Source organism: Zestomonas carbonaria (assembly GCF_904061905.1).
Taxonomy (GTDB): Bacteria; Pseudomonadota; Gammaproteobacteria; order Pseudomonadales; family Pseudomonadaceae; genus Aquipseudomonas; species Aquipseudomonas carbonaria.
Map to the genome: position 1 here is coordinate 1 of NZ_CAJFCI010000031.1, position 45,724 is coordinate 45,724.

61 protein-coding genes are annotated in these 45,724 nt (G+C 65.2%); 36 read left to right on the forward strand and 25 right to left on the reverse strand.

The annotated features are described in order from the left end of the window. Positions 1–411: 411 nt before the first annotated feature. From PSEWESI4_RS07360 to PSEWESI4_RS07470, 23 genes are all read right to left on the reverse strand, one after another. Positions 412–789 (reverse strand): phage protein Gp27 family protein, encoded by a 378-nt coding sequence (locus PSEWESI4_RS07360; RefSeq protein ID WP_187670544.1) that lies wholly within the window; start codon positions 787–789, stop codon positions 412–414. Positions 790–801: 12 nt separating this feature from the next. Beyond that, positions 802–1,158 carry a Mor transcription activator family protein gene (locus tag PSEWESI4_RS07365; protein ID WP_187670545.1) on the reverse strand — a complete coding sequence of 119 codons (357 nt, stop codon included), beginning with the start codon at positions 1,156–1,158 and terminating at the stop codon, positions 802–804. Between the two features lie 19 nt (positions 1,159–1,177). Then, positions 1,178–1,735 carry a hypothetical protein gene (locus tag PSEWESI4_RS07370; RefSeq protein ID WP_187670546.1) on the reverse strand — a complete coding sequence of 186 codons (558 nt, stop codon included), beginning with the start codon at positions 1,733–1,735 and terminating at the stop codon, positions 1,178–1,180. A 103-nt stretch (positions 1,736–1,838) separates the two neighbouring features. Beyond that, positions 1,839–2,405 (reverse strand): gp16 family protein, encoded by a 567-nt coding sequence (locus PSEWESI4_RS07375; protein ID WP_187670547.1) that lies wholly within the window; start codon positions 2,403–2,405, stop codon positions 1,839–1,841. A 2-nt stretch (positions 2,406–2,407) separates the two neighbouring features. Continuing rightward, complete coding sequence (locus PSEWESI4_RS07380; protein ID WP_187670548.1) at positions 2,408–2,623, reverse strand: hypothetical protein; 216 nt, start codon at positions 2,621–2,623, stop codon at positions 2,408–2,410. After that, the gene (locus PSEWESI4_RS07385; protein WP_187670549.1) at positions 2,607–3,326 is read right to left on the reverse strand and encodes an HNH endonuclease signature motif containing protein; all 720 of its coding nucleotides are present in this window, start codon (positions 3,324–3,326) and stop codon (positions 2,607–2,609) included. Before PSEWESI4_RS07385 ends, PSEWESI4_RS07380 begins: the two co-directional genes overlap by 17 nt. Then, positions 3,326–3,574, reverse strand: coding sequence for a hypothetical protein (locus tag PSEWESI4_RS07390; protein WP_187670550.1), 249 nt, complete (start codon positions 3,572–3,574; stop codon positions 3,326–3,328). Before PSEWESI4_RS07390 ends, PSEWESI4_RS07385 begins: the two co-directional genes overlap by 1 nt. 2 nt (positions 3,575–3,576) lie before the next feature. Continuing rightward, a complete protein-coding gene (locus PSEWESI4_RS07395; RefSeq protein ID WP_187670551.1) occupies positions 3,577–3,810 on the reverse strand; it encodes a hypothetical protein in 234 nt (77 codons plus the stop codon). 1 nt (position 3,811) lies between these two features. Then, complete coding sequence (locus tag PSEWESI4_RS07400) at positions 3,812–4,519, reverse strand: DUF2786 domain-containing protein (protein ID WP_187670552.1); 708 nt, start codon at positions 4,517–4,519, stop codon at positions 3,812–3,814. 1 nt (position 4,520) lies between these two features. After that, on the reverse strand, positions 4,521–5,156 hold the full coding sequence (locus tag PSEWESI4_RS07405) for a DUF3164 family protein (protein ID WP_187670553.1): 636 nt from the start codon (positions 5,154–5,156) through the stop codon (positions 4,521–4,523). Continuing rightward, positions 5,149–5,454: a hypothetical protein gene (locus PSEWESI4_RS07410; RefSeq protein WP_187670554.1), complete on the reverse strand. Its 306-nt coding sequence runs from the start codon at positions 5,452–5,454 to the stop codon at positions 5,149–5,151. Before PSEWESI4_RS07410 ends, PSEWESI4_RS07405 begins: the two co-directional genes overlap by 8 nt. Then, positions 5,454–5,897, reverse strand: a complete 444-nt coding sequence (locus PSEWESI4_RS07415) for a hypothetical protein (protein ID WP_187670555.1) — start codon at positions 5,895–5,897, stop codon at positions 5,454–5,456. Before PSEWESI4_RS07415 ends, PSEWESI4_RS07410 begins: the two co-directional genes overlap by 1 nt. Further along, on the reverse strand, positions 5,894–6,244 hold the full coding sequence (locus PSEWESI4_RS07420) for a hypothetical protein (protein WP_187670556.1): 351 nt from the start codon (positions 6,242–6,244) through the stop codon (positions 5,894–5,896). The genes PSEWESI4_RS07415 and PSEWESI4_RS07420 overlap by 4 nt, the downstream gene beginning before the upstream one ends. Before the next feature lie 2 nt (positions 6,245–6,246). After that, positions 6,247–6,582 (reverse strand): hypothetical protein, encoded by a 336-nt coding sequence (locus PSEWESI4_RS07425; RefSeq protein WP_187670557.1) that lies wholly within the window; start codon positions 6,580–6,582, stop codon positions 6,247–6,249. 1 nt (position 6,583) lies between these two features. After that, positions 6,584–7,759, reverse strand: a complete 1,176-nt coding sequence (locus PSEWESI4_RS07430; RefSeq protein WP_187670558.1) for an AAA family ATPase — start codon at positions 7,757–7,759, stop codon at positions 6,584–6,586. Beyond that, complete coding sequence (locus PSEWESI4_RS07435) at positions 7,759–9,531, reverse strand: integrase catalytic domain-containing protein (protein WP_187670559.1); 1,773 nt, start codon at positions 9,529–9,531, stop codon at positions 7,759–7,761. The genes PSEWESI4_RS07430 and PSEWESI4_RS07435 overlap by 1 nt, the downstream gene beginning before the upstream one ends. 3 nt (positions 9,532–9,534) lie before the next feature. Then, positions 9,535–10,491: a DUF3102 domain-containing protein gene (locus PSEWESI4_RS07440; protein WP_187670560.1), complete on the reverse strand. Its 957-nt coding sequence runs from the start codon at positions 10,489–10,491 to the stop codon at positions 9,535–9,537. Continuing rightward, on the reverse strand, positions 10,491–10,766 hold the full coding sequence (locus tag PSEWESI4_RS07445) for a hypothetical protein (RefSeq protein ID WP_187670561.1): 276 nt from the start codon (positions 10,764–10,766) through the stop codon (positions 10,491–10,493). The genes PSEWESI4_RS07440 and PSEWESI4_RS07445 overlap by 1 nt, the downstream gene beginning before the upstream one ends. Before the next feature lie 15 nt (positions 10,767–10,781). Beyond that, positions 10,782–11,090: a helix-turn-helix domain-containing protein gene (locus PSEWESI4_RS07450; RefSeq protein ID WP_187670562.1), complete on the reverse strand. Its 309-nt coding sequence runs from the start codon at positions 11,088–11,090 to the stop codon at positions 10,782–10,784. Then, positions 11,087–11,320 (reverse strand): hypothetical protein, encoded by a 234-nt coding sequence (locus PSEWESI4_RS07455; RefSeq protein ID WP_187670563.1) that lies wholly within the window; start codon positions 11,318–11,320, stop codon positions 11,087–11,089. The genes PSEWESI4_RS07450 and PSEWESI4_RS07455 overlap by 4 nt, the downstream gene beginning before the upstream one ends. Then, positions 11,313–11,798, reverse strand: coding sequence for a hypothetical protein (locus tag PSEWESI4_RS07460; protein ID WP_187670564.1), 486 nt, complete (start codon positions 11,796–11,798; stop codon positions 11,313–11,315). Before PSEWESI4_RS07460 ends, PSEWESI4_RS07455 begins: the two co-directional genes overlap by 8 nt. A 229-nt stretch (positions 11,799–12,027) precedes the next feature. Then, positions 12,028–12,474: a hypothetical protein gene (locus tag PSEWESI4_RS07465; protein ID WP_187670565.1), complete on the reverse strand. Its 447-nt coding sequence runs from the start codon at positions 12,472–12,474 to the stop codon at positions 12,028–12,030. An 11-nt stretch (positions 12,475–12,485) separates the two neighbouring features. Continuing rightward, complete coding sequence (locus PSEWESI4_RS07470) at positions 12,486–12,692, reverse strand: DNA-binding protein (protein ID WP_187670566.1); 207 nt, start codon at positions 12,690–12,692, stop codon at positions 12,486–12,488. A gap of 93 nt (positions 12,693–12,785) precedes the next feature. Between PSEWESI4_RS07470 and PSEWESI4_RS07475 the strand changes: the two genes are divergently transcribed. The 33 genes from PSEWESI4_RS07475 to PSEWESI4_RS07635 all read left to right on the forward strand — a co-directional run bounded on the left by PSEWESI4_RS07475 (position 12,786) and on the right by PSEWESI4_RS07635 (position 41,036). After that, the gene (locus PSEWESI4_RS07475) at positions 12,786–13,304 is read left to right on the forward strand and encodes a helix-turn-helix domain-containing protein (RefSeq protein WP_187670567.1); all 519 of its coding nucleotides are present in this window, start codon (positions 12,786–12,788) and stop codon (positions 13,302–13,304) included. 3 nt (positions 13,305–13,307) lie between these two features. Then, positions 13,308–13,766 carry a hypothetical protein gene (locus tag PSEWESI4_RS07480; protein ID WP_187670568.1) on the forward strand — a complete coding sequence of 153 codons (459 nt, stop codon included), beginning with the start codon at positions 13,308–13,310 and terminating at the stop codon, positions 13,764–13,766. 16 nt (positions 13,767–13,782) lie between these two features. Continuing rightward, positions 13,783–14,382 carry a hypothetical protein gene (locus PSEWESI4_RS07485; RefSeq protein ID WP_187670569.1) on the forward strand — a complete coding sequence of 200 codons (600 nt, stop codon included), beginning with the start codon at positions 13,783–13,785 and terminating at the stop codon, positions 14,380–14,382. Positions 14,383–14,405: 23 nt separating this feature from the next. Continuing rightward, positions 14,406–14,894, forward strand: coding sequence for a hypothetical protein (locus PSEWESI4_RS07490; protein WP_210768835.1), 489 nt, complete (start codon positions 14,406–14,408; stop codon positions 14,892–14,894). Continuing rightward, on the forward strand, positions 14,891–15,625 hold the full coding sequence (locus tag PSEWESI4_RS07495) for a hypothetical protein (protein ID WP_187670570.1): 735 nt from the start codon (positions 14,891–14,893) through the stop codon (positions 15,623–15,625). Before PSEWESI4_RS07490 ends, PSEWESI4_RS07495 begins: the two co-directional genes overlap by 4 nt. Before the next feature lie 138 nt (positions 15,626–15,763). Beyond that, a complete protein-coding gene (locus tag PSEWESI4_RS07500; RefSeq protein ID WP_235978892.1) occupies positions 15,764–16,066 on the forward strand; it encodes a putative holin in 303 nt (100 codons plus the stop codon). A 2-nt stretch (positions 16,067–16,068) separates the two neighbouring features. Next, on the forward strand, positions 16,069–16,944 hold the full coding sequence (locus PSEWESI4_RS07505; protein ID WP_187670571.1) for a transglycosylase SLT domain-containing protein: 876 nt from the start codon (positions 16,069–16,071) through the stop codon (positions 16,942–16,944). Positions 16,945–16,953: 9 nt separating this feature from the next. Further along, positions 16,954–17,577 (forward strand): lysis protein, encoded by a 624-nt coding sequence (locus PSEWESI4_RS07510; RefSeq protein WP_187670572.1) that lies wholly within the window; start codon positions 16,954–16,956, stop codon positions 17,575–17,577. After that, on the forward strand, positions 17,577–17,918 hold the full coding sequence (locus PSEWESI4_RS07515; protein ID WP_187670573.1) for a DUF2730 family protein: 342 nt from the start codon (positions 17,577–17,579) through the stop codon (positions 17,916–17,918). The genes PSEWESI4_RS07510 and PSEWESI4_RS07515 overlap by 1 nt, the downstream gene beginning before the upstream one ends. Further along, positions 17,915–18,214, forward strand: coding sequence for a VpaChn25_0724 family phage protein (locus PSEWESI4_RS07520; protein WP_187670574.1), 300 nt, complete (start codon positions 17,915–17,917; stop codon positions 18,212–18,214). Before PSEWESI4_RS07515 ends, PSEWESI4_RS07520 begins: the two co-directional genes overlap by 4 nt. 2 nt (positions 18,215–18,216) lie before the next feature. Beyond that, complete coding sequence (locus PSEWESI4_RS07525; RefSeq protein ID WP_187670575.1) at positions 18,217–18,762, forward strand: phage protein Gp27 family protein; 546 nt, start codon at positions 18,217–18,219, stop codon at positions 18,760–18,762. 193 nt (positions 18,763–18,955) lie between these two features. Further along, the gene (locus PSEWESI4_RS07530; protein ID WP_187670576.1) at positions 18,956–20,416 is read left to right on the forward strand and encodes a phage terminase large subunit family protein; all 1,461 of its coding nucleotides are present in this window, start codon (positions 18,956–18,958) and stop codon (positions 20,414–20,416) included. Continuing rightward, positions 20,416–21,879, forward strand: a complete 1,464-nt coding sequence (locus tag PSEWESI4_RS07535) for a DUF935 domain-containing protein (RefSeq protein WP_187670577.1) — start codon at positions 20,416–20,418, stop codon at positions 21,877–21,879. Before PSEWESI4_RS07530 ends, PSEWESI4_RS07535 begins: the two co-directional genes overlap by 1 nt. Continuing rightward, the gene (locus PSEWESI4_RS07540; RefSeq protein ID WP_187670578.1) at positions 21,879–23,138 is read left to right on the forward strand and encodes a phage head morphogenesis protein; all 1,260 of its coding nucleotides are present in this window, start codon (positions 21,879–21,881) and stop codon (positions 23,136–23,138) included. The genes PSEWESI4_RS07535 and PSEWESI4_RS07540 overlap by 1 nt, the downstream gene beginning before the upstream one ends. Before the next feature lie 116 nt (positions 23,139–23,254). Further along, positions 23,255–23,833, forward strand: coding sequence for a phage virion morphogenesis protein (locus tag PSEWESI4_RS07545; RefSeq protein WP_187670579.1), 579 nt, complete (start codon positions 23,255–23,257; stop codon positions 23,831–23,833). 211 nt (positions 23,834–24,044) lie between these two features. Further along, a complete protein-coding gene (locus PSEWESI4_RS07550; protein WP_235978893.1) occupies positions 24,045–25,289 on the forward strand; it encodes a peptidase in 1,245 nt (414 codons plus the stop codon). A gap of 3 nt (positions 25,290–25,292) precedes the next feature. Beyond that, positions 25,293–25,676, forward strand: a complete 384-nt coding sequence (locus PSEWESI4_RS07555) for a capsid cement protein (RefSeq protein WP_187670580.1) — start codon at positions 25,293–25,295, stop codon at positions 25,674–25,676. A gap of 11 nt (positions 25,677–25,687) precedes the next feature. Continuing rightward, entirely contained in the window at positions 25,688–26,617 is a 930-nt protein-coding gene (locus tag PSEWESI4_RS07560; protein WP_187670581.1) for a phage capsid protein, read from the forward strand. Positions 26,618–26,768: 151 nt separating this feature from the next. Beyond that, positions 26,769–27,152: a hypothetical protein gene (locus PSEWESI4_RS07565; protein WP_187670582.1), complete on the forward strand. Its 384-nt coding sequence runs from the start codon at positions 26,769–26,771 to the stop codon at positions 27,150–27,152. Continuing rightward, complete coding sequence (locus tag PSEWESI4_RS07570) at positions 27,152–27,454, forward strand: Acb2/Tad1 domain-containing protein (protein WP_187670583.1); 303 nt, start codon at positions 27,152–27,154, stop codon at positions 27,452–27,454. Before PSEWESI4_RS07565 ends, PSEWESI4_RS07570 begins: the two co-directional genes overlap by 1 nt. A 2-nt stretch (positions 27,455–27,456) precedes the next feature. Continuing rightward, entirely contained in the window at positions 27,457–27,966 is a 510-nt protein-coding gene (locus tag PSEWESI4_RS07575; RefSeq protein WP_187670584.1) for a gp436 family protein, read from the forward strand. Beyond that, positions 27,966–28,415, forward strand: coding sequence for a phage tail terminator protein (locus PSEWESI4_RS07580; RefSeq protein ID WP_235978894.1), 450 nt, complete (start codon positions 27,966–27,968; stop codon positions 28,413–28,415). Before PSEWESI4_RS07575 ends, PSEWESI4_RS07580 begins: the two co-directional genes overlap by 1 nt. Beyond that, positions 28,412–28,615: a DUF7210 family protein gene (locus PSEWESI4_RS07585; protein WP_187670585.1), complete on the forward strand. Its 204-nt coding sequence runs from the start codon at positions 28,412–28,414 to the stop codon at positions 28,613–28,615. The genes PSEWESI4_RS07580 and PSEWESI4_RS07585 overlap by 4 nt, the downstream gene beginning before the upstream one ends. A 6-nt stretch (positions 28,616–28,621) precedes the next feature. Next, positions 28,622–29,362 (forward strand): phage tail tube protein, encoded by a 741-nt coding sequence (locus PSEWESI4_RS07590; protein WP_187670586.1) that lies wholly within the window; start codon positions 28,622–28,624, stop codon positions 29,360–29,362. 2 nt (positions 29,363–29,364) lie between these two features. Then, on the forward strand, positions 29,365–29,856 hold the full coding sequence (locus tag PSEWESI4_RS07595; RefSeq protein ID WP_187670587.1) for a DUF6631 family protein: 492 nt from the start codon (positions 29,365–29,367) through the stop codon (positions 29,854–29,856). Positions 29,857–30,182: 326 nt separating this feature from the next. Continuing rightward, the gene (locus PSEWESI4_RS07600) at positions 30,183–33,518 is read left to right on the forward strand and encodes a tape measure protein (RefSeq protein WP_187670588.1); all 3,336 of its coding nucleotides are present in this window, start codon (positions 30,183–30,185) and stop codon (positions 33,516–33,518) included. A gap of 4 nt (positions 33,519–33,522) precedes the next feature. After that, positions 33,523–34,359, forward strand: coding sequence for a hypothetical protein (locus tag PSEWESI4_RS07605; protein WP_187670589.1), 837 nt, complete (start codon positions 33,523–33,525; stop codon positions 34,357–34,359). After that, entirely contained in the window at positions 34,359–35,243 is an 885-nt protein-coding gene (locus PSEWESI4_RS07610) for a hypothetical protein (RefSeq protein WP_187670590.1), read from the forward strand. The genes PSEWESI4_RS07605 and PSEWESI4_RS07610 overlap by 1 nt, the downstream gene beginning before the upstream one ends. 1 nt (position 35,244) lies before the next feature. After that, the gene (locus PSEWESI4_RS07615; protein WP_235978895.1) at positions 35,245–36,948 is read left to right on the forward strand and encodes a hypothetical protein; all 1,704 of its coding nucleotides are present in this window, start codon (positions 35,245–35,247) and stop codon (positions 36,946–36,948) included. Further along, on the forward strand, positions 36,938–37,759 hold the full coding sequence (locus PSEWESI4_RS07620) for a phage BR0599 family protein (RefSeq protein ID WP_187670591.1): 822 nt from the start codon (positions 36,938–36,940) through the stop codon (positions 37,757–37,759). Before PSEWESI4_RS07615 ends, PSEWESI4_RS07620 begins: the two co-directional genes overlap by 11 nt. A 1-nt stretch (position 37,760) precedes the next feature. Beyond that, entirely contained in the window at positions 37,761–37,991 is a 231-nt protein-coding gene (locus PSEWESI4_RS07625) for a hypothetical protein (RefSeq protein ID WP_187670592.1), read from the forward strand. Further along, positions 37,988–38,227, forward strand: coding sequence for a hypothetical protein (locus tag PSEWESI4_RS07630; RefSeq protein ID WP_328821806.1), 240 nt, complete (start codon positions 37,988–37,990; stop codon positions 38,225–38,227). Before PSEWESI4_RS07625 ends, PSEWESI4_RS07630 begins: the two co-directional genes overlap by 4 nt. Continuing rightward, positions 38,211–41,036 (forward strand): hypothetical protein, encoded by a 2,826-nt coding sequence (locus tag PSEWESI4_RS07635; protein ID WP_408004285.1) that lies wholly within the window; start codon positions 38,211–38,213, stop codon positions 41,034–41,036. The genes PSEWESI4_RS07630 and PSEWESI4_RS07635 overlap by 17 nt, the downstream gene beginning before the upstream one ends. Before the next feature lie 325 nt (positions 41,037–41,361). On the opposite strand, the gene PSEWESI4_RS07640 is transcribed toward PSEWESI4_RS07635, so the two are convergent. Together PSEWESI4_RS07640 and PSEWESI4_RS07645 are read right to left on the reverse strand one after the other, a co-directional pair. Continuing rightward, on the reverse strand, positions 41,362–41,643 hold the full coding sequence (locus PSEWESI4_RS07640; RefSeq protein WP_187670593.1) for a DUF2218 domain-containing protein: 282 nt from the start codon (positions 41,641–41,643) through the stop codon (positions 41,362–41,364). Positions 41,644–41,654: 11 nt separating this feature from the next. Further along, a complete protein-coding gene (locus PSEWESI4_RS07645; protein WP_187670594.1) occupies positions 41,655–42,296 on the reverse strand; it encodes an NAD(P)-dependent oxidoreductase in 642 nt (213 codons plus the stop codon). A 102-nt stretch (positions 42,297–42,398) separates the two neighbouring features. Between PSEWESI4_RS07645 and PSEWESI4_RS07650 the strand changes: the two genes are divergently transcribed. The 3 genes from PSEWESI4_RS07650 (at position 42,399) to PSEWESI4_RS07660 (ending at position 45,277) form a co-directional block, all read left to right on the forward strand. Next, positions 42,399–43,286: a LysR family transcriptional regulator gene (locus PSEWESI4_RS07650; RefSeq protein ID WP_187670595.1), complete on the forward strand. Its 888-nt coding sequence runs from the start codon at positions 42,399–42,401 to the stop codon at positions 43,284–43,286. 100 nt (positions 43,287–43,386) lie between these two features. Next, positions 43,387–44,280, forward strand: coding sequence for a PA4780 family RIO1-like protein kinase (locus PSEWESI4_RS07655; RefSeq protein ID WP_187670596.1), 894 nt, complete (start codon positions 43,387–43,389; stop codon positions 44,278–44,280). Positions 44,281–44,374: 94 nt separating this feature from the next. Beyond that, positions 44,375–45,277 carry an EamA family transporter gene (locus PSEWESI4_RS07660; protein ID WP_187670597.1) on the forward strand — a complete coding sequence of 301 codons (903 nt, stop codon included), beginning with the start codon at positions 44,375–44,377 and terminating at the stop codon, positions 45,275–45,277. Positions 45,278–45,724: the final 447 nt, after the last annotated feature.

Below are 45,724 nucleotides of genomic sequence, written 5' to 3' on the forward strand. Positions count from 1 at the left end.
AGCCGAACGTTACCGACGACGGCAGGAGCGAATACGCGAGATCAACCTGCGTCAGGGGCAACTGTTAATAGCATGAGGCGTGCCGGACAGCAGTGCGCGAACGCGGGACGGTGCCTGCACCGAATGCCCTTCAGGGCGGCCCGAAGGGCGAGTGGAGCGAGTGATCCAATAAACAAAGGCAAAAGCATCGCGGGCATGGCCCGCTCCTACGGGCGAACCGGCAACTCCGACCAGTCCCCTCTCCCCCCGGGAGAGGGCTAGGGTGAGGGACGGTGCCTGCACCGAACGCCCTTCAGTGATCAGGCTTGAGAAAAAGAATACCGGGGAAGCGCGATAATTATGGGATGTACTGGCCTAGGGTGGGCCGTATTGGGATAGGAAAGTGAAAAGCCGTTACCGCTATGGCAACGGCTATTCTGGCTGGCGTATCCAGTCGAGAAGCTGGTCTGAAAGCTCCAACAGGTCGCCAATGTCGTTGCCGTTGTAGTGCTTGGAGGCAATCTCCAAGCAGCGCAAACGAGTGACCTCGGCGACAGATAGTGGTTCTGCTTCAGCAGCCTCCTCGCTCTTCATCTTCAGATAGCGATGAACAGCCGATTTTGAGACCTCGTAACCCTGCTCTTGCAACCAGTCGGTGTGATCGAGGATTGTCCAGGCTGGATACTGCTGAAACTGTGCTAGCAGTTGCTCCTGAATCTCAGGGGGTAGAGCCTCTACTGCAAATTTCCGTCCCATCGCCAGCTCCTTCACTTCCAGGGTCTTTAGTAGGCCGCCCAGGCCAATAGGCAACGCCGTTTTTCGTCAGTCGGTCGGCAGGTCGCCGAGGTCGAGGGAGTGCTGGTCGCGGGCGAACTTGCGGTCCTGGATGCGCTTCAGCAGTTTGTAGATGGCGTTCTCGCACAGGTTGTATTCAGCCGCCAGGGCGCGGTGGTTGTTGCCCTTGAACTTGGAGAGGATCTCCAGATCGCGCTGGGTCAGATTCCAGCGGAAGTCCTTGGGGATGGTGACGTGCGAGCCTCCCCACACCACCGCAATGTGATCGACGACAGCCGACGCCGCCTGTTCGGCAACGTCCTTCGGTATAAGGAAGTCCCGGTGGAGCACCAGGACCATGTGGTCGAACATGGCGGTGAACAGCTCGTGGCGCTTCTCTGCCATGACTGACACCTGGATCGGCTTACCCATGGTTCCCCCTTGCCGCCTGGCGACGGCGTTCCGCTTCTTCTTCATCTATAAGGCCGAGCCGCTGGTCAGCATCGATGCGGCCGATCGCCTCCTGGATCAGTTGCTGGGCCGTGGCGGTCACTGCTGCGCGTGCCGGCTTGGCCGGAGCCACCTGGGCGACTTGGGCCGGGTCGGCGGCGATGCCGTAGACCACGGCGCGCAGGTAACCGTGACCTTCCAGCGGCAACTGCAGGCGCTCGCGGCCAGCGATCATCTGCTCGATGCCAGCGGCCCACAGCCGCGGAGTGGCCGGCTTCGAGTCGTTGGTGCGGGCGTCGCGCTGGACGGAGCCGGCGTTGACCAGGTCGAGCAACTCCTCGATAAGCCGGATGGCCTTTGTCATGCGCAGGCCGCGCTTGGCCGGGCTGAACAGACGCAGGTAGTTCAGCACCGCCCGGCCCAGCTTCGGCTCCAGGCCGGCCAGCAGCGCCGCGAGGCGCTTGCCGTCCGCATCGGCGAACCCCGACTCGAACGGGAACTGCTCGCCGCAGCAAGGGCATTGGATCTGCATCACTGCCCCCTCACGCCATCAAGTACGCCCAGCACGATGGCGCTGAGGTTCCCCGTGATCGCCAGCCAGGCCAGGATGGGAATAACAACATCCGGGCTCAACATCACAGCAGCCCCCTTGCAGATGCCGCTGCGCGCAGTGTTTCGACCAGGCTCTTGAGGATTGGACGGCGCCACTCCCAGCCCTTGGGCAGGCTTTCCAGATCCGCCCTCCAGTTTGGATCGTGCTCACCGAGCAGCTTTAGCAGCTCTTCCACATTGGCCAGCAGGCCGCGTTTCTCCTGCTCGACGTGCAGGGCCGCGAGCACAGCCTTGAGCTGATCGGGCTTCTTGAGCCAAACCACCTTGGCGATGCCGAACTGGCGTTTGGCGATCGCATCGGCATAGCTCCAGGGCAGGCCCATGTTGGTGAGCTGGGCCTCGATCACCTCGATCTCGCCCGATAGCTTGCTGAAGTTGTGCGGTTTGCCCTTGGCTCGCGCCGATGGCTTGGGCTTCCAGCCCATCCGCTCGAACTCGGTCAGCAGCTTGCTGGCCTGGCTGGTGGTGAGGTCTTTCGCCGAGCGGACGCCGGCGACGCGGCCCAGGACCGTGCGGTAGGTGTCATCGTCCATGCCCAGTTGGGACTTGGCGATGTGGATCTTGCTGAGAGTGCCTTTGTTGATCGCCATGCTCAGAGGTCCTCATGCTCGATCTGCAGGAAACCGCTGCTGGCTCGACCGCCCAACGTCTCCAGCGCCTTCACCTCGACCTTCGCCGACTCCACGATGACCTGGCTGACCTGAGCAACCACCTTGGCTCGCTCGATTTCCAGCGGTTGGTCAGGGTCCAGCAGCCCCTCGATCGTTGCGAACAGGTGGTTGCGCAGATCCTCAAGCTTGTTCTTCATGCTCCGCCTCCTTGATGGTGCGTTTGAGCTTGCCGACCGCCCGGATGGCATCTTTCAGTTCGGGCGGGTAGCGATGAATTGTGTTGCGCTGCATGCGCTCGGCGCGGGTGAGCAGTTCCAGATTGTCCAGGGCGATGTTCTGCTTGTTGCCGTCCTTGAAGCAGAGGCAATTCCCTGCTGGTACAGGGCCGTGGTGCTCTTGCCACAGCAGAATATGCACCCCCACCCAATCTCTCGGTGGGTAGCCGGTGTCCGATACCTTGCGTTGCAGATACCCGTCCCGACTCACGCGATGACTCCCAATCGGGAGCCATGTGTGCGGCTTGCTGCCCTTCTTGAACTGGGTTTCCTTGGCACGACCACCGGCCTGCAGGCCCTTCAGCCCCTTGTTCCAGGGCACCATGCCTTTCTGGAATCTGCTTGCTTTCCCTCGTTCCGCTCGCTGCTGGCCACAACGCTGGAGGGTGGCCTTCATGAACGCCTCCGACTTGCGCAGTCCAAGCGAGTTGGCCTTGGCATAAACCCGGTCGATCGGCCGTCCCAGGTCCGCAGCGAGCCGCTCTGTTTCCTCGTCGGCGTAGCGTTCGCGCAGCAGCTGCTCCTCAGCTTCGGTCCAGAACCGCTTGCTCCGGCACGCGTCGCGGTGGCGGATCTTCCTCTTCGCCCGGTCGATGGCCTCCATGGCCAGGGCGCCGAGGACCATCAGATGTTCTCCGCAGCGTTGAGCGGAGCTCCGGGCGTGATCCGCCACTTGCTGTGCATGCGCCCTACGGCGACGCATGGCAGGCGCTCTATCGTGATGTGGTACTCGGGGAATAGCTTGTCGCCGAGGCGTTCGACAGCGATCTCCGGGTTATATGTGCAACTGGCGCGCTTGCCGCGCACCGTCGCTGTCTTGTACCCGTCGCTGTCCATACGGACGGAAACGTCAATGCTAGTGTCGGTAGCCATGGTCACACCTCCTCCGGGTCAAACCAGGCGCGGCCAATGCCGGGTAGCTGTTGAAACTCCAGGCGCGACTCAAGATGCCGCCGATAATCATCGACCGGGACATCATGAATCTCTGCATAGGCGGCGGTCAGATCGTCCCAGGTCTGCGAGCCGGGGCCGATCAGGTAGGCAAGGCGCGGATCACACTGCATGCGTTCGATGACACGCGCGACAGCGATAGATGCCTTCATGCTCATGTCACACCCCCGCCGTCAGCCGGGCGACCGGCTTGTGATTGATCGCCTGGTGCAGTTGGGCGGACTTCCCGGCCAGGAAGCCGGCGGTGGCGGCGCCTTCGTCGCGGGCCTTCAGCTTGCGGCGCTTCATTTCAAACTTGCCCAGGTTGGAATGGTGCTTCGCCATATAAGCTTCGATGGCCTCGGCGATGTTGTCCTCCACGCCGGCAAACTCATCGACCTTGTGGTACACCGCGTCGATCCAGCCATTTGCGAAGTGATCGCCACGGGCCACCTTCGTCGAGCGTTTGCAGCGCTTGTTGTTCGGCGACTTCAGGAAGTCGCGGCGAGCCTTCTGCAACTGCCGCTCCAGCACCTGGTAGGCATAGCCGGTCAACTCTGGAGCGGCAGCGCAGCCAACGAAGATGAAGGCGCCAACGACATCCAGATGCTGGGTCAACTTCGAGGAAATGATGAGCCGGGTGCCAAAAGCGTGAGCGCAGACCTGGGCTAGGCGCACGCGCCAGGCTGGTGGCTTTCCGTCCGATCCAGCCTCGATGGTGACTTCGCCGGCCATGCTGGCCAGCACGTCGCCCATCTCCAAGTTGTAGATTTCCATCATCTTGTAGGCTTGGCGCAGTGCGGTCTCGGCCTCGGTCGCGGTAGCACCCTTGCCCTTGGCCATCTCCATGCACTTCTTGATCTTGTCGAGGATGCGATCCTGATCCATCTCACACCCCCGCGATATCGAGCAGGATGGTCTGGTACTTCTTACCAGCGACCCGCTGCTGAACTTGGATGTACACCGCCTTACCGTTGACGATCAGGCTGTCCTGGACGGCCTGCTTGGCCTTCTTCCAGTCGGGATCGTTGATCTCCGCGCGGAGCATGTCCATCACGCGGGAGATGCTGATCTCGCCGCTCTTGGTGGGGCGGAATGCCCTGGTGGCCAGGGTGAAGAGATGCTTGTGGGCATCCTCATGGACGGTCTGGCCCCAGCGGCTGATGCACTCGAACACCTTGGCCTTGGCGACTTCCATCTCCTCGGTGTAGCCAATGCTGTCCTGGTGGATGCGCTTGAGCTTGAAGCGGCCGTCGAACGACAGCAGCGAGACGTTGCCCTTCGGCCCGCCCAGTTTCATGTCGTACTTCTCGCCGGCAATGGTGATGAGGTCGTCGATCTCGGCCAGGGCCTTTTCCTTCAGAGCCTTCAGCTCGCCGTTCAGGCGCTGTGCCACGGTGGCGATGCCCATTACGACCTGGTCGCGCAGCTTGTCCTGCTCGCTGATCTCGCTTTCGTGCACCAGGTTGCCGGCGGCGTTACGTACCCAGCCGGCCGGGATCTGGATTTCTTGGGGCTCAGCCATGACTCGACTCCTGCTGCTGAGTGGTACGGATGTGTTTGATGAGCACGGAGACGTGCTGCATCGCCTCGGCCCAGAACATCGTCGGGGTTTCGCTGGCGCTGGCGTCGCTGAGCACGGCGATCGCGTGCTCAACGTCGTCGGCGGCGATCGGCGTCGGCTGCTGGCCGGTCAGTTCGTTGGTGATCTGGCCACTGAGCTGCTGGGCGCCGATGCTCGCGCAGCGGCCGACGTAGGGTTTTGCGTTGCGCAGCAGGGCCTCCAGGCGCAGCACGCGGGCGGACGCGGTCATGGCGGTCATCAATGCACCCTCCCGTCGGCGCCGGCCGGCTTGCAGTTCTTGACGTAGCTATCGGTGAACTGCGCAACCTTGCGCATGACCAGGTCGTGATCACCGGCCAACTGGGCTTCGCACATGACCGCCATCTCACTGCAGAGCTGGTTGCTGGCCGCCATCAGGTTGTCGAATTGCAGCCAGAGGGCGTTGTAGCGGTTGCACTCGGTGACCAGGTTCTGCTCGGCCTCCTTTACCTGGGCGCGCAGGGCGTCGAGGAAGCCCTCGAAACCGTTGAGGAACAGCAGCGTGCCGTCGTCGTCGACCTGGAAGGTGGTGCTATGGAGTGGGATGCGCACGCCCTGGATGCTGGCGAACAGCTCGATGGCGTCTGGTTCAAGGTCGAGGTCGCGAGCCACTGTGCCGAGGCGCACGGCCAGGCACTTCGCGCTGATCGGAAAACCGCTCATTGATCCTGCTCCTTCACCGGAGTCATCCAGGCCACCCGGACACCATCCAGGGTCACCATGTTCTTGGTGTGCTTGCCGACCGTGGTCCAGCTGGCGCCGCGCCACTTGCCCCGGAACAGGCTGGCCAGCAGGTCGGAGCTCTCGGGGGCGATGAACACGGTGGAGTCGAGCACTACCACGTGCTCGATGCGGATGCCCGCGGCCCGGAGGGTGCGGGTCATGGCGTTGACGGCCTGCAGGCGGGAGCCCAGTTCGGGGGTGAGCACAGTGCACATGGGCAGTGCGTGCTGGCGGGCCAGGTCGGCGGCGACCTGGGCGCTGAGCGGAATGACGTTGGCGGTGGTCATGGTCATTCCTCCTCGTCGCTGGCCGGCTTGGGCAGCTTGGTCAGGGCATCGTTGAGCGCGCTAAGGTCAGCGATCGCATCGGTGTACTCGCGATCGCCCTTGTGCAGGTTGGCTACGTAGCGGTTGGCCAGGTGGGCCACAGGGCGGATCAGCTCCTGCAGTTGATCCAGGTCTACCGAGCGCTGGTGCTCGGCTTTCTTGAGCACATCCAGGGCCTGGAAGCCGAGGCTGATGGCCGGTGTCATGGTCGAGCTGCCCTTAACCGGCGGATCGAACGAGAGGTTGACGTCGACGTTGCCGCCCGCTTTGTCCTTGAAGGTCAGGATTGCCTTCTGCATCTCACACCCCCTTCACAACATCAGCCGTAACCACGGACTCGCCGATCTCGGCGGCGAGGTTGAGGGCGGCTTTGAACAGGTTGGCGATCGCCAGCGGGTAGAGCTGGCTGGTGCCGTCCTTGCCGGAGCTGCCTAGGCGCTCGACGATCGCCTGCACACCGCCCTGGTCGATCAGCTCGCCGAGCTGCTTGCCGGCGTAGCCGCAGCGGAACGCCAGGTGCTGCTCCAGGTCGCCCACCGGAATGGGCTGCAACTGGGCGATCTCGATGCGCTGCGCCACCTCGCGTACATCGCCGTTGCGCGGCGAGAGCTTGATCAGCAGCTCGGGCTGGCCGATCAGGATGATGCTGATGAGCTTGTCGAAGCCCAGCTCCAACTGGTCGCGCATGCGCTTGAGGTGCTTGAGCGTGGGGATGGGCAGCGAGTGCGCCTCCTCGATGATCAGCACATGGCGGAAACCGGCGGCGTGGCTGGCTTTGAGGGTGTTGTGCATCTGCGCGAAGCGCGCCTCGGGGCTGGACTTGGCCTTCTCCAGTGGCGCCACGGCGGCCATCACCGACTCGGCGATGTGCGTGGCCTTGAGGCTCTTGCCCTTGCTGTCGTTGTCTTCCATGCCGAGCACGTAGGGTTCGATGGCGATCACCGGCTCATTGCGCAGGCGGTGCGCCAGGTCGCGGCGCAGGGTGCTCTTGCCGGCGCCGGATTCGCCCACCACGGCGAGGAAGCCATCGTGCCGGGCCGTCTGGTACATCGACTCGCGGATGTAGCGGATATCGGGGCTGAGGTACATCTCGTCGGCGGCTTTCAGCTCGTCGAACGGGTCACGCACCAGGCCGAAGGCCCGCTTGGTGTCTGGTCGCAGGACTTGTTTTGCCATTAGCATGTCGTCGCACTCCTGGTCGTTTACTTGGTTGTTTTCGGGCGGGGTTGCAGGAGCCGCCGCGCGCCAACGCGGCGGCTCCACTTCTTCTTCCAAGGCGGCGATATCGTTGTCTTGCGCACCGGCCTCATAGAGCCAATCGGCCATACGGCCCCATAGCTCCTGCTTGTCGATGGATTTGGGCCACAGGTTGTGGTTGATCAGTTGGGCAATGGTGGCCGGGCTGAGCTTCACAGCCCTGGCCAGGTCGGCCTGGCCTTTGCCCAAGTCAGCGAGTACTTCCTTCAGGCGCCGCATCAGTCGTTGCCTCCTACTACGCGCAGGCCGGGCCGGACCGGTGCCTGCATCTGCTGGACGATGGGGTCGAGTTGCTCTTCCGGCACGCCGTTCGGGTAGTTCGTTTTCAGCCAGGCCAGCCTCTCCGCCGACCAGTTGCCCAAACGGACGCGCAAGGCCTTGGCGGCCTCGACATGACTGAGGGGCGGAATCTCGACGGCTGGAGCCACTAGGTCGTGCTGGGTGCCGCGGCGCGGCATGAAGGTGGGCAACTCGGCATCGTCGATGTGCTTGTACGGCTGCAGGCGGCCACCGAAAGGCACCTTCTTATCCTTGCGGGCCTGCTCGGCCTCGGCGTCGGTCTCGACACCCATGGCCAATCGGGCGGCCTCCTTGCGGGCAACCTGGGCCGGCGTGTCGGCGCGATGCCTAAACTCCTCGCCGATTACCGGCGCCCCGACTTCGAAGCCGTGCTCGTCGCGCTCGATCGCCGGCACCACGTAAAACACCTCGCGCCCCTCGGCGTTGGTGGTCACTACCTGGGCGGCATCGTCACGCCAGGGGTTGCGGGTGACCATGACCTTCTCGTTGACCATCGCTCCGGGTACCGACGAGACGTCGTATTCGCGCCCCTGGAAAGACACGCGCAGCTTGCTGCTGACCTTGCGGCTCTCCGGCGCGGCGACCGCCAGTTCACGACAGACCTCGACGCTCGGCGCCTTAATCAGTTGGTCCTGGCGAATGGTCATCCAGAGCGCAGTACGGGTTTGCTTGTGCCTGGAGTGCACCGCGGTGGCGTTGAAGTGGCTACGCCACTTTTTGGCCAGTGCGTTCAGTTCGGCCAGGTCCGCGACCGGCTGGAACTTCAGGCCCGACTCGAACTTGCGCTCGATCAGGTTTCGAGCCTGCTCGACCTGGCCGGTGACGCGGGCAGCTCCCGGAGCGTGAACGATCACCTCGATCCGCAGCGAGCGGCAGAGGTTGCGAGCCATCGCCGAGGTGTTGGCCGAGCCAGGGTCCATCATCAGGATCTTCGGTACGCCATGCAGGATGTCGGCCCCACCGCGCTCCTGCATGGCATTGATCAACACGCTGCAGAGGTTCTCGCCGCTCTCGGCACCCATCACGTACTCGGCGTAGACCCAGTCGCTAGTGTGATCGGTGATCTCGTAGGACCAGACCCGGTCCATGGCAATGCGCAGCAGGTTCTTCGGCTTGTTCTTGTAGAACTCGGCCACCTCCATGACCCGCAGACCGTTGGCGCGCGGGTCAGAGCTTGGCTTCAGGTAGTAGAGGACGCACAACGAGGCGTCGATCTGCCAGACGTGGTTGGGGTGCAGGCTGGCCAGTTCGGTCACCGGCGCCGGCGTCAGCAGTTGGTCAGGGTGCAGCTTGTAGGCGTGCAGCGCCCTACCGATGGCGCTGATCGACATGGGACGGATCTCGCCGGTGCGCTTGTGTACGGCTTCGGCACGGATCATGCCGCTGGCGCGCAGAGCCTCGACGGCATCGCCCAAGCTGTACAGGCGCTTCTCGTTGCGCCGGGCCGTCTCCATGAGAGAGGCGCTGATGATCAGCGCCTCCTCACGGCTGAGGCTGCTCGATCCGGCGTCGGAGCGGCGTTTGCGGGCAGTGGTGGTCACGGTGACCTCCTCCAGTCTGCGATAGATGCTTGCCAAGCTCATGCCGAGCTCCTGCGCCGCGGCTTCGCACAGGGCGACCCGCTGGCCCCGCGCTGCGGTCTGCAGCGCACGGTCCAGGGTGACCAGGCGTTGGGTGATCACGGCGCTCATGGGTCAGGCCTCGACGCCGCCGGTGAGCAGCGTGTCCGGGTCGGCATGGAGCCAATCCGGCTCGGCCTCCGGGTCGAGATCGGCAGGCAGGTGGAACTCGCTGCGGATGGCCTGCAACTGGGTTTCGAGCTGGCGAAGCACCAGGGCCTTGAAGCCGCGGTGATCGCCGCCGTGCTCATCCGCATGCGCGGCCAGCTTGGCGAAGCCCTCGCGCAAGCTGCCGGTGATATCGGTCTCGGCCACATACGCCAGTGCAGCCACCTCCTCTCGGAGCTGACGGGCACGCTGGTCGGCAGTCATGGCCTGGACCTGGCGACGAGCCTTGTCCAGGTCCGTGGAGAGCTCGTCGATCCGGGCGTTTTTCTCCGCGAGGATGCGGCCTTGGGCCTGTTTGTCGCTGCGCATTTCACGCAATGCGGCGCGCAATTGACTGACCGGCATGCGCTCGATGTCGTCCAACTCCAGGCCCGCGACGCTGCCGCCATCGGTGAGTGCCTGCAACTCGTCGTCGTCCAGCACCATCAACTCGAACAGCTTGCTCTTCGACTTGGCAGCCTCGATCAGTGCTTTCGGGGCCTCGATACCGCCGAACTTGAGGGCAGCCTGGGCCATGCGGCGTGCCAGGCTCTGTTCAATACCGAGCTGTTCGAGGATGCCGAGCCACTCACCATGCGGCTCGTTCTCCTTCATGACGATCAGGCAACGGCCGACCGCCAGGGCTTCTTCGGCACTGCGGGCCATGTGGAATCGGGCCTTGTCCAAATAGCGCAGGCGGTCGTAGGGCAACCCGTCACCGAACTCGCGCATAACCTGCAGGGCATGCTCGGCAGCCAGGTGCTGTGCGGCGGTGAGGCCAGAGCCAATCGGGGTGTCGCCTAACAGTTCGGCTGCCTTGCCGGGCTTCCGGCCCGCCAAACGCTCCAGGTGTTCTTCGACGTGCTTGTCAGATCCGCGAGCCATCAAGCGATCCTCCGATCTTCGACCAGGGTCTGAAAGCGGGCGATCACCACGTTGCGATCACCGTTCGCCTCGACCAGAGCGTTGCGGAACTCGTTGTAGCCGCGAGTGCAGCCGGCGAAATAGGCATCGTCCTCGATGGTGCCGGCGGCATAGGGGCTGATGGCCGGGGTGTCGTCGATGCGCTTGCGCAGCACGGCGGCCATGCCCTGCAGGAACGCCGCGCTGCGCGGCGCTTCATGTTCGAGCAGCTTGGCTGCCAGTTTCGCGTAGTCCATGTGGTGCTCCTGTGGTCAGTGGTGCGAGTTGGCGCTGATGCGCGCCTGGATTTCGTTGATACGGGCGCTGGCACGGTTGAGCTCGTCCATCGTGGCCATCGCGTACTGGAGGAAGCCGATGCTCGGGGCGAAGCGGCCGGTCTCGAGCTTGGTGGCGAAACCGGCCTCGATCAGGGTGTTGAGGCAGCGGTTGATGTTCGCCGGGCTCTCGTCCAAGGCCTTGGCCAGCTCGACGTTGGCCAGTCCGTTGAGGGTGTGGCCGCGCAGGGCCTTGAGGACGCGCAGTGTGCGCAGGGCGCTGTCGCTGGTGCGTGGGGTGCTCATGCCTGCGCCTCCTCGTTCTGTTGGAGATAGCTGTACTGGCGCAGGCCTTCCTGGCAGCCCGCCAGCCAGGCATCGGCCTGGGCGCTGGGCATGCGGTACGGGCAGTCCTGCTGGGGGATGCCGTCCAGCTTGCGGCGCAGGATGTACAGGCAGCCGGCCTGGTACTCGTCGCTACGCGGATCGCGCGGGCCGTCGAACAGTGTCTTGAACAGTGCTTGGGCCTTACTCATGGCCATGGCCTCCTAGCTCCAGTTGGGGTGTGGCGTGCTGTTGCACGTTGCCGCGGTGCCAGGCGAGCCCTTCCAGCCCGGCCTGGATGGCGCCGAGGGTCTGCACCGCATCGGCGGTGCCGTTGTAGAAGGCGAGCAAGGCGCCGGTGGCGGTATGCAGGACGGCCTGCAGCTCCTGCATGTCCTCGGCCTTGCAGAGGCGGCCGGTGGGCAGGTCGATCAGCAACTTGCCGCCGGTGGAGGCCAGCCAGCGGCTGACCAGGTTGATGCCGCACACGTTCTCGAACGCCGGCACCATCACCAGCGGCATGCGGCCCTCGGAGACCCACTTGTAGAGCGACCAGTGATTGGCCAGCCCCATGCGCTCGGCCACGCGCTCGACGCTCAGGTTGTGGCGCTCCAAGGCGAAGTCCAGGGACCACTCCAGGGCCTGGCGCACCGAGCTGGGCTGGGCCTGCTTCCAGTTCCGGCGCTTCATTGGAAGTCCCCGAAGCGAGTGCCAAAGAGGTGCTCCAAACAAAAACCGTGTTTGCGCATTGGCAACGTCGTTGCCAAAGTGCCAGCTTGTTGGGGTACATTCACCGAAACAGGAGGCACGGAGATGGCGAGGATTCCAGTTGAGGAGTTGGCAGCACTGATCCGCGATAGGCAACTACGGCAAGAGGCCATGGACGCATATCTGGTGCAGCAGGAGATTCTGGTAATGCTCACGACCGCTCTCCATCAGGCAGGGCTGATTGATGGAAACGGGGCTGCTGCGGAAGTGAGGCGAGGGATTGATGAGCTTCGCCGCCATGATCTGGTTTCTGACTACGGGAGCACGCTGGCTGAGCTATTCCAAGGGCGGATGCTGGACGCAATTCAGGAAGCCCAAGACCCCGAATGATCTGAGCCGAGGTCTCGGCAGAAATGCGGGACACGGCCTCACGCTTGGTCAGCAGGCACTTGCCGTTGGCGCGGGTGGCTTCGTGCAGCAGGGCCTGGACGGCGCCACGGCTGGCCGGCAACTGGCTGCTGGCGTCGACCAGGTGCCAGGCAATGGCGGTTTCATCGCCGGGGGCACAGGCGATCAGCGCGTTCAGCGCGGCACGCCAGGCGTCCATGGGGTGCGGAATGAGCTCGATCTCTTCGATCGGCAGTTGCGAGTGGGTCATGGCAGTGCCCCTCACGCGGCAACAGCAGGTTTGAGGCCGAGCTTCACGGCAATTTCGTGAGCTTTGCCGTAGTTGGCTTTGAGTTGGCCATTGAGGACACGGTACACATCGTTTCGGGAGTAGCCGTTCTCCTTGGCCCAGGTGGTGAAGGTTTTGCCGGCAGCGCGAAAGCGTTCTTTCACCTGCTCAGCGGTTAGGGCTTTGGTTGCAGTGGCCATGGCAGTGGCTCCTGTGATGCAAAGATGTTTCGGGTTTGTGTGGCTGATCATGGTCCCAATAATGGGACCTGTCAATGCGTGAGAGGGACAATTTTGTCTATTGGTGCGCGAATCAAAGAAGAGCGCGAAAGGCTTGGCTACAGCCAAACTCAGTTCGCGGCTCTTGTTGAGGTGAGCAAGAAGACTCAGATCCGCTGGGAGCAAGAGGGTGGCGCTTACCCAGATGCGGCACAGCTGGCTGCATGGGGTGAGCTTGGGCTGGACCTGCTCTATGTCCTGACTGGTGATCGTTTGAGCTCAAATCGTGCGATGTCGCACGATTTGCCCGCTGATGAACAGCTACTCCTCGATGAATACAGGGGGCGGGACCAGGCAGGTAAGAAGGAGTTGCTTGCCAACGCTCTGACCGGGAGTGCAGGCAAGAAGCCTATGAAGGGAGATTCCGGGGTGGCTGTCGAAGGAGACCGGAACCGCACTGCTGGCGGGGACTATCACGAGGCCAACGCACCAGGCCGTGCTGCACAAAAAACCTCGAAGCCGGTTGGCGGAGTAACAGTGAAGGGCTCTGGAAATCGAACCGCAGGCAGGGACTATCACGAAACCAAGGAGTAATACGTGAGCATCCAGGATGTGAGCATTCAGGTCGAGGGGAGCAACAACCGAGTCGCCGGGCGTGACTACATCGAGATCAAGTCGCCGAAGCTCTGTACGTGCTGTGCGATGCGGTTTGTGGAGGGTCGCGAGGTGATTTGCGTTGTCTGCAAGCGAGAGCAAGCCAGGCTTCGGGAAGAACGCCTTCGGGCTCAGGCCCTTGAGAACTTCAAGGACAAGATCAGCTTCTTCGCTTGCGTGACCATCTTGATCTGGGCCTGTCTGGTAGTGCTCGGAAGCGAGCCTGGAGACCCCGTGGATGGTAGGCGGATATTCCTTCTATTTGTCGGCTCAGTGGGGGTCGTGTTGTTGGCCGCAGCCTTTTTCACGTGGTTTCGCCATTGGTGGTTGTGGCATGGAGATGCGCTTAAATCTGCGCTTTCCAGGCGCCTGATCGCAGGTCTGAAGCGGTTGTTCACGTAGTAGCGGATGGATCTAGATGAGCGACATTGAAGTTGACGGCAATAGAAACCGAGTGGCAGGCAGGGACTACATCGAGCTGACCTTGCCCTGCGCCAAGGAAGAAGAGCGGTTGTCGCAGGTCCAGCGCCAGATGCTACGCAGCCTGGTTGAGGAGGTCGCGTCGGAGTGCGAGGTGGAAGCGCGGACGCTCTGGCGCGAGGTCGTCCACGCCAGGGTCGGTGTGGAGCATGTCGGCGACATCCCCCGTAGCAAGTTCCTAGAGGCCCAGGATGCCGTGGTGTGCTGGCGCGACAATCATCGTGCGCAGGCGAACATCAGGCTGATGGTGTCGCGGATTACCAACATCACGAAGAACAAGGGCATCTACAGCGAGCGCGATGCGTGGTGCCTGCGGCAGTTTGGGGAGAAACACCTGAACGCCATGGGCAAGGATCAGTTGCGCCTGGTGCTGGCCTTCGTTGAAGACTTCTCCGTTGAGCCGGCTGCCAAGGTTGTGGCGCCACCTGTAGAGCAACCGCTGACTTACACCCAACGCATGAAGAAGCTGGTCACCAATTACCCGTCGCACATGCTGGCCGTGCTGCTGCTTGGCTTCGTGATCGGCAAGATCTTCTAACCCACACCTGCGAGGACATGATGATGACAAGGATGCTGAGAGCTGGCGCACTGGCTGGCTTGGTTCTGCTGGCGGGTTGCGCTACCGCCACGATCGGCAAGCCGTTCCCGGCCAACAACGTCGCGCTGCTGCGCACCGGGATCTCCACCACCGCCGAGGCGCGCAGCCTCCTCGGTGAACCCCACCAGGTGCAGACGAACCAGTTCGGCGAGACCTGGTACATCTGGCAGTACATCCGTTCCGATGCCACTGCCGGGTTGGTGTCCACGAACGTCCAGACCAGCCATCAGCAGGCGATCCTGGCCTTCGGTCCGGATGGCCGCTTGCTCCGGGCGCAGCAACTGATCAACGTGCCCGCGCCGATCGCCCAGGCGCCGGCACAAGCGGTGCCCGCGACTTCTGCACAACCAGGAGCGGTCAAAAGCCAGGAGCAGCAGTTGCAGGAGCTGCAGAGCACGCCGATGAGCTATGAGGAGTATCAGCGGCGGTATCGGGAGATCATGGGGCAATGAACGGACTCTGGCATTACAGCCAGCCGATAGTTGATCCAGAATTATCAGATCGCACGGTGCTTTGGCGGTATCTCGATACGGCGAAGTTCTTTCACTTGCTGCATACCGAGGCCCTTTTCCTCTGCAGAGGAGATCGCTTCGATGACAAGTTCGAAGGGTCGTTCACTCCCTCGTGGCGTGCTGCAATCAAGGATGCTTATGAAAAGCATCACTTGCCTGGCGGATACGATGAGTTTCGGCGACGGCTGAGATCGACAGTCTTCATTAACTGCTGGCACCGCAACCCTCATGACAGCATGGCCATGTGGAGCCTCTATGGCCGATCAGAAACTGCCGTTGCTATCACAACGACTGTGGGGCAGCTCCGTCAGGCCCTGCAGTATGTGGGGCAGGGGCAGATATTCATCGACAAGGTCACGTATACCAACCACTGGAAAGACCCTCAGATATCCATCACTCCGTACTGCAAGGTGTTTGCGCATAAGGTGCAGGGGTATGCCTTCGAGAGAGAGGTCCGCGTCATACTCGATCTGTATTCGGATGAGCAAACCTATCTCGATCAACCTCCAGGGATATCGGTCCGGGCGCCTCTTTTAACCTTGCTCCGCAGTGTAGTTCTCTCGCCTAGTGCGCCGAAATGGTTCGATGAGATGATTCGTTCGGAGATGGATAGGCGTGGGTTCGGCAAAGTGCCTGTCCGAAACTCCAAGCTCTCATCCACCCCGCTTTAAAGGCGCCTCCGGGCGCCTTTCTTGTTTTTGCCCCGTCAAAATTACTCTCCGCGCGCGCGTGGCGATGATGGCCCTGCCTGCAGCTGATGCAGGTCGGACATCAGCCGGCCAGGGATGGCCACCCACGCGGAGAGCATCATGTCTCAAGCCTGCAAGCCCCGCCGTCGCCTGCGCCCGCCGCGCATGACGGCCATGACCCTCATCACCCTGCTGCTGTTGCTGGCCCTGGCGGCGATCCGTCCGGAGCAACTGCAGGTCGTGCTCTACAAGGCGGGCTTGGTCACCCTCGGCGCCGTGCTTGCCTACTGGATCGACCGCAGCTTGTTCCTGGTCGAAGCCCGGCCGCATGAGTGCATCGGCGGCATCCATATCGTCGGCGCCTGGCTGCGTCGGGCGCTGATCGCCCTGGCGTGCATCCTCGGCCTGACGCTGGGGTTGTAGTCATGAGGCTCTGGCGCCAGTTCGGGCGCGACCTCGGAGGGTTGGCGAAGGCCTATCCCGTCCTGGCGATAGTGATCGCCATCGTACTGGTCGGCTGGTTCTCGCAGCGTGCCGAGGCCGCTGGTGCGGTGCCGGCCGCTGCCGAGCAGCACCGCCGCACACTGGTGCGCGCTGTACATGCCGAGTGGGGCCTGGGTGCCCCCGTGGCGACGTTCGCGGCCCAGGTGCATCAGGAGAGCGCCTGGCGAGTCAACGCCCGCTCGCCGGTCGGTGCGCAGGGCCTGGCGCAGTTCATGCCCGCCACGGCCGATTGGATGTCCGAGATCTACCCGGCCAGCCTCGGCCCGGCGCAGCCGTACAACCCTGGTTGGGCGCTGCGGGCGATGGTCGCCTTCAACCGCTGGTTGTACGAGAGAAACCAGGCCATCACCGAGTGCGATCGGTGGGCATTTGTCCTCGCCGGCTACAACGGCGGGAATGGATGGGTGAATCGTGACCGACGTCTGGCATCGGCAAAGGGCGCCGATCCGCTGGCCTGGTTCGATTCCGTCGAGCGCTTCAACAGCGGGCGCTCGGCCGCCAACTTCCGCGAGAACCGCCACTACCCGCGCGCCATCCTGCTGCGCTGGGAGCCAATGTATGCGGCTGCCGGCTGGGGCCCTGGCGTGTGCGCCGACAGGTATAGCCGCCATGAAACTCCCGATCCTCTGTTTGCTGACCGTGCTCACCGCCTCCGTATCGCCTGCAGCTTGTTCCCGGAACTGGCTCGCTGCCAGCGAGCTGTACGCATCGCCGCCGCCACGCGGCCATCGGCCGACCTTGTGGCCGTTGGAGCGGGAGGCGCTGCCGCGCAACATCCGCCGCAAGCTGAAGCGTAAGGGGCGGCGATGAAGAACGTGATCGGTTGGTTCGTCGAGCACTGGTATCTGGTTGCTGTCGCGCTGATCGCCGCGACCCTCTGGACGCATGGCCGCAGCATGTACGAGCTGGGCGAAAGCACTGCGCAGGCCAAGGGCGACAAGGCGCTGGTCGCACTGCGCGAGGAGCACCAGAAACTGCGCGCCGATGCCGCCGAACAGAACCTGGTGCTCTACCGCCAGCAGGTGGAGCGCGCCAACCAGGCCGAGCAACTGTTCCTGAATGCCCAGGACGAGATCTACCAACTGCGCCAGCAGCTCACCCAGGAGCGTATCGCCCATGTCTCGACTCAGTACCGCCCCGCGCCAGGCGCTGCGCCTGTGCCTGCTCCTCGCTTCGTTGTCACTTGCGGCTGGCTGCGCGACTTCAACGCTGCCCTCGGCGCCCGTGTGCCCGCCCCAGCAGCCTGCAGAACCGCCTCCGGCGCTGAAAAAGCGGCCTGGCCCGCCCCCGGCGCTGACGCCGAGCTACTGGAAAGCGGCGTCAGCGCGGCTGACATCCTGGCCCATGCCCGCGACTACGGCAGTTGGGCCCTTTCCAACCTGGCGCAACTGAATGCGCTGCTCGATCTGCACACCACAAGGACGCCCTGATGGACCTGGATTTCGCGTTGCGCGCAGGCCAATTCCTGTTCACCGCCGTTGTCGGCCTCTACTCACTGTCGGCCGCGCGCCGCTCCAGCTCGAAGGCCGAGGCCGAGCAGCTCGCCAGCAGGATGGCCGGCCAGGACAACCGCATCCTGGTGCTCGAGCAGCGCATGAACCACCTGCCGGACGCCCAGCAACTGACCGAGCTTGCTGGCGAGCTGGCCGATCTGGCCGGTGACCTGAAGGCGATGCGAGCGGAGGTCGCCGGGTTGGCCAGAGAGATGGCCCCTTTGGCCAGGTCCGTCGACCGAATCAATGACTACCTGCTGCACGCGAGGACGCAATGAGCAAGTACTCCAACTACCTGAGCGAGGACCGCCGCCTGGTGATCCTGCGCATCCTGGCGGAAATGCCCACCTACCGGGCCAACAGCTCGGTGCTGCACACCGTGCTGTTCGAGTGGGGGCACGAACCCAGTCGCGACCAGGTGAAGACCGAGCTGCGCTGGCTCCAGGAGCAGCAGTTGGTCGACCTCGACGAGGTCGGCGATGGTGCCGTGCTGCTGGCCAAGCTGACCGAGCGCGGCGCCGACGTCGCCGCTGGCCGCGCCCGCGTCGACGGCGTGAAGCGGCCGGGGGCCTGACCATGGGGCGCAAGTCCAGCATCGACAAGCTCGAGCCGGCGGTCCGCTTGCACATCGAGCGCCGCCTGCGCGAGAACCGGCTCACCCTGGACGAGTTGATCGCTGACCTGCAGGAGCGGTTCCCTGCGGAACAGAAGCCCAGCCGCTCGGCGATCGGCCGCTACAAGGTCAGCTTCGACGAGATGGCCAAGCGGCTGCGCGAGCAGCAGGCCATGGCCAGCCTGTTGGTCGAGGAACTGGGCGAGAACCCGGACGACCGCGCCGGCGCGCTGATGGTGCAGTCCATCACCACCCTGACCACCCACGCCGCCATGGGCGCGCAGGTGGACGAAGAGACCACCGTCGACGACGTGCGCAAGCTGGCTCGGGCCGCCAAGGATGTGCTGCAGGCCCGCAAGGTCAGCCGTGAGGAGCGCAGCGCTATCGAGCGAGAGGCGCGAGAGCGGCTGCTCGAGGAACAGAAGGCGGCGTTGGCGGCGATGCCGATCAAGAGCGGCGTCACCGAGGAAACCAAGCAGGCGATCCGCGCGGCGCTGGGGATCACATGATGCAGGTCCTGGTCCTCAAGGGGCGCGCCTGGGGCTGGAGTTGGTTGTCCAGGCACCTGGAGCACCCTGCCGCCGCTGACGCTCGTGAGCTCAAGCCACATCCCGCGCACCCCATTGTCGCGGCCATGCAGAGCTGGGAGCCCCGGCAGCACCCGCTCGCCGTCGCAGTTCGCCAGGCACTGGAGGCTGGGCGATGAAGCGCAAGGGCAATGCCAAGATCATCCCCGCGGATCCAGACGCCATCTTCCTGGGCTACCAGAACCGCTGGATCGTCGACGAGAGCCGCCTGAAGCTGATGCAAAAGAGTCGCCAGGTCGGCCTGTCCTGGTCGACCGCCTTCGCGGCCGACGAACGTACGGCTGCTGCCGGGGCTCGCGTGGATCAGTGGGTTAGCAGTCGAGACGACCTGCAGGCGCGCCTGTTCCTGGAAGACTGCAAGATGTGGGCGGGCGTGATGAATCAGGCCGCCAATGATCTGGGCGAGGTCGTGATCGACCCCGAGAACCGCATCTCTGCCTACGTGCTGGAGTTCGCCAACAAGCGCCGCATCCACAGCATGTCCAGCAACCCCGATGCCCAGGCGGGCAAGCGTGGTGGCCGTATCCTGGACGAGTTCGCGCTGCACCCGGACCCGCGCAAACTGTGGGCGATCGCCTACCCGGGTATCACCTGGGGCGGCAGCCTGGAGGTGATCAGCACTCACCGGGGCAGCCACAACTTCTTCAACCAGCTGGTGCGTGAGGTCGTCGAGGGCGGCAACCCCAAGAACATCAGCCTGCACACCGTCACCCTGCAGCAGGCGCTCGAGGACGGTTTCCTGTTCAAGCTGCAGCAGATGCTGCCGGCCGACGACGAGCGCCAGGCGATGGACGAGGCGCAGTACTTCGACCTGGTGCGCTCTGGCTGCGCGGACGAGGAGTCGTTCCAGCAGGAGTACATGTGCAACCCGGCCGACGACGACGTCGCCTTCCTGGAATACGACCTGATCGCCTCGGCCGAGTACCCGGGCGACGCCAACTGGCAGCAGTTGGAGGGCGGCCGGTTGTTCTGCGGCGTCGATATCGGCCGCAAGAAGGATTTGACCGTGCTCTGGGTGGTCGAGCTGCTCGGCGACGTGCTGTACACCCGCCACGTCGAGCGCCTGCAGAACATGCGCAAGTCCGCCCAGGAGGCGATCCTCTGGCCTTGGTTCCGGCGCTGCGAGCGGATCTGCATCGACGCCACCGGCCTCGGCATCGGCTGGGCCGACGACGCCCAGGACGAGTTCGGCGAGCACCGCGTCGAGGCGGTGACCTTCACCCCGCATGTAAAGGAGGCGCTGGCCTACCCGATCCGCGGGGCAATGGAGGATCGCAAGATCCGCATCCCCTTCGACAAGCTGACCCGCGCTGCACTGCGCCTGGTGACCAAGCAGACCACAGCCGCCGGCAACATCCGTTTCACCGCCGAGCGCACGCCGGATGGCCACGCGGACGAGTTCTGGGCTATCGGCCTGGCCATCCATGCCGCGTCCCAACTGGTGAACATCCCCATCGACTACCAATCCGCCGGCCCGCGCCAGCAGACCACCGGCTTCGTCACCAGCCCGGGCGGGATCATCCTGCCGCGCGGCTGGGGCTCCATCGCCGGCGGCAACGACTTCGGAGGCTTCTGATGCAACTGCCCCAGCTCAACCGCGAGATCGCCACCACCGGCGATGGCCGCGACATTACCAAGGGCTTCCTGCGCGGCCTGCAGCAGCCCAGCGATTCCATCCTGCGCAGCCGCGGCAATCTGGACCTGAAGATCTACGAGCAGGTGCTCAGCGACTGGCAGGTGAAGAGCTGCTGGGGCGATCGCCAGCGGGCGGTGATCGCCAAGGAGTGGGTGGTGGAGCCCGGCGGCGAGCGGCGCGTCGACAAGGCGGCGGCCGCGCACCTGGAGCAGCAGCTGCGCCGCGTCGGCTGGGACCGGGTCACCCAGCTGATGCTGTACGGCGTGTTCTACGGCTATGCCGTGGCCGAGGCGATCTACGGCCGCGACGACCGCTTCATCACCCTGCAGGCGATCAAGGTGCGCAACCGCCGTCGCTTCCGCTACGACCAGGACGGCATGCTGCGCCTGCTCACCCCGGGCAACCTGTTCGAGGGCGAACCATGCCCGGCCCCGTACTTCTGGAACTTCAGCACCGGCGCGGACAACGACGACGAGCCCTACGGCCTGGGCCTGGCGCACTGGCTGTACTGGCCGGTGTGGTTCAAGCGCAACGACATCAAGTTCTGGCTGACCTTCCTGGAGAAGTTCGGCATGCCGACGGCGGTGGGCGAGTTCGACCCGAACAACGCCACCCCGGAAGACAAGGCCAGGCTGTTGGCCGCGGTCCATGCGATCCAGACCGACTCCGGCATCATCATCCCCAAGGGCATGCTGATCAGCCTGCTCGAGGCCGGCCGCTCCGGCACGGCCGACTACAAGGACCTACACGACACCATGGACGCGGCGATCGCCAAGGTCACAGTGGGCCAGACCGCCAGCAGCCAGGGCACCCCGGGGCGCTTGGGCAACGACGAGCTGCAGGGCGAGGTGCGCGAGGACCTGGTGAAGGCCGACGCCGACCTGATCTGCGAGACGTTCAACCTGGGCCCGGCTACCTGGCTGACCCGCTGGAACTTCCCCGACGCCGAACTGCCGCGCGTGTTCCGCCAGGTGGAGGAGCCCGAGGACATGAAGGCGCGAGCCGAGCGGGACAAGACGGTGTTCGACATGTCCGGCTTCCGGCCGACCCGCGGCTACATCCAGCGCACCTACGACATCGAGCTGGAGGAAGAGCCCGATCCAGCTACCAGCACGCCGCCGACGGAGTTCGCCGAGGGCGCCGCGCCGCGCGACCCGGCCGAGGCCATGGCGCCGCGCCTGGCCGCCGACATGGCGCCGGCGGTGCGGGACTGGCAGCATCAGCTGCGGCAGATCCGCGACGAGGCCACCAGCCTGGAGGATCTGCGCGAGCGCCTGCTCGCCCTGGCGCCGGAGCTGTCGCTCGAGCAGTACGCCGAGGCGATGACCACTGGCCTGGCCGCCGCCGAGCTGGCCGGCCGCAACGACGTCCAGGACGAGCTGGCGGCTCGGGATAACGCCTGATGGCGGCGGCCGCCACCTACGGTTCGCTGCCGTTCGCGGAGCAGATCGGCTTCCTGCGGGCCAAGCTGCCCAGCGCCGACTACTGGAAGATCCGCGGCGCTGCGCATGACCAGGCGTTCGTCTCTGCCGGCGCCCACCGCGTCGACTTGGTGGCGGACCTGCACGCAATCGTCAGCCGGGCGATCGCCGAGGGCATGACCCTGGCCGAGTTCCGCCAGGACTACGACGCGGTGCTGGACAACTACGCCTGGGAGCCGGACGGCGGCCGCCAGTGGCGTGCCCGGGTGATCTACGAGACCAACCTGCGCACCAGCTACGCCGCCGGCCGCTTCGCCCAGCTGCAGCAGGTGAAGACCACGCGGCCATTCTGGGTCTACAACCACAGCGACGCCGTGCAGCACCCGCGCGAGCTGCACCTGTTGTGGGATGGCCTGGCGATCCACGCCGACAATCCCTGGTGGCAGACGCATTTCCCGCCGAACGGCTACGGCTGCTGCTGCTTCGTCACCGCCTACAGCCTCGACGAGCTGCAGCGCTACCTGGGCAAGAGCGGGCCGGACGAGGCGCCGGGCGGCCGCATGCGGCAGATCGTCCACAAGGGCGAGACGGTCCAGGTGCCGGAGGGCATCGACCCGGGTTGGGACTACACGCCGGGCCGCTCGGTGTACGAGCAGCTCGTCCAGGGCGCCCTGGACAAGACGCTGCGCCTGCCGGCACGGCCGGCGGCGGCGATGAACGCGCAACTGCTGGCCAACGCCGCGGTGAGCCAGGCGCTGCGCACCAACTGGTCGACCTGGCTGGACGATGTGGCGGCCGACCCGGTGCGGCGTGGCCGGCGGGTGACGGTCGGCAGCGTCTCGCCGAGCACCCTGCAGGCCCTGGAGGGGGCCGGCGTGGTGCCGCAGGCGGCGGTGATCAGCGTGGGCGATGGTGAGATCCTGCATGTGCTGCGCGACGCCAAGGCGCTGGCCACCACCGCATCCGGACGCCCGAAGGCGCTCAGCCTGGCCGAGCTGGCGATGCTGCCGCAGATCCTCGCCCAGCCGCAGGCGGTGCTCCTGGACGTGTCGGCTGACACGCTGCTGTACGTGTTCGCGGCCGAGCGCCGCGAGGCCGGCAAGATCGCGGTGATGGTCAACTACAAGCTGAAGGGCGAGGAGCGGACGAACAGCGTGCGCTCGGGGTCGCTGATCGACTGGGCCGATGTGCGCAAGGACGTCGATGCGGGGAAGCTGGTGCTGCTGGAGGGGGCGCTGTGAGTGCCGCGGGTGGACGCCACTTCCACCGTACAGGCGCCTTGCGGCCCCCGAGCCGGAGCTGGCGATTTCCCGGCCGCCACGGCACTCACAACGTGCAGCCAGTATAGGAGCAATCGATGGCAGGCGTAACGCTGGAGTTCATTGGCCGCGAGGCACTGGCGACGATCCAGGCCGGCGCCGCCGCGCTGGCCGATCCGACACCGCTGCAGCGCGATCTCGGCGAGCTGCTGCTGGTCATTCACCAGGCGCGCTTCCGCGCCCAGGTGTCGCCGGAGGGCAACCCCTGGAAACCGCTCTCGCCGCGCTACCTGCGGCGCAAGCCGAAGAACAAGGACAAGATCCTGGTGCTCAGCGGCGGAGCTGAAAGCCTGCGTGGCGGTCTGCGCTACCAGGTCGACGGCGACGACCTGCTGTTCGGCACCGACCGGCCCTACGGTGCCATTCACCAGTTCGGCGGCAAGATCGAGCGGCAGGCGCGGCAGTCCACCGTTTACTTCCGGCAGTCGAAGTCCGGCGAGATCGGCCGGCAGTTCGTGAAGAAGGACAAGGCCAACTTCGCCCAGGACGTGAAGGTCGGCCCGTACACCATCAGCATGCCTGCACGCCCCTGGCTGGGTGTGGGCGAACAGGACGAGCCCCGCCTCTTGGAGCGCGTCATGGTCTTCCTCGACGACGCCTTTTCGCAAACCCGCTGAAACAGCCCCAAAACGGCCTCTGTCGCATGCAGGGGGCTGGCGTTGTATGCGGTAGAGGGCGTTCGCCGCGTCTTGGGCGTTTATAAACACGCCTGGCGCGTATCGCCCGGGGTGTCTCGCGCGAGGATCGCCCCCGGCGGGCAAATCCCCCTTCGATAAGTTTTTGCCGCGTCAAAATTACACCCGCTCTCCGACGCCTCACTCTGGCGCCATGAACAAGCCAACCGCCACTCTGCCCATTCTCCCCGCCGGCCAGCACGTCGCACTCGACGGCCGCCCGGTGGAGTTCACCGAGGCCATCCTGCAGGAGATCGTCGACACATACGATCCGGCCCTGCATGAGGCCCCGCTCGTCATCGGTCACCCGAAGCTCAACGCGCCGGCCTATGGCTGGGCGAAGAGCCTGGAGCTGCGCGACGGCATGCTGTTCGCCGAGCCGCATCAGGTGGTGCCGGAGTTCGCCGAGGCGGCCAACCGCAAGATGTACAAGAAGCGCAGCGCCTCGGTGTACCTGCCGGGCTCCCCGGGCAACCCGAAGCCGGGCAAGTACTACCTACGCCACATTGGCTTCCTCGGTGCCATTCCGCCGGCAATCAAGGGCATTCCCGACGCCGCGCTGAGCTTCGCCGAGGGTGATGGCGAGCTGGCGGTCGAGTTCGCCGAGGTGCCGTATGCCATCTCCGGCCTGACCGACATCCTGCGTCGCCTGCGTGACTTCTTCGTCGAGCGCGAAGGCGCCGAGCGAGCCGACCAGCTGATCCCGCAGTGGCAGGTGCTCTCCATCGAGGAGAACGCTCGCCGCGAGGTCGATCGCTCCGAGCGACCGCTGATCTCCTTCTCCGAACAACCCACCCGCGAGCAGGGCTCCGAAGCCGGCAAGGCATCCGCCGCCGACCTGGCCAAGCCCGACGACGCCCTCAGTGAGGGCGGCCCAGCTGCAGCGGCGGCGGATGCCGCTGCAACTACCCCCTATCCCCAACAGCAGGAAGACGTCATGACCGACAAGGCTGCGCTCGATGAGCGCGAACGCCAGCTCGCCGAACGCGAGCAGAAGGTGGCCGCCAGCGAGGCGCGGGTTGCCGAGCAGGCGGCTGAAGAACAACGCCGCGAAGCTGCCGAGTTCGCCGAGGGCCTGGTGGCCGGAGGCAAGTTGCTGCCACGCCAGAAAGAGCCGGTGATCGAGCTGCTGCTCAACCTGCCGTCGGCGCCGCTGGAGTTCGCCGAGGGCGATGCCCAGGTGAGCAAGCCGGCCGCCGACGTGCTGCGCGAGCTGCTCGGCAGCCTGCCCAAGCAGGTGGACTTCGCCGAGAAGAGCGCCGGCCAGGGCCGCGATGTGGATGCCGACGACGCCCAGGCGATCGCCGCCAAGGCGCGCGCCTACCAGACCGAGCAGAAGAAGCTCGGCAACACCATTTCCATCAGTGCCGCCGTCCGGCACGTCACCAAGGGAGCATGACCCGTGAACATCCCCGGTCTCACTACCGCCAAGCGCGCCGGCGGTGCCATCGCCTCGCGTCGCATCCTGGTGCATGGCAGCTCGGACGGCGCGGCCGTCCAGGCTACCGGCGGCACCGCCCTGCTGATCGGTGTCAGTACCGACATTCCTACCGATAACGGCCAGCCCGTGGACGTGATTCGCACGGGCCTCGCTCCGGTGGAGTACGGCGGCACCATCGCCCGTGGTGCACCGCTGACCGCTGACAGCCAGGGTCGTGCCGTGGCCGCCACCCTGCCGGTGGTGGCCAACACCTACATCATCGGTTTCGCCGAAGTCGAAGGCTCGGAAGGCGATATCGGTTCGGCCTTCATCGCCCCGGCCGTGCTGGCCGTGCCGGCTGAATAAAGGAGCAGCACATGAGCCATGCACCGTTTCCCGTTGACCCGCACCTGACGGCCATCGCCATCGCCTACCGCAACGGCCGGATGATCGCCGACGACGTGCTGCCGCGCGTGCCTGTCGGCGTGCAGTCCTTCAAGTGGATGAAGTACTCCCTGGCCCAGGGCTTCACCGTGCCGGAAACTCTGGTCGGCCGTAAGGGCCGCGTGAACCAGGTGGAGTTCAGTGCCACCGAGCAAACCTCGAGCACCGAGGATCACGCCCTGGATGCGCCGGTACCGCAGGCCGATATCGACAACGCCCCGGCCAACCACGACCCGCTCGGCCATGCGACCGAGATGACCACCAACCTCATCGCCCTCGATCGCGAGCAGCGTGTTTCCGGCTTGGTGTTCGACTCGGATAGCTACGCTGTAGGCAACAAGACCACTCTGTCCGGCACCAGTCAGTGGAGCCACGCTGACAGCAATCCGGCGGTGGCCATCACCGATGCCCTGGACTTGCTGGTGATGCGTCCGAACATCGGCGTGCTCGGTCGCCGTACCGCCACCATGCTGCGTCGCCATCCGAAGATCGTGAAGGCCTACAACGGTTCGCTCGGCGAGGATGGCATGGTGCCGATGGGCTTCCTGCAGGATCTGCTGGAGCTCGAGGCGATCTATATCGGCGAGGCCCGCCTGAACATCGCCCGTCCGGGACAGAACCCGAACCTGGTGCGTGCATGGGGCCCCCATGCGTCCTTCCTGTACCGCGACCGCCTGGCCAATGCCCAAGGTGGCACCACCTTCGGCTTCACCGCCGAGTGGGGCAGCCGCGTGGCCGGCTCGATCGAGGACAAGGACATCGGCATGCGCGGGGGCCAGCGCGTCCGTGTGGGCGAGTCCACCAAGGAAGTGATCGCGGCGTCGGACCTCGGCTACTTCTTCGAGAACGCCGTCTCGGGCTGATCGACCACCTGACCAGGGCGGCCGGTCTGGCCGCCCGCGGAGACCTCAAGCGATGTCGAGAAAGAAGAAGGTGGAGCAGGCTGCGACCGCTCCCGTTGCACCAACCGAACAACCCACCGGGGCCGGTAGCGCTGACCCGGCAGCGAGCGCCGTGGATGTAGGCGCAGGCGACACCGGGCAGGATGCCCAACCGTCTGCAGGCGAGGTCGTCGGCCAACTGGCCGGCGTGCAGCGCCATGACGGCACCGTGGTTGAGCTCAAGGATATGTCCGAGGCCGAGCTGCGCCAGTTGGCCGACGCTCTGGAGATCGCCGGTGCTGACCACCATCCGCTCGGGCAGGTGATCGAGGCCATCCAGGCCGAGGAAGTACTCGTGCCGGCCGCCTCGGACCAGGATCACATCTACCTGGTCAACCGCGAGCTGCTCGAGCATGACGGCGAGCGCTACGCCTTCGGCGACCAGGTGGTGATCGAGGACGAGACGGCGGCCGCGGCGCTGCTGGCCCTGGGTGCGATCGTGCGGGAGGGCGAGTGATGGAGAACCAGCACCGCAAGATCAAGGGCTATCGCGAGCTTAGCCAGGCCGAGATCGACCTGATGAACCGCATCAAGGCCAAGGGGGGCGAGCTGCTGGAATTGCAAGCCGAGCTTGCCCAGATGCTGGCTCATCAGGCACGGGAGAAAGCGGCCAACCTCGCCGAGAACACCGACTGCTATGCCGAGATGGAGCGCTTCCACGACGCCGAACCCATGCGCTGGGCCGCTATCGGCAAGACCGATATCCAGACCGGCATCATGGCTCTGGTGCGTGCAGTCGCCCAGCCGGAGGGCTGCTGAGCATGTACGTCACCCTGGCCGAACTCGCCGATCGCCCGGGCGCCACCGAGCTTTCCCAAGTGGCAACACCGTTGCGCTATGCAGCGGTGGACCCGGAGCTGCTCGATGCGCTGTTGCGTGCCGAGTCGGTCGGCAGTTGGCCGGCCGACCAGGTGCAGATCGGCATGGAGGCCCTGGATGTGATCGTCTCGGCGGCCAACGACGCCCAGGCCATCATCGACGGCTACCTGCGCCGGCGTGGCTACGCGCTGCCGCTGGCCGCCCGCTTCGGCATCGTCACCGGCTGGGCCAGGGCGATCACTCGGTACCTGCTGCACAAGGACCGTCTGAGCGCCGAGGCCACCGACCCGATCGTGCGGGACTACCGCGACGCCCTGAAATTCCTTCAGTTGGTAGCTGACGGCAAGTTCAGCCTCGGCCCGGATGATCCCTTGGCGCCGGTCAGTGGCGGCGCCCCCGAGTTCTCCGCTCCGCCCCGGGTGTTCAGCCGGGACTCGCTGAAGGACTTCTGATGAGCGCGCCCTTCGACCATCGCCTGGTGCTCGAGCGGTTGCGTACCGAGCTGCCGGCCAAGTTCAACCTGGGCACGGCGGCCGACCTGGCTGCCGTGACCAGCCTGCGCGACTTCCGGCCGCCGCAGGTGTTCGTGGTGCTCGCCCAGGAAACCCCGATTCCCCGCCAGCCTGGCAGCGCAGGCGGCGCCGGCCGGCAGATCGCCGTCGTGCACTTCGGCGTAACGCTGGCGGTGACCAACCACCGCGACAACCGCGGTGCGGCCGCTGGCGATGACCTGCAGGCGCTGCTCGGCCAGGTGCGCGATGCACTCATCGGCTGGACGCCTGCGCTACCGGCAGCCCGCGACTGCCAGCTCATCCAGGGCAAGGTGATCGACTACGACACCAACGTCCTGGTCTGGGCAGACATCTACCAAACCCAACACGCCATCGGGAGAGCCCCATGAGCAGCAAGACCGACGCCCAGGCCGCAGTGCCGAAGCTGGAGACCGTCACCCTCCTGCAGGCCCACACCCATGCCGGGGTGGACTACGCGAAGGGCGACACCATCGAGGTCACCGCCACCGAGAAGGAATGGCTGATTCGCCACGAGACGGTGGCGGGCCAGGCCGGAACCCAACCCGCAGCCGCCAAGGCCAAGGAGTAAGCCCGCATGTCCCTCTTTTCTTTCCAAGGCAAAGTCTGGCTGGCCGAGCGCAGCGCGCAGGGCAAGCCGCTGAAGAAGACCTGGCTCGGCAACGTGCCGTCGCTGACCCTGCAGCTTGCCACCGAGACCTCCAACAAGATCGAGAGCTTCAGCGGCAACCGTCTGCAGTACGGTCTGCTGCAGCGTGGCAAGACCGCCACGCTGAACATGACGCTCGACGAGTGGACCGCCTACAACATCGCCCTGGCGCTGTATGCCCAGCAGGTGGCCATCCCGACCAGCACGGTGACCGGCGAGGCGCTGCCGACTCCGCTGGCTGTCGGCGACGTGATCCGTCTGGCCAAGCCGTTCATCAGCGACCTGGTGCTGACCCAGGCACCGAGCACCGTCCTGGTCGCCGGTACCGACTACCGCATCGAGTCGGCCTCGGCGGGCCTGATCGAGTTCCTCACCGCGCCGTCGGCCGCTGTCACGGCTGCCTATGAGAACGAGGCGGCGGAGGCTGTGACCATGTTCACCCAGACTCCGCCGGAGCGCTGGCTGCTGCTGGATGGCATCAACACCGAAACCCAGGAAGAGGTCCTGCTCGATCTGTATCGCTGCAAGTTCAACCCGGTCAGCGACTTCGGCCTGATTCACGACGAGTACGGCAGCCTGCCGCTCACCGGGTCGGTGCTGTTCGACCCGCTGAACGCCGCCACCGCCAACCTCGGCGGCTATGGCCGCGTCGTGCAGAAGGCCGCCTGACCATGGCGGAGCGCGTAGCCAAGAAGAAAGCCGCCCCCGACCAGGGGGCGGATGACCTGCAGGTGCTGCATCCCGAAGTCAGCCTGCAGGTCGCCGGCCGTGACCTGGTCGTGCGCGAGTACGGCTTCATCGAAGGGCTGGGGCTGCGGCCGCGAATCCAGCCGTTGCTCGATGACCTGTACGAGCTGATCCAGGCGCAGAAGCTGGAGCTCGAGCAGATCATCGTCACCCTGGGCCGGCACCACGCACTGGTGGCCGAGCTGGTGGCCATCGCCGCCGACGTCGACGTCGCCTGGCTGGGGACGCTGAATCAGTGGGATGGTCAGCGGCTGCTGATGACCTGGTGGGGAGTCAACGGCCCTTTCTATCTCCGCTCCCTGGTGGAAAGGGCGCAGGCCGAGCGGGTCGAGGCGGAGGCCCGCCGCCGCGTTGGAGCGACGTCTACGCCACCCTCATCGCCAGCGGATACGGAAGCGCCACCGCCCTTGGCCTGATGACCGAGCGGCAGCTCCTCCTTCTATATGAAGCGGAGCTGCGCCGCCGGCGTCGGGAGCGCGCCGAGGTGTTGGTGGACATGAACCTGGCGTTCGCCGGGGGCAAGGGGGCTGAGCAACACCTCAAGCAATTGTTGAAGGAAACCCTATGAGCACTCTCATTTACCTGACCGGGGCGGTGCCGTTCATCGACGCAGGGAAATAGCGTTTCAGATGTGGAAACAGAGCCGCCTACGGGCGGCTTTGTTGTTTTTGCCGCGTCAAAATTACTCGGCCACGCGCACGCGCGAGGATTGCAGCGAACCCACTGCCGTGACCCCGCCCGCATGGACAAGTCCCTCGAGCTCGCCCTTCGTATCCGCGCCGACCTGGAAGAGGGCCGTCGCGAGCTGCAGGGCCTTTCTGGAGACATCGAGGCCGTTGGCGAGTCCTCCGCGGCGGCGAGCAAGCAGCTCGGCCAGGTCGGTGAATCGGCGGATCAGCAGACGGCGCGCATCAAGGCCATGGTCACCGCCAGCCTGCAGCAGCAGTCGGCGATCGATGCCGCCGCCGCGGCCACGGCCCGAGCCGCCGCCACCACCGTCCAGGCCAACACCGCCTGGCGTGACACTGCCGCCGCCCAGTCCGAGGCGATGAACGGCTATCACAACGCCGAGCGAGCGCTGCGCGAGAAGGCGGCGGCCGAGCAGAAGGCCGCCGAGGATGCGGCCAGGACCACCGCCGAGGCAGGGAAGCAGGACGCCTCGCTGCGCAAACTGCTCGGCACCATCGACCGGACGGAAAAGGAACTGGCCCAGCTCGACCAGCAGGAGCGCGAGCTGGCCGCGCACTTCAAGGCCGGTCGCCTGGATGCCGAGGCCTATGCCTCCAGCCTGGAGAAGATCCGCTCCCGCCGAGACGCCCTGAAGGGCATCAGCACCGATGCGAAGGCCTCGAACGTCGCGATGACCGGCCTGGCGGCGTCGATCCGTCGTGTGCAGGGACTGCTGATGACCGGCATCGCCGGCTACGGCCTCACCTCGGCCAGCCGGGCGATCGTCAATACCAACATCCAGTGGCAGCAGGCCATCCACACCATGGAAGCGGCCACTGGCTCGGCCGCCGCTGCTCGCCAGGAGCTGGAGTTTGTCCGCGACGTGAGCGAGCGGCTCGGCCTGGAACTGCTCAGCACCTCGCAAAGCTACGCTCGCCTGGTGGCCGCTGCGAAGGAGTCGCCTGAGCTCGGCCGGCAGATCCAGGGCGTGTTCGAGGGCGTGTCGGCGGCAGCCACCACCCTGCACCTGGCACCGGACCAGGTGAATGGCCTGCTGCTCGCCCTGGAGCAGATGGTCAGCAAGGGCAAGGTGCAAACCCAGGAGCTGGTGCTCCAGCTCGGCCAGCGCGTGCCGGGTGCGTTCGCCCTGGCCGCCAAGGCCCTGGACACCAATACCGCCCAGCTCAGCCAGTGGCTGGAGAAGGGCATGATCCCGGCCACCGAGTTCCTGCCTCGCTTCGGCGATGCGCTGCGCGAGGCCTACGGCGACCAGGCGCAGAAGGCGGCCAACGGCCTGCAGGGCGAATTGAACCGCCTGACCAACGCCTTCACCGACCTGAAGATCCAGGCCGGCGAGTCGGGGTTCATCGACACATATACGAACGCGATCCGCGACCTGCGCGACGTGATGAAGGACCCGGCAGTGATCGACGGCCTGAATACGCTGATCACCGCGCTGGGCAAGTTGATCGAGTTCGCCGCCAAGGGGCTGGGTGGCGCGGTCAGCGTCGTCAAGTTCGTCTCTGAGGAGGTCGCAGCCAGAATCAGCGGCCCGGCCGGCGACGATGCCGTGCGCCTGGATGAAGCGATCGAGCGCGAAACCAAGTGGATGGAGAAGGCGCAGCAGCGCCTGTTCGATGCCTACGAGCGCAACGACCAGGCCGCGGCTGCTCGCATCGAGGCCTCGATGTCAGAGACTCAGGCCAACCTCCAGCGCTGGCGCGAGCAGCTCGATGCCATTTACAACGGCAAGGGGGCTATCCAACTGCCGGCCACTCCTGTCACGGCACCGGCTGCGAATCGCCCGGCCTTCACCCCCAGCGGCGGCGAGGACAAGGCCGCCGCGCGCTTGGCCAAACAGAACTCGGACTGGGTCGCCCAACTTGAGAAAGAGGCGGCCACCTATGGCAAGGGAAAAGCCGCCCTGCGCGAGTACGAGCTGGGGCAGCGCAACCTGACCGGCGCCCTCGAAGCCCGCGCGCGGGCTGCCTGGGCCACCCTGGACGCCGCCGAGAAACAGAAGAAGGCCGACTCCCAGGCGGCGAAGGACGCCAAGCTGCTCGCCCAACTGAACCTGGACTACCTGCGCGCCACCGGCCAGAACGTCGAGGCCGCCGGCGCCGAGATCGAGAAGAAGTACGGCGCCCTGCAGCAGCGCCTGCAGGCGGTCGGCAATGCCGAAGGCGCCGACCTGGTCAGCAAGCTGATGAACGTCGAGAAGGCCAAGGCCGAGCTGGAAGACCTGGAGCAGCAGCTCGATCGCATTTTCGCCGAGCAGTCCCGGCGCAACGATGAGATCAGTACCCAGCAGCAGGCTGGGTTGATCAGCGAGCTGGGCGCCCGCCAACAGATCCTCGACATGAACCGGTCCACTGCCGACCAGGTCGAGCAGTTGCTGCCGAAGATGCGCGAACTGGCGGCAGTGACCGGCGACCCGCAGGCGCTTGAGCGGTTGAGGGATCTGGAGGCTCAACTGCGTGGCCTGCGCGTTGTTGCCGACGAGTTCACCAACGCGCTTAAGTCTGGTTTCGAGACCGGCATCCAGAACGCCCTGCGCGGCCTGGCAATGGGCACCATGGATCTTCAGGAGGCCGCAACTTCATTCCTGCAGTCGATCGCCGGCGCAATGGCGGACCTGGCTGCCAAGCAGATCGCCCAGCAGGCGACTGACGGGCTCGGGGGCATGTTCGACGGACTGATCAAGAGCGCCCCCCAGGCGATCAGCGCAGTACAGCAGACCGCCGCCGCCCAGCAGGCAGCGATCACTACCGTACAAGCCACACAGGTGGCGGCCGACACAGCGATGGCCACCTCGGCCACGACCGCTGCGAGTACGGCTGCAACAGCCCAGACAGCCGCTGCGGCGCAAACAGCTAGCGCATGGACGCCAGCGGCGATCGCAGCGTCGATCGGCTCGTTCGGTGCAGCGGCAGCGATCGGCCTGGCTGCTGTGGTTGCTGCCCTGGCCTTCAAGGCATTTTCCGGTGGGGGCCACGTGCGCGGCCCCGGCACCACGACAAGCGACAGCATCCCCGCGCTGCTCTCAGACCAGGAGTTCGTCACCCGCGCGGCCGTGGTCCAGCAGCCCGGGGCGCTCGGGTTTCTTGAGGACTTCAACGCTCGCGGCATGGTCGCCCTGGACGACTGGTCAACCCGCGTGCGCCACGCCACCGGCGGCCTGGCCGGCGTGCCCGCCCCGGCGCTGCCGGCGCCGGCGAGCATTCCCGGCGGGCGGCTGGCCGAGCCTGCTGCGGGCGGTGACACAACGATTCACAACGGCGTGGATGTGTTCCTGGGTATGAGCGATGACTTCATCGCCGAGCGCACATGGAACAAGCCCGGGCGCGATCGCTTCTACGCCGAACTTGAACAGAACGCCGCCACCGTGCGGCAAATACTGGGAGTTTGACCTGATGCCTCATGACATCGGCTACGTCGAGAACGACGGCACGCTTGCCCACTACAAGATGCTCGCCACCATCCGCGACTTCGCGGCGGATAACGGCTGGTCGGTGCTGCGCTATGAAACAGCGCCGGCCAACCGCGAGTTGATCCTCAAGGGGGCGGGCTATACGGAGGAAGAAGAGATTTTCGTCGGTTTCAGGACGTACCAGAACGAGGGCGCCGACTACTACAACCTGCTGGCTGCAGCATTTACCGGCTACGTGCCGGGCAATACGTTCGACACCCAGCCGGGCGTCCGGCTGAGCGGCATCCCCGCACACAACAACCGTATCGACTACTGGCTGACGCTCAACCCGCAGCGCATCGCGCTGGCCATGAAAGTGGGTACGCCCGTCTACGAGTCAGCCTACGTCGGCAAATGCCTGCCCTACGGCCGTCCGAGCCAGTTCCCGTATCCGATCGTATGCGCTGGCATGCTTGCAGGCGCCGCCGCGACCAGGTTCTCCGACACCAGCCATTCGATGCCCTGGAAGGGCAATCGGACAAACATGGCGCTGCGTACTAACGCCGCCTGGGTCAATCCGTACTGCTACCCCTGGAATAACGATGTGCTGGCCGGCACAAGCCAACTGCGAGACACGGGCGGTATCTACCACCCGTTGCCGGTCGAGTTGAACGACAACTCGGGCAACCTCTGGGGCGCTCTGGATGGAATCGTTTATATCAGCGGCTTCAACAATGCAGTCGAGAACACCTTCAGCCTGGACGGCTTCGAGCACGTGATCATCCAGGACGTCGGCCGGACTTCCTTCCAGGACTACTTCGCACTGAGGCTCGACAACTGATGGCGTACTACACAGGTTCGGCTGTCGACATGGCCGCGGTGCGCCAGGCCCTGATCGATGCATGCACCACCGAGGGGTGGAGCTGGGACGGCGGCAATGAGGTGCTCAGCAAGGGCACGCTCTTCGTTCGCCTGCAGGTGGTCAGCGGCTTTCTGACGCTGCTGGGCAGGACTGGGGCAACTTCCGGTAGCGCACCGAGTGTCGTGCGCGTTGGCAACTTCCCGGACACTCCGCTGACCTGGCCGGTGGTCTACAACGTATTTGTCTTCGCCAATGAAGTGTTCCTGGTGATCAACTACTCGGTGAGCTACCACCAGTTCGCCGCCTTCGGCCTGTCGCGAGTCGACGGCCTTCCTGGCACCGGAATGTGGGTAGCAGCAACGCTGGAGCAAACCACCCCGGTTACGCCCGCAGGCATCAGCATGGGCCCGGACTACGGGAACAGCACCGACAACTGTGTGTCACCTGGTCTTTTCTGGGCCTCCATGTCGGATGCCGCCCGCAATCGCAACTACTGGATTCATTCTGACCTTGACGCGCAGGGCTGGTGGCCTGGTCAAACACAAGGCGGGGTCCTGATCGGCATCCGGGCGGCGGGCCCTCTGATTGGGCTGCTGCCGAACAACTGGAACAGCGAGTCGGTGCTGTTGCCGATTCGTGGTTACAAGATCCGCCCCTCCAGCAAAGTTAGCCTGACGGTCGACGTCGAGAACGCACGTTATTGTCGTGTCGACTACTACGAGCCTGGTGAGGTGATTGAGCTGGGCGCTGATCGCTGGAAGGTCTTCCCCTGGTACCTGAAAAACCCCTCGGGACGGCAAGGTGGCCACCGTATCAATCACACCGGGACGTTCGGTTGGGCGATTCGGTACGAGGGCCCCTGACGTGGCGACGCTGTCTGTCCAGATGCCGACGTCGACGCTCAGCGACATCGACAATCCTCACCTCACCGTCGAGCTGGACCGGTTCGCCTGGGTGTCTATCCCGTTCACCTCGGAGGCACAGCGCTGGACCGGTGGGCAGGCGCTCACCACGCACTGGCCTATCGAGGCCAATGGCCGGGAGATTGTTGGCCAGCGACTCGGTGCATACGTTGACGATTACTATCACCGCATCCATATCGCCCCCCGGCGGCTGGACCTCGGCAATGTCGTATCGACGCAGACGAGCCCGGTCAGCCTCTGGAACGCGTTCCTCGAGCCGCAGACCCTGCAGTCAATCCAGGGCATGGACGAGGGCATCGAAGTGTCGGGGCAGCCGTCGCCGCCATTACTGTTCGCTGCGCTGCAGGAGCGGACCTGGCAGGTTTCGGTAACGCCTAATGGCCAGCCGGTGCTCGACACGATTCTGGAGTGGGTGTTCAACGGCAGCTTCGTTGCCGGGTTGCATATCACCGCCAACCGCATCATCCCGTGGTCGTTCGTACCCGACTGGGGCGATGGCGTGCTTGAGCGGCTGATCGCCGCGACAGACATCCTGCAAAGCGAATCCCTGGCCAGCCAGCGCCGCGCCTTGCGCATCGCGCCTCGTCGCGAGTTCGAAGCGTCGATGTACGTAGAGGGTCGCGAGCGGCAAATGTTTGACCTCGCGCTGTTTGGCTGGGGCGCGCGAGTGTGGGCCCTGCCGATCTGGCCTGATATCCAACTGCTCACCGCCGGCGTGCCGGCCGAGGCAGACTTTATCCCGTGCGACACACAGCACCTGGACTTCCGTGCGGGTCGGCTGGCGTTGCTGCGCGGCGAGTCGGCATTCGAGTATGAGGCGGTGGAGATCGAGGATGTGACTTCGCTCGGCCTGCAGCTCAGGCGCGCCACTCAGCAAAGCTGGCCGGCCGGCACCCGTTTGTACCCAGTGCGGTCCGCCCAGCTCCTCGAGCAACCGAATTTGACCAAGATGACCGACCGCCTCTACAGCGCCGACGTTAGGTTCCTGGTGGTCGAGCCATGCGACTGGCCGGCGGTGATGCCAGCGACGCTGTATCGGGGCCGGCCAGTTTGGGCCAGCCGCCCGGACGAGAGCGAGGATCTGACCCACGGTTTCGATCGCTCGACCGCGATGCTGGACAGCGGCATGGCCATCCCGCTGTTCACCGACACCGCCAACCGAGCCTTGACCCGACTCGGGCAGCGCTGGATCGATCAGGGCCGTGCCCAGCGGGCCGCGCTGCGCTCGTTCATCTATGCGATGTGCGGCCGCCAACAGGTCGTATGGGTGCCGACCCACATGGACGACCTGACGTTGCTGGCCACCGTCACCAGCGTGGCCACGACCCTGGACGTCGAGAACATCGGCTACACCCGATTCAGCAACGGCAAGCCCGGCCGCCGCGACATCCGCATCGAGCTGTACGGCGGCCAGGTGTTCATGCGCCGGATCATCGGCGCCGCCGAGCTGTCCGGCCATGTCGAGCGTCTCGGCCTGGACAGCGCCCTGGGCGTGCAGGTCGAGCCGCACCAGGTGGCGCGTATCAGTTGGATGGTCCTGTGCCGGTTCAACTCCGACACCCAGGAGGTCGAGCACATCACCGACAGCGAGGGGGTGGCGTCGTGGGCAACCGTTTTCCGAGAGGAGCGAGACGATGAGCTTTAACGATCGCGAGCGATCGCTGTCTAGCGGCAAGCCGATTCGACTCTATGAGTTCAGTCGAGGAGTACTGCGCTGGCTATACGCCTCGGGCGACCGGGACATCACGCTGGGAACCCAGGTATTTCGAGCGCTACGTGGCGGTATCAGCGATGGTGGTCTTCGTCAAAGCGGGCAGACCAAGCAAGACGATTTCACCATTACTGCGCCGGCCGACATCGAGGTCGCCCAACCGTTCCGAAATGTACGCCCCAGTGCCGAGATCGGCGTCCGGGTGTTCGACATGCACTACGGCGATGGTGAGTCCGTATGCCGCTACGTTGGCACCATCGCCAATGTCCGCTGGCCGAGACTGGACACCTGCACGATCACCTGCACGGATATCGATGCCGGCATGGATCGACCTGGCCTGGTCGACACCTTTAGCCGCAGTTGCACGACGTATCTCTACTCGACGCGGTGCAAGGTCAACCGTGACCTGCACCGGGTGCTTGCCGACATCCAGGGTATTGCAGAGCTTTCGATCAGCAGCGGCACTTTTGCAGGCTATCCGGCTGGCTGGTTTAGCGGTGGCTATATCGAGTGGGCGATCGGCGGCGGGGAGTATGAGCAGCGCCACATTGATGTACATGCCGGCTCAAACCTGCAGCTTCTCGGCGGTACCGCTGGCCTCGCGCTCGGAATGTCCCTGCGGGTGTATCCGGGCTGCGACTACTTGGTTTCAACCTGCCACGACAAGTTCGAAAACCTTCTAAATTTCCGAGGCCAGCCACACATGGATGGCAAGAGCCCATTTGACGGCGACCAGGTGTACTGACATGTGGCCACTAGTAATCATCATCGTTGCGGCCTTCATCATGGCCAGCACGGCAGGGCCAAAAGCCAAGGGTCCGAAGCCAGCCAGCCTGCAGGATGTCGACCTGCCACGTGCAGACGAGGGGGCGGAGAAGTCGGTGCTGTTCGGCCAGCGCTGGACGAAGGACTGGCAGGTGCTCTCTGTGCGCAACTTGCGCACCAGGAAGATCAGGACAAAGGGCTCGAAGAAGTGAACGTCGATCTGATCGTGACCATCGAGCACCTGTACACCGTACCGACCTGGACCGGGCGCTTCGGCTTTTGCCGCCCGGCGTCGCAAGCCTTTTGCGAAACGCATGGCATCGACTGGCTGGATTTCGTTCGCAACGGTGTTCCAGCGCAGCGTCTGATCGATACCGGCGATGCGCTTGCACTGCATGTCGTCGAGCATGCACAACAAGTGGAGGCAGAACGTGGGCGCGGGCAGTAAGCCACAGACGATTGGATTCCGTTACTACATGGACATCCAGTTCGGCATCGGCAAGGCGATGGACGGGCTGCTGGCCATTCGTGCAAGTGGCAAGACGGCGTGGCAAGGCAATGTCACCAGCAACCAGACCATCACAATCAACGCCCCGGATCTGTTCGGCGGCGATAAAGGCGAAGGTGGTATCCAGGGCACGCTCGACGTGATGTTTGGTGAGGAAGACCAGCCGGTGAACAGCCGTCTTGCGGCGGCCCTGGGTGGTCTTGTACCGGCGTTTCGTGGATTTGCTGGGGGCTTCTTCAGCGGCATGGTTTCGGCAATGAACCCTTACCCCAAGCCTTGGGAGCTCCTCCGTTGGCGAGCTCTCAAAGGCTGGGATGGTGCCCCCTGGTACCCGGAAACCTGCCTGATCAGTCTGGCCGGCGGGCAGATCCGCGCGATGAACCCGGCGCATATCATCTATGAGACCTACACAAACCGTGAGTGGGGACGCGGCCTGGATCGGGGGATGATGGATGACACTGCATTTCGAGCTGCGGCCCTCAAGCTGTACAACGAGGGATTCGGGCTCTGCCTGGAGTACAAGCGCAGCGCCTCCCTGGCCGAGTTCCGTGACCTGGTATGCAATCACATCGGTGCCCACGTGGGTCCCGATCGCCGCACCGGCCTGATCACTCTCGAATTGATCCGGGACGATTACAACCCTGACGACTTGCCGCTGTTCGACGAAGACAGCGGATTGCTCAGCATTGAGGAAGACGAGTCGAGCAGCGCATTGATCGCTCCGAGCCAGCTCTACGTCGAGTATGACGATGCGATCGATGGTCAGACTCGGCGCGCTCGTGCGGTGAACATGGCGATTGCCCAGGCCCAGCGCGGGCAAGCCGTCGAGGTTGTGAGTTATCCCGGTCTCCCTACAGCCGAACTGGCCGGTCGGGTCGTGGCGAGGGACATGCGCGTCAAGGGCAGCAACCTGCGCAAGTTCAAGGTGCGCCTGGATCGCCGAGGGTGGTCGATCGGCCCCGCGAAGGCGTTCCGTGTTCGCTCACTCAAGCGCGGTATCGAGACCATCGTGCTGAGGGCGGGGCGGATCGAGGACGGCACGCTCTCTAATGGCTCGATCACAATCACCGCGCTGCAGGATGTCTTCGGACTGCCGGCGAGCAGCTTCATCCCGGTGCCGCCCAATGGTTACGTGCCGCCCGATCGCACCCCGCAGCCGATTCTCATGCGGCGTTTGATTGAGGTGCCGTATCGCGAGTTGGCTGGACGGATCGATCCCGCTAACCTGGCCCTGGTTCCAGCGAGCAGCGCATGGATGGCAGCGGTGGCGGTCTGGCCGACGTCGCTGTCGTTCAGTTACAACCTCGCGACCCGTCTGGGTGGCAGCGGTGACTTCATCGAGCGTGGCGCTGGTGACTGGTGCCCCACCGCGCAACTGGTAGGCGCGCTCAGCATTTCGGCCACCTCGGCGACCCTGACCGGCGGCATCGACCTGGATCGCGTCACCCTCGGCCAGGCGGCGCTGCTCGATGACGAGATCGTGCGGGTGGATGCCATCGATCTGGTGACTGGCGCGATCACCCTGGGCCGGGGCTGTGCCGACACCGTGCCTGTGGCGCATGCAGCTGGGGCGCGGGTGTGGTTCTACGATGGGTTCGAGGGAGTCGACGATACCGAGTACTCCTCCGGTCTGAGCGTCCAGGCTCGGCTGCTGACCAACACCAGCATGGGGCAGCTCAACCCCAACCTGGCCGGGACCGACACCCTAGCGTTGGTCGGTCGCCAGGGGCGGCCGTATCCGCCAGGGCGACTCCTTGTGAACGGCGCAAGCTATCCCGCCGAGGTGGCGGGAGAGGTAACTGTCAGTTGCGCGCATCGAGACCGCCTGCAGCAGGCTGACCAACTGATTGACACAACCATAGGTAACATTGGACCCGAAGCAGGTGTTCAGTATCGCTTCCGGTTCTACAGCGGTAATGACCTCAAGCGCACAATCATGCAAGCCGGTAACAGCTACACCTATCCATTTGCGTTGGAGTTGTCCGACGGCGGCCCATTTGTGCCGCTACGGGTTGTTGTTGATGCTGTTCGTAGTGACGTGTTTAGCCTGCAGGCGCACGATATTAGTGTCGGGCGTGGGTTGGATTACGCGATGTTTAGAGCGGCAGGTGACGAAGTCTCCAACACTTTGAGCCTGACGCTCACTATCCCTGTCGGGGTTCAGCCCGGCGACCTGCTTGTTGCATTCGTGTGCCGTCGAGATGCTTGGGAATCGGTTCCGGCGGGCTGGACACTAGCAGGTAGCGGCGGCACATGGTCGGCAGCGCAGGGTTATACGGACTCCATGGACGTTTATACCCGCATCGCCGAACCCGGTGATGCTGGCTCTACCGTCACATGGGCGCTGGTGAGCAATCCAGTGAACGGAGCCACTTATGGCCACGTCATGGCATTCTTCCATGGTCAGGGAGACACACTGGAGGTCAAGGCACTTGGTAAGACCGAGATCCCATATACCACTGGGGCAGTCAGTGCGTGGCCATGTGCCCCCGTTACAACCACGGCAGCCAACCAGGCGATCATCGTTGCTCAGAAGCATTTGCTAGGCACCGCGACCGACCAAACTCTTGTGGCACCCACCGGCTACATCACTACGACTGGAACTGCCGGTGCACCTAGCCGGAGACTTGCCGTTGGGTACCGGTCGTTCTTAGAGGCTGGCTTCACGGCCTCTGGCAACTTCGTTCGCAGCGCCGCGTTGGCCAACGATAGTGTCACGAGCATCAGCTTGGTAATCGGTAGTGCGTGACTTGGTAATTCCTTTGCCGATACGGAAATTCGGAATGCTGTCGATTTATCGCGCGGTCGGCTCCAGTTTTTCGCGCGGCGCTACACTTCAGGGCGGCCCGAGGGGCGAGTGGAGCGAGTAATCCAATAAACAAAGGCAAAAGCATCGCGGGCATGGCCCGCTCCTACGGGCGAACCGGCAACTCCGACCAGTCCCCTCTCCCTTCGGGAGAGGGCTAGGGTGAGGGACGGTGCCTGCACCGAACGCCCTTCAGGGCGGCCCGAAGGGCGAGTGGAGCGAATAATCCAATGAACCACGTAGGAGCGGCCCATGGCCGCGATCGCTGTCAACGCCACTCCAGCGTCAGCGCCTCCTGCCAGGCGAAACGCTCGAAATGGCTGGCGACCACGTGCTTGAGCTTCTCCAGGTTCGCGTCGTCGGCGCTTTCCACGCGCAGGGTCAGGCCGTCGTTCTCGGCGGCCAGCAGGCACAGGCCGATCTCGAACTCGATGCGCCCGCTGGTTTCGTCGTACTGCACAGGAATCTTGTGGGCGAAGTGCTTGCACAGCCGGCCGATGTAGCGCCCCGGCGTGGCGGTGGCGACGTGGGTGGATGCGGTCAGGGTCATGAGGTCTCCTTTCAGTAGCCGACGGTGAAGCGGCGGCGCAGGTGCTGCGGGTTTTCCAGTTCGTCGACGATGGCCACCGCCAGGTCGGCCACCGAGATGTTCGCCGGCGCGTCGCCGTTCATCAGCAACTGGTCGCCGCCGATGCGGAACTTGCCGGTGCGTTCGCCCGGTTGCAGCAGCGCTGGCGGCGAGATGAAGGTCCAGTCCAGTTCGTTTTCCCCGCGCAGCAGGTTGAGCAGTTGCCGGGCGCCTTCTGCCCCTTCCTTGTAGGCGGCGGGGAAGTCCGGGGTGTCGATCAGTTGCAGGCCGGGGGCGACGTACAGGCTGCCGGCGCCGCCGACCGCGAGCAGGCGGCGCACGCCGGAGGTCTTGGCGGCGGTGAGGATGCTGCGGCTGCCGTCGATGAAGTGCTGGCGAATCTCCGGGTCGTCCCAGCCGGGATTGAAGGCGTGGACCACCGCGTCGTGGCCGGCGACGGCGCTGGCGATCTCGTGGGCCTGGTAGGCGCTGGCGGCCAGCGGCACGAGGTTTTCGTGCTGCGGCAGCTTCTCCGGGTGGCGGACGATGGCGGTGACTTCGTGGCCGCGCTGCAAGGCTTCCTGCAACACCGCGCTACCGACGAAGCCGGTGGCGCCGATCAGGGCGATTTTCATGATGTGTTCCTCGGGGTGGCTGGAATGGCATCCATGATCACAGAGAGGTAAAGGCCGGAAAAATAGGCTAGAACTGCTTTGACAGTTAAGCAGGGCTTAATAATGGAGCAGTTGAAACGCATGGCGGTGTTCGCCACCGTGGTCGAGCGCGGTTCGATGGTGGCCGCCGCCGAAGTGCTCGGCATGACCGCCTCGGCGGTCAGCCAGCAGATCCGCAAGCTGGAGGAAAGCACCCAGGTCAGCCTGCTGCACCGCACCACCCGCAAGCTGACCCTGACCGAGGCCGGCACCACCTTCTACCGCAGTTGCGCCCAGGTGCTGGAGCTGGCCCGCGAGGCCGAGCAGCGCCTGGCCGAACTGCGCGACGCGCCGGTCGGCGAGTTGCGCATCGCCGCGCCGGTGGGCTTCGCCGGGCGGCCGCTCAGCGATGCCCTGGCGCCGCTGCTGCAAGCGCACAGCGGGTTGCGGCTGACCCTGTTCTTCCATGACGAGCAGATCGACCTGGTCGAGCAGCGCATCGACCTGGCCATCCGCGTCGGCAAGCTCGACGACTCCAGCCTGGTGGCCCGGCACATCGGCGATGCGCGCCAGGTGCTGTGCGCCGCGCCGGCCTACCTGGCGCGCAAGGGGCCGATCCACACGCCGTCGCAGTTGCTCGGCCTGGACTGGCTGGCCTTGCACAATGACGTGGCGCCCGTTTCGCTGGTCCTCAGCGGGCCGGATGGCGCGGTGGAAAAGCTGCGCCTGGAAACCCGCGTGAGCTGCAACAACATCCTCTCGGTGCGCCAGTTCACCCTGGCCGGGATGGGCGTGTCGTTGCAGCCGGAGCGGGAAATCCGCGAGGAGCTGGCCAGCGGCCGCCTGCTGGCGGTGCTGCCGGACTGGCGGCCACCACCGTTCGGCATCTACCTGGTCACCCCGCGCCGCGATGCGCAGCCGGCCAAGGTGCGCTACGCCATCGAGGCGCTGCGCCAGCACCTGTCGAACTGAGCGCTATGCGGATTGTTCGACGATTACCACTGTGCGTCGTCCGGCCAGTGCCGTATAACGCGCCATCCACCCGAGGCAGACGAGGCCCGCGATAGCTCCGATGAAGCCGCCAAAACGCATAGAACCACTGATTGAAGACGGCCTGGTCGACGAGGTCCTGCGCCCCTTGATGAGCGGCAAGGAGGCGGCGGTGTACGTCGTCCGCTGCGGCGACGAGCTGCGTTGCGCCAAGGTCTACAAGGAGGCCAACAAGCGCAGCTTCCGCCAGGCCGCCGAGTACCAGGAAGGCCGCAAGGTGCGCAACAGCCGCCAGGCGCGGGCCATGGCCAAGGGCACCAGGTATGGGCGCAAGGAGCAGGAAGACGCCTGGCAGAATGCCGAAGTGGCGGCGCTGTTCCGGCTGGCGTCGGCCGGCGTGCGGGTGCCCAAGCCCTACGACTTCCACGATGGCGTGCTGCTGATGGAGATGATCGCCGACGAGCACGGCGACGCCGCGCCGCGTCTCAACGACGTGGTGCTGGAGCCGGATCAGGCGCGCGAGTACCACGGCTTCCTGATCCGCCAGATCGTGCGCATGCTCTGCGCCGGCCTGGTGCATGGCGACCTGTCCGAATTCAACGTGCTGCTCGACCCGGACGGCCCGGTGATCATCGACCTGCCGCAGGCGGTGGACGCCGCCGGCAACAACCACGCATTCAGCATGCTGGAGCGCGATGTCGGCAACATGGCCGCCTACTTCGGCCGTTTCGCGCCGGAACTGAAAGCCACCCGCTACGCCAAGGAAATGTGGGCGCTGTACGAGGAGGGCCGCCTGCATCCGCTCAGCGCGCTGACCGGCAAGTTCGACGACCCGGAGGAAACCGCCGACGTCGACGCGGTGATCCGCGAGATCGAGGCCGCGCGCCTGGACGAGCAGCGCCGCCAGGCGGCCCGTGCCGAGGCCGACGGTGCGCCGACGAAGGACGAGCCGCCACCACCGCCCTGGATGCAGTGAGCGCTCGAGCGGGGCAACTGTTGCTCGCTGGCTGTATCGCTACAGGCCCGCCGCGACCTGCTAGCGTGCCGGTGGACAGCCTGGAGCTCCCGCCATGTCCTTGTCCCACGCCCTGCTTGCCCTGCTGGTCACCCTGATCTGGGGGATCAACTTCGTCGTCATCAAGGTCGGCCTCGAAGACTTCCCGCCGCTGCTGTTCTGCGCCCTGCGCTTCGCCCTGGCGGCGCTGCCGCTGCTGTTCCTGCGCGGGCCGCTGCCGGCGTCGCCGTGGCGCATCGTGCAGATCGGCGCGCTGCTCGGGGTGGTCAAGTTCGGCCTGCTGTTCGTCGCCATGCACCTGGGCATGCTGGCCGGGCTGTCGTCGCTGGTGTTGCAGAGCCAGGTGTTCTTCACCGTGCTGATCGCCGCCGCCTTCCTCGGCGAACGGCCGACGCCACGGGCGCTGGCCGGGCTGCTGCTGGCATCCTTCGGCCTGCTGCTGATCGGCCTGCAACGGCCGCTCGGCGACAGTCTGCTGGCCTTCCTGCTGGTGATCGCCGCCGCCCTGGCCTGGGCCTTCGCCAACATCGCCACCAAGCGCTCCGGGGCCAGCGACATGCTGCGCCTGATCAGTTGGGCCAGCCTGGTGCCGCCGCTGCCGCTGCTCGGCCTGTCCCTGGCGTTCGAAGGACCGCAGGAGATCGGCCGGGCGCTCACCCAGGCGAGCTGGAGCGGCGTCGGCGCGCTGCTGTACATCGCCTTCCTCGCCACCACCGTGGGCTTCGGCCTGTGGAGCTTCCTGCTGCGCCGCTACCCGGCCAGCCTGGTCACCCCGTTCGCCCTGGCCGTGCCGGTGTCCGGCCTGCTGGCCGGCTGGCTGCTGCTCGACGAACGCCTCGGCGCGCAGGACTGGCTGGCCTGCGCGCTGGTGTTCGTCGGGTTGCTGGTCACCGTGCTGCCGGCGGTGTCGTGGTTCGGCGCGGGGCGTCGCGGGCCGGCCGGACGGGCCAACCCGTGAGTGCCTGCCGGGCTGGGTCGTAGGAGCGCGCGATCGTGTTCCGGGTAGCCACGGGCCATGCCCGTGGATCGCGCGCATGGCGCGCTCCTACGGGGTGGGCCCTTGCGTTGCTGGGGGCTGTGCGGTGCACCGGCCCGTCCGTAGGAGCGGCCCATGGCCGCGATATGCTGCCGGCGGCGGCGTGGTTCGATGCGGGGTGCGACGGGCGATGCCCGTGGATCGCGCGCATGGCGCGCTCCTACGGGTTGGGCCCTTGTGTTGCTGGGGGCTGTGCGGTGCACTGGCCCGTCCGTAGGAGCGGCCCATGGCCGCGATATGCTGCCGGCGGCGGCGTGGCTCGATGCGGGTTGCGACGGGCGATGCCCGTGGATCGCGCGCATGGCGCGCTCCTACGGGTTGGGCCCTTGTGTTGCTGGGGGCTGTGCGGTGCACTGGCCCGTCCGTAGG

What these genes read in the sequence shown, in the direction of transcription:
- PSEWESI4_RS07535 (WP_187670577.1), top strand. Translation starts at nt 20,416, where the DNA reads ATGCAACTGCCCCAGCTCAACCGCGAGATCGCCACCACCGGCGATGGC.
- PSEWESI4_RS07405 (WP_187670553.1), bottom strand. Translation starts at nt 5,156, where the DNA reads ATGGCTGAGCCCCAAGAAATCCAGATCCCGGCCGGCTGGGTACGTAAC.
- PSEWESI4_RS07560 (WP_187670581.1), top strand. Translation starts at nt 25,688, where the DNA reads ATGAGCCATGCACCGTTTCCCGTTGACCCGCACCTGACGGCCATCGCC.
- PSEWESI4_RS07435 (WP_187670559.1), bottom strand. Translation starts at nt 9,531, where the DNA reads ATGAGCGCCGTGATCACCCAACGCCTGGTCACCCTGGACCGTGCGCTG.
- PSEWESI4_RS07425 (WP_187670557.1), bottom strand. Translation starts at nt 6,582, where the DNA reads ATGCAGAAGGCAATCCTGACCTTCAAGGACAAAGCGGGCGGCAACGTC.
- PSEWESI4_RS07470 (WP_187670566.1), bottom strand. Translation starts at nt 12,692, where the DNA reads ATGGCCACTGCAACCAAAGCCCTAACCGCTGAGCAGGTGAAAGAACGC.
- PSEWESI4_RS07655 (WP_187670596.1), top strand. Translation starts at nt 43,387, where the DNA reads ATGAAGCCGCCAAAACGCATAGAACCACTGATTGAAGACGGCCTGGTC.
- PSEWESI4_RS07385 (WP_187670549.1), bottom strand. Translation starts at nt 3,326, where the DNA reads ATGGTCCTCGGCGCCCTGGCCATGGAGGCCATCGACCGGGCGAAGAGG.
- PSEWESI4_RS07595 (WP_187670587.1), top strand. Translation starts at nt 29,365, where the DNA reads ATGGCGGAGCGCGTAGCCAAGAAGAAAGCCGCCCCCGACCAGGGGGCG.
- PSEWESI4_RS07610 (WP_187670590.1), top strand. Translation starts at nt 34,359, where the DNA reads ATGGCGTACTACACAGGTTCGGCTGTCGACATGGCCGCGGTGCGCCAG.
- PSEWESI4_RS07575 (WP_187670584.1), top strand. Translation starts at nt 27,457, where the DNA reads ATGTACGTCACCCTGGCCGAACTCGCCGATCGCCCGGGCGCCACCGAG.
- PSEWESI4_RS07430 (WP_187670558.1), bottom strand. Translation starts at nt 7,759, where the DNA reads ATGCGGCGCCTGAAGGAAGTACTCGCTGACTTGGGCAAAGGCCAGGCC.
- PSEWESI4_RS07510 (WP_187670572.1), top strand. Translation starts at nt 16,954, where the DNA reads ATGAAGAACGTGATCGGTTGGTTCGTCGAGCACTGGTATCTGGTTGCT.
- PSEWESI4_RS07605 (WP_187670589.1), top strand. Translation starts at nt 33,523, where the DNA reads ATGCCTCATGACATCGGCTACGTCGAGAACGACGGCACGCTTGCCCAC.
- PSEWESI4_RS07440 (WP_187670560.1), bottom strand. Translation starts at nt 10,491, where the DNA reads ATGGCTCGCGGATCTGACAAGCACGTCGAAGAACACCTGGAGCGTTTG.
- PSEWESI4_RS07395 (WP_187670551.1), bottom strand. Translation starts at nt 3,810, where the DNA reads ATGAGCATGAAGGCATCTATCGCTGTCGCGCGTGTCATCGAACGCATG.
- PSEWESI4_RS07465 (WP_187670565.1), bottom strand. Translation starts at nt 12,474, where the DNA reads ATGACCCACTCGCAACTGCCGATCGAAGAGATCGAGCTCATTCCGCAC.
- PSEWESI4_RS07365 (WP_187670545.1), bottom strand. Translation starts at nt 1,158, where the DNA reads ATGGCAGAGAAGCGCCACGAGCTGTTCACCGCCATGTTCGACCACATG.
- PSEWESI4_RS07625 (WP_187670592.1), top strand. Translation starts at nt 37,761, where the DNA reads ATGTGGCCACTAGTAATCATCATCGTTGCGGCCTTCATCATGGCCAGC.
- PSEWESI4_RS07415 (WP_187670555.1), bottom strand. Translation starts at nt 5,897, where the DNA reads ATGAGCGGTTTTCCGATCAGCGCGAAGTGCCTGGCCGTGCGCCTCGGC.
- PSEWESI4_RS07580 (WP_235978894.1), top strand. Translation starts at nt 27,966, where the DNA reads ATGAGCGCGCCCTTCGACCATCGCCTGGTGCTCGAGCGGTTGCGTACC.
- PSEWESI4_RS07545 (WP_187670579.1), top strand. Translation starts at nt 23,255, where the DNA reads ATGGCAGGCGTAACGCTGGAGTTCATTGGCCGCGAGGCACTGGCGACG.
- PSEWESI4_RS07390 (WP_187670550.1), bottom strand. Translation starts at nt 3,574, where the DNA reads ATGGCTACCGACACTAGCATTGACGTTTCCGTCCGTATGGACAGCGAC.
- PSEWESI4_RS07590 (WP_187670586.1), top strand. Translation starts at nt 28,622, where the DNA reads ATGTCCCTCTTTTCTTTCCAAGGCAAAGTCTGGCTGGCCGAGCGCAGC.
- PSEWESI4_RS07450 (WP_187670562.1), bottom strand. Translation starts at nt 11,090, where the DNA reads ATGAGCACCCCACGCACCAGCGACAGCGCCCTGCGCACACTGCGCGTC.
- PSEWESI4_RS07645 (WP_187670594.1), bottom strand. Translation starts at nt 42,296, where the DNA reads ATGAAAATCGCCCTGATCGGCGCCACCGGCTTCGTCGGTAGCGCGGTG.
- PSEWESI4_RS07585 (WP_187670585.1), top strand. Translation starts at nt 28,412, where the DNA reads ATGAGCAGCAAGACCGACGCCCAGGCCGCAGTGCCGAAGCTGGAGACC.
- PSEWESI4_RS07460 (WP_187670564.1), bottom strand. Translation starts at nt 11,798, where the DNA reads ATGAAGCGCCGGAACTGGAAGCAGGCCCAGCCCAGCTCGGTGCGCCAG.
- PSEWESI4_RS07620 (WP_187670591.1), top strand. Translation starts at nt 36,938, where the DNA reads ATGAGCTTTAACGATCGCGAGCGATCGCTGTCTAGCGGCAAGCCGATT.
- PSEWESI4_RS07600 (WP_187670588.1), top strand. Translation starts at nt 30,183, where the DNA reads ATGGACAAGTCCCTCGAGCTCGCCCTTCGTATCCGCGCCGACCTGGAA.
- PSEWESI4_RS07640 (WP_187670593.1), bottom strand. Translation starts at nt 41,643, where the DNA reads ATGACCCTGACCGCATCCACCCACGTCGCCACCGCCACGCCGGGGCGC.
- PSEWESI4_RS07370 (WP_187670546.1), bottom strand. Translation starts at nt 1,735, where the DNA reads ATGCAGATCCAATGCCCTTGCTGCGGCGAGCAGTTCCCGTTCGAGTCG.
- PSEWESI4_RS07400 (WP_187670552.1), bottom strand. Translation starts at nt 4,519, where the DNA reads ATGGATCAGGATCGCATCCTCGACAAGATCAAGAAGTGCATGGAGATG.
- PSEWESI4_RS07550 (WP_235978893.1), top strand. Translation starts at nt 24,045, where the DNA reads ATGAACAAGCCAACCGCCACTCTGCCCATTCTCCCCGCCGGCCAGCAC.
- PSEWESI4_RS07455 (WP_187670563.1), bottom strand. Translation starts at nt 11,320, where the DNA reads ATGAGTAAGGCCCAAGCACTGTTCAAGACACTGTTCGACGGCCCGCGC.
- PSEWESI4_RS07495 (WP_187670570.1), top strand. Translation starts at nt 14,891, where the DNA reads ATGAACGGACTCTGGCATTACAGCCAGCCGATAGTTGATCCAGAATTA.
- PSEWESI4_RS07500 (WP_235978892.1), top strand. Translation starts at nt 15,764, where the DNA reads ATGTCTCAAGCCTGCAAGCCCCGCCGTCGCCTGCGCCCGCCGCGCATG.
- PSEWESI4_RS07380 (WP_187670548.1), bottom strand. Translation starts at nt 2,623, where the DNA reads ATGAAGAACAAGCTTGAGGATCTGCGCAACCACCTGTTCGCAACGATC.
- PSEWESI4_RS07375 (WP_187670547.1), bottom strand. Translation starts at nt 2,405, where the DNA reads ATGGCGATCAACAAAGGCACTCTCAGCAAGATCCACATCGCCAAGTCC.
- PSEWESI4_RS07520 (WP_187670574.1), top strand. Translation starts at nt 17,915, where the DNA reads ATGAGCAAGTACTCCAACTACCTGAGCGAGGACCGCCGCCTGGTGATC.
- PSEWESI4_RS07515 (WP_187670573.1), top strand. Translation starts at nt 17,577, where the DNA reads ATGGACCTGGATTTCGCGTTGCGCGCAGGCCAATTCCTGTTCACCGCC.
- PSEWESI4_RS07445 (WP_187670561.1), bottom strand. Translation starts at nt 10,766, where the DNA reads ATGGACTACGCGAAACTGGCAGCCAAGCTGCTCGAACATGAAGCGCCG.
- PSEWESI4_RS07410 (WP_187670554.1), bottom strand. Translation starts at nt 5,454, where the DNA reads ATGACCGCCATGACCGCGTCCGCCCGCGTGCTGCGCCTGGAGGCCCTG.
- PSEWESI4_RS07420 (WP_187670556.1), bottom strand. Translation starts at nt 6,244, where the DNA reads ATGACCACCGCCAACGTCATTCCGCTCAGCGCCCAGGTCGCCGCCGAC.
- PSEWESI4_RS07530 (WP_187670576.1), top strand. Translation starts at nt 18,956, where the DNA reads ATGAAGCGCAAGGGCAATGCCAAGATCATCCCCGCGGATCCAGACGCC.
- PSEWESI4_RS07540 (WP_187670578.1), top strand. Translation starts at nt 21,879, where the DNA reads ATGGCGGCGGCCGCCACCTACGGTTCGCTGCCGTTCGCGGAGCAGATC.
- PSEWESI4_RS07505 (WP_187670571.1), top strand. Translation starts at nt 16,069, where the DNA reads ATGAGGCTCTGGCGCCAGTTCGGGCGCGACCTCGGAGGGTTGGCGAAG.
- PSEWESI4_RS07525 (WP_187670575.1), top strand. Translation starts at nt 18,217, where the DNA reads ATGGGGCGCAAGTCCAGCATCGACAAGCTCGAGCCGGCGGTCCGCTTG.
- PSEWESI4_RS07485 (WP_187670569.1), top strand. Translation starts at nt 13,783, where the DNA reads ATGAGCGACATTGAAGTTGACGGCAATAGAAACCGAGTGGCAGGCAGG.
- PSEWESI4_RS07650 (WP_187670595.1), top strand. Translation starts at nt 42,399, where the DNA reads ATGGAGCAGTTGAAACGCATGGCGGTGTTCGCCACCGTGGTCGAGCGC.
- PSEWESI4_RS07490 (WP_210768835.1), top strand. Translation starts at nt 14,406, where the DNA reads ATGACAAGGATGCTGAGAGCTGGCGCACTGGCTGGCTTGGTTCTGCTG.
- PSEWESI4_RS07660 (WP_187670597.1), top strand. Translation starts at nt 44,375, where the DNA reads ATGTCCTTGTCCCACGCCCTGCTTGCCCTGCTGGTCACCCTGATCTGG.
- PSEWESI4_RS07570 (WP_187670583.1), top strand. Translation starts at nt 27,152, where the DNA reads ATGGAGAACCAGCACCGCAAGATCAAGGGCTATCGCGAGCTTAGCCAG.